This is a genomic window from Fictibacillus enclensis (genome assembly GCF_001457035.1).
Classification (GTDB): domain Bacteria; phylum Bacillota; class Bacilli; order Bacillales; family Fictibacillaceae; genus Fictibacillus_C; species Fictibacillus_C enclensis.
Genome location: NZ_KQ758619.1, coordinates 173,015 through 230,532, shown reverse-complemented (window position 1 = coordinate 230,532; position 57,518 = coordinate 173,015). Strand labels below are relative to the sequence as shown.

General features: G+C 45.8%; 62 protein-coding genes and 1 riboswitch (2 of these 63 running past the window's edge). Of the genes, 5 read left to right on the top strand and 57 right to left on the bottom strand.

Annotated features, from left to right (window positions below; genetic code table 11):
* From murA to AS030_RS16415, 14 genes are all read right to left on the bottom strand, one after another.
* On the bottom strand, positions 1-956 hold the 5' portion of the coding sequence (gene murA / locus AS030_RS16480) for a UDP-N-acetylglucosamine 1-carboxyvinyltransferase (protein WP_061973608.1). The gene continues 361 nt to the left of window position 1, outside the view; the window shows 956 of its 1,317 coding nt (coding positions 1-956); the start codon lies at positions 954-956; its stop codon lies off the left edge, out of view.
* A 30-nt stretch (positions 957-986) separates the two neighbouring features.
* Entirely contained in the window at positions 987-1,730 is a 744-nt protein-coding gene (locus tag AS030_RS16475; RefSeq protein WP_141687108.1) for a YwmB family TATA-box binding protein, read from the bottom strand.
* A 162-nt stretch (positions 1,731-1,892) separates the two neighbouring features.
* Positions 1,893-2,126 (bottom strand): DUF1146 family protein, encoded by a 234-nt coding sequence (locus tag AS030_RS16470; RefSeq protein ID WP_061973604.1) that lies wholly within the window; start codon positions 2,124-2,126, stop codon positions 1,893-1,895.
* A gap of 199 nt (positions 2,127-2,325) precedes the next feature.
* On the bottom strand, positions 2,326-3,843 hold the full coding sequence (gene nuoN / locus AS030_RS16465; protein ID WP_061973602.1) for an NADH-quinone oxidoreductase subunit NuoN: 1,518 nt from the start codon (positions 3,841-3,843) through the stop codon (positions 2,326-2,328).
* Between the two features lie 4 nt (positions 3,844-3,847).
* Positions 3,848-5,356 carry a complex I subunit 4 family protein gene (locus AS030_RS16460; RefSeq protein ID WP_061973600.1) on the bottom strand — a complete coding sequence of 503 codons (1,509 nt, stop codon included), beginning with the start codon at positions 5,354-5,356 and terminating at the stop codon, positions 3,848-3,850.
* Positions 5,353-7,221, bottom strand: coding sequence for an NADH-quinone oxidoreductase subunit L (gene nuoL, locus AS030_RS16455; protein WP_061973598.1), 1,869 nt, complete (start codon positions 7,219-7,221; stop codon positions 5,353-5,355). Before nuoL ends, AS030_RS16460 begins: the two co-directional genes overlap by 4 nt.
* A 16-nt stretch (positions 7,222-7,237) precedes the next feature.
* Positions 7,238-7,552: an NADH-quinone oxidoreductase subunit NuoK gene (gene nuoK / locus AS030_RS16450; protein ID WP_061973596.1), complete on the bottom strand. Its 315-nt coding sequence runs from the start codon at positions 7,550-7,552 to the stop codon at positions 7,238-7,240.
* A complete protein-coding gene (locus AS030_RS16445; protein ID WP_061973594.1) occupies positions 7,549-8,061 on the bottom strand; it encodes an NADH-quinone oxidoreductase subunit J in 513 nt (170 codons plus the stop codon). Before AS030_RS16445 ends, nuoK begins: the two co-directional genes overlap by 4 nt.
* Positions 8,058-8,477: an NADH-quinone oxidoreductase subunit NuoI gene (gene nuoI / locus AS030_RS16440; RefSeq protein WP_061973592.1), complete on the bottom strand. Its 420-nt coding sequence runs from the start codon at positions 8,475-8,477 to the stop codon at positions 8,058-8,060. Before nuoI ends, AS030_RS16445 begins: the two co-directional genes overlap by 4 nt.
* A 28-nt stretch (positions 8,478-8,505) precedes the next feature.
* Positions 8,506-9,510, bottom strand: coding sequence for an NADH-quinone oxidoreductase subunit NuoH (nuoH, locus tag AS030_RS16435; protein ID WP_061973590.1), 1,005 nt, complete (start codon positions 9,508-9,510; stop codon positions 8,506-8,508).
* On the bottom strand, positions 9,510-10,610 hold the full coding sequence (locus AS030_RS16430) for an NADH-quinone oxidoreductase subunit D (RefSeq protein WP_061973588.1): 1,101 nt from the start codon (positions 10,608-10,610) through the stop codon (positions 9,510-9,512). Before AS030_RS16430 ends, nuoH begins: the two co-directional genes overlap by 1 nt.
* A gap of 3 nt (positions 10,611-10,613) precedes the next feature.
* Entirely contained in the window at positions 10,614-11,753 is a 1,140-nt protein-coding gene (locus tag AS030_RS16425) for an NADH-quinone oxidoreductase subunit C (RefSeq protein WP_061973586.1), read from the bottom strand.
* Positions 11,753-12,265, bottom strand: coding sequence for a NuoB/complex I 20 kDa subunit family protein (locus AS030_RS16420; RefSeq protein ID WP_061973584.1), 513 nt, complete (start codon positions 12,263-12,265; stop codon positions 11,753-11,755). Before AS030_RS16420 ends, AS030_RS16425 begins: the two co-directional genes overlap by 1 nt.
* Positions 12,256-12,630, bottom strand: a complete 375-nt coding sequence (locus AS030_RS16415; RefSeq protein ID WP_061973582.1) for an NADH-quinone oxidoreductase subunit A — start codon at positions 12,628-12,630, stop codon at positions 12,256-12,258. Before AS030_RS16415 ends, AS030_RS16420 begins: the two co-directional genes overlap by 10 nt.
* A 203-nt stretch (positions 12,631-12,833) precedes the next feature.
* Between AS030_RS16415 and AS030_RS16410 the strand changes: the two genes are divergently transcribed.
* Positions 12,834-13,235 (top strand): DUF1722 domain-containing protein, encoded by a 402-nt coding sequence (locus AS030_RS16410; protein WP_061973580.1) that lies wholly within the window; start codon positions 12,834-12,836, stop codon positions 13,233-13,235.
* Positions 13,236-13,285: 50 nt separating this feature from the next.
* On the opposite strand, the gene AS030_RS24360 is transcribed toward AS030_RS16410, so the two are convergent.
* From AS030_RS24360 to AS030_RS16335, 15 genes are all read right to left on the bottom strand, one after another.
* Positions 13,286-14,107 carry a C40 family peptidase gene (locus AS030_RS24360; RefSeq protein WP_061973577.1) on the bottom strand — a complete coding sequence of 274 codons (822 nt, stop codon included), beginning with the start codon at positions 14,105-14,107 and terminating at the stop codon, positions 13,286-13,288.
* 92 nt (positions 14,108-14,199) lie between these two features.
* Positions 14,200-15,861: a glycerol-3-phosphate dehydrogenase/oxidase gene (locus AS030_RS16400; protein ID WP_061973575.1), complete on the bottom strand. Its 1,662-nt coding sequence runs from the start codon at positions 15,859-15,861 to the stop codon at positions 14,200-14,202.
* Positions 15,862-16,075: 214 nt separating this feature from the next.
* Entirely contained in the window at positions 16,076-17,569 is a 1,494-nt protein-coding gene (gene glpK / locus AS030_RS16395) for a glycerol kinase GlpK (RefSeq protein WP_061973573.1), read from the bottom strand.
* A gap of 133 nt (positions 17,570-17,702) precedes the next feature.
* On the bottom strand, positions 17,703-18,530 hold the full coding sequence (locus tag AS030_RS16390; RefSeq protein WP_061973571.1) for an MIP/aquaporin family protein: 828 nt from the start codon (positions 18,528-18,530) through the stop codon (positions 17,703-17,705).
* Between the two features lie 196 nt (positions 18,531-18,726).
* Positions 18,727-19,269, bottom strand: coding sequence for a glycerol-3-phosphate responsive antiterminator (locus AS030_RS16385; RefSeq protein ID WP_061973569.1), 543 nt, complete (start codon positions 19,267-19,269; stop codon positions 18,727-18,729).
* Positions 19,270-19,478: 209 nt separating this feature from the next.
* Positions 19,479-19,883: a F0F1 ATP synthase subunit epsilon gene (locus tag AS030_RS16380; protein ID WP_061973567.1), complete on the bottom strand. Its 405-nt coding sequence runs from the start codon at positions 19,881-19,883 to the stop codon at positions 19,479-19,481.
* 22 nt (positions 19,884-19,905) lie between these two features.
* A complete protein-coding gene (atpD, locus tag AS030_RS16375; RefSeq protein WP_061973565.1) occupies positions 19,906-21,294 on the bottom strand; it encodes a F0F1 ATP synthase subunit beta in 1,389 nt (462 codons plus the stop codon).
* A gap of 65 nt (positions 21,295-21,359) precedes the next feature.
* Entirely contained in the window at positions 21,360-22,223 is an 864-nt protein-coding gene (gene atpG, locus AS030_RS16370) for an ATP synthase F1 subunit gamma (RefSeq protein ID WP_061973563.1), read from the bottom strand.
* Between the two features lie 325 nt (positions 22,224-22,548).
* The gene (atpA, locus tag AS030_RS16365) at positions 22,549-24,051 is read right to left on the bottom strand and encodes a F0F1 ATP synthase subunit alpha (protein ID WP_061973523.1); all 1,503 of its coding nucleotides are present in this window, start codon (positions 24,049-24,051) and stop codon (positions 22,549-22,551) included.
* A gap of 19 nt (positions 24,052-24,070) precedes the next feature.
* On the bottom strand, positions 24,071-24,622 hold the full coding sequence (locus AS030_RS16360) for a F0F1 ATP synthase subunit delta (RefSeq protein WP_061973521.1): 552 nt from the start codon (positions 24,620-24,622) through the stop codon (positions 24,071-24,073).
* Entirely contained in the window at positions 24,619-25,164 is a 546-nt protein-coding gene (gene atpF / locus AS030_RS16355) for a F0F1 ATP synthase subunit B (RefSeq protein ID WP_061974178.1), read from the bottom strand. Before atpF ends, AS030_RS16360 begins: the two co-directional genes overlap by 4 nt.
* A gap of 75 nt (positions 25,165-25,239) precedes the next feature.
* A complete protein-coding gene (gene atpE, locus AS030_RS16350; RefSeq protein WP_061973519.1) occupies positions 25,240-25,452 on the bottom strand; it encodes a F0F1 ATP synthase subunit C in 213 nt (70 codons plus the stop codon).
* Positions 25,453-25,531: 79 nt separating this feature from the next.
* Positions 25,532-26,242 carry a F0F1 ATP synthase subunit A gene (gene atpB, locus AS030_RS16345; RefSeq protein WP_061973517.1) on the bottom strand — a complete coding sequence of 237 codons (711 nt, stop codon included), beginning with the start codon at positions 26,240-26,242 and terminating at the stop codon, positions 25,532-25,534.
* 6 nt (positions 26,243-26,248) lie between these two features.
* Complete coding sequence (locus AS030_RS16340; RefSeq protein WP_061973515.1) at positions 26,249-26,632, bottom strand: ATP synthase subunit I; 384 nt, start codon at positions 26,630-26,632, stop codon at positions 26,249-26,251.
* A complete protein-coding gene (locus AS030_RS16335; RefSeq protein ID WP_061974176.1) occupies positions 26,629-26,853 on the bottom strand; it encodes an AtpZ/AtpI family protein in 225 nt (74 codons plus the stop codon). The genes AS030_RS16340 and AS030_RS16335 overlap by 4 nt, the downstream gene beginning before the upstream one ends.
* A 323-nt stretch (positions 26,854-27,176) precedes the next feature.
* Between AS030_RS16335 and AS030_RS16330 the strand changes: the two genes are divergently transcribed.
* On the top strand, positions 27,177-27,575 hold the full coding sequence (locus AS030_RS16330; RefSeq protein WP_061973513.1) for a DUF3889 domain-containing protein: 399 nt from the start codon (positions 27,177-27,179) through the stop codon (positions 27,573-27,575).
* 224 nt (positions 27,576-27,799) lie between these two features.
* Here AS030_RS16330 and upp read toward each other — a convergent pair whose 3' ends face one another.
* From upp to gnd, 11 genes are all read right to left on the bottom strand, one after another.
* A complete protein-coding gene (gene upp, locus AS030_RS16325; protein ID WP_061973511.1) occupies positions 27,800-28,429 on the bottom strand; it encodes a uracil phosphoribosyltransferase in 630 nt (209 codons plus the stop codon).
* A gap of 172 nt (positions 28,430-28,601) precedes the next feature.
* A complete protein-coding gene (locus tag AS030_RS16320; protein ID WP_061973508.1) occupies positions 28,602-29,006 on the bottom strand; it encodes a disulfide oxidoreductase in 405 nt (134 codons plus the stop codon).
* A gap of 2 nt (positions 29,007-29,008) precedes the next feature.
* A complete protein-coding gene (locus AS030_RS16315) occupies positions 29,009-29,752 on the bottom strand; it encodes a DsbA family protein (RefSeq protein WP_061973506.1) in 744 nt (247 codons plus the stop codon).
* Between the two features lie 224 nt (positions 29,753-29,976).
* On the bottom strand, positions 29,977-30,951 hold the full coding sequence (locus AS030_RS16310; protein WP_061973504.1) for a transketolase family protein: 975 nt from the start codon (positions 30,949-30,951) through the stop codon (positions 29,977-29,979).
* Positions 30,948-31,799: a transketolase gene (locus tag AS030_RS16305; RefSeq protein WP_061973502.1), complete on the bottom strand. Its 852-nt coding sequence runs from the start codon at positions 31,797-31,799 to the stop codon at positions 30,948-30,950. Before AS030_RS16305 ends, AS030_RS16310 begins: the two co-directional genes overlap by 4 nt.
* 26 nt (positions 31,800-31,825) lie before the next feature.
* A complete protein-coding gene (locus AS030_RS16300; protein WP_061973500.1) occupies positions 31,826-33,196 on the bottom strand; it encodes a PTS ascorbate transporter subunit IIC in 1,371 nt (456 codons plus the stop codon).
* Positions 33,197-33,220: 24 nt separating this feature from the next.
* The gene (locus AS030_RS16295) at positions 33,221-33,502 is read right to left on the bottom strand and encodes a PTS sugar transporter subunit IIB (RefSeq protein WP_061973498.1); all 282 of its coding nucleotides are present in this window, start codon (positions 33,500-33,502) and stop codon (positions 33,221-33,223) included.
* Between the two features lie 12 nt (positions 33,503-33,514).
* A complete protein-coding gene (locus tag AS030_RS16290; RefSeq protein WP_061973496.1) occupies positions 33,515-35,569 on the bottom strand; it encodes a BglG family transcription antiterminator in 2,055 nt (684 codons plus the stop codon).
* Positions 35,570-35,748: 179 nt separating this feature from the next.
* Positions 35,749-36,984, bottom strand: coding sequence for a serine hydroxymethyltransferase (glyA, locus tag AS030_RS16285; protein ID WP_061973495.1), 1,236 nt, complete (start codon positions 36,982-36,984; stop codon positions 35,749-35,751).
* A gap of 218 nt (positions 36,985-37,202) precedes the next feature.
* Positions 37,203-38,750 (bottom strand): gluconokinase, encoded by a 1,548-nt coding sequence (gntK, locus tag AS030_RS16280; protein ID WP_061973493.1) that lies wholly within the window; start codon positions 38,748-38,750, stop codon positions 37,203-37,205.
* Between the two features lie 136 nt (positions 38,751-38,886).
* Positions 38,887-39,783 (bottom strand): phosphogluconate dehydrogenase (NAD(+)-dependent, decarboxylating), encoded by an 897-nt coding sequence (gnd, locus tag AS030_RS16275; RefSeq protein ID WP_061973491.1) that lies wholly within the window; start codon positions 39,781-39,783, stop codon positions 38,887-38,889.
* 154 nt (positions 39,784-39,937) lie between these two features.
* Here gnd and AS030_RS16270 point away from each other — a divergent pair, with 154 nt between their 5' ends.
* The gene (locus tag AS030_RS16270; protein WP_061973489.1) at positions 39,938-40,786 is read left to right on the top strand and encodes a MurR/RpiR family transcriptional regulator; all 849 of its coding nucleotides are present in this window, start codon (positions 39,938-39,940) and stop codon (positions 40,784-40,786) included.
* A 147-nt stretch (positions 40,787-40,933) separates the two neighbouring features.
* On the opposite strand, the gene AS030_RS16265 is transcribed toward AS030_RS16270, so the two are convergent.
* The 4 genes from AS030_RS16265 to AS030_RS16250 all read right to left on the bottom strand — a co-directional run bounded on the left by AS030_RS16265 (position 40,934) and on the right by AS030_RS16250 (position 43,369).
* On the bottom strand, positions 40,934-41,506 hold the full coding sequence (locus tag AS030_RS16265; protein WP_061973487.1) for a TIGR01440 family protein: 573 nt from the start codon (positions 41,504-41,506) through the stop codon (positions 40,934-40,936).
* 63 nt (positions 41,507-41,569) lie between these two features.
* Entirely contained in the window at positions 41,570-42,025 is a 456-nt protein-coding gene (gene rpiB, locus AS030_RS16260; protein ID WP_061973485.1) for a ribose 5-phosphate isomerase B, read from the bottom strand.
* Positions 42,026-42,117: 92 nt separating this feature from the next.
* Complete coding sequence (locus tag AS030_RS16255) at positions 42,118-42,732, bottom strand: low molecular weight protein arginine phosphatase (RefSeq protein ID WP_061973483.1); 615 nt, start codon at positions 42,730-42,732, stop codon at positions 42,118-42,120.
* A 79-nt stretch (positions 42,733-42,811) separates the two neighbouring features.
* Positions 42,812-43,369, bottom strand: a complete 558-nt coding sequence (locus AS030_RS16250; RefSeq protein WP_061973481.1) for a manganese efflux pump MntP — start codon at positions 43,367-43,369, stop codon at positions 42,812-42,814.
* 174 nt (positions 43,370-43,543) lie between these two features.
* On the opposite strand from AS030_RS16250, the gene AS030_RS16245 reads away from it, so the two are divergent.
* Entirely contained in the window at positions 43,544-45,751 is a 2,208-nt protein-coding gene (locus AS030_RS16245) for a PAS domain S-box protein (protein ID WP_061973479.1), read from the top strand.
* Positions 45,752-45,811: 60 nt separating this feature from the next.
* Here AS030_RS16245 and AS030_RS16240 read toward each other — a convergent pair whose 3' ends face one another.
* From AS030_RS16240 to AS030_RS16200, 9 genes are all read right to left on the bottom strand, one after another.
* Positions 45,812-46,864: an L-threonylcarbamoyladenylate synthase gene (locus tag AS030_RS16240; protein WP_061973476.1), complete on the bottom strand. Its 1,053-nt coding sequence runs from the start codon at positions 46,862-46,864 to the stop codon at positions 45,812-45,814.
* A 106-nt stretch (positions 46,865-46,970) separates the two neighbouring features.
* Complete coding sequence (locus AS030_RS16235) at positions 46,971-47,414, bottom strand: GNAT family N-acetyltransferase (RefSeq protein WP_061973474.1); 444 nt, start codon at positions 47,412-47,414, stop codon at positions 46,971-46,973.
* A 67-nt stretch (positions 47,415-47,481) separates the two neighbouring features.
* On the bottom strand, positions 47,482-48,156 hold the full coding sequence (gene spoIIR, locus AS030_RS16230; RefSeq protein WP_061973472.1) for a stage II sporulation protein R: 675 nt from the start codon (positions 48,154-48,156) through the stop codon (positions 47,482-47,484).
* A gap of 266 nt (positions 48,157-48,422) precedes the next feature.
* The gene (locus AS030_RS16225; RefSeq protein ID WP_061973470.1) at positions 48,423-49,373 is read right to left on the bottom strand and encodes an ATP-grasp domain-containing protein; all 951 of its coding nucleotides are present in this window, start codon (positions 49,371-49,373) and stop codon (positions 48,423-48,425) included.
* Between the two features lie 21 nt (positions 49,374-49,394).
* The gene (locus AS030_RS16220; protein ID WP_061973468.1) at positions 49,395-50,447 is read right to left on the bottom strand and encodes an LLM class flavin-dependent oxidoreductase; all 1,053 of its coding nucleotides are present in this window, start codon (positions 50,445-50,447) and stop codon (positions 49,395-49,397) included.
* A gap of 82 nt (positions 50,448-50,529) precedes the next feature.
* Positions 50,530-50,625, bottom strand: a riboswitch (SAM riboswitch).
* Between the two features lie 42 nt (positions 50,626-50,667).
* Entirely contained in the window at positions 50,668-51,546 is an 879-nt protein-coding gene (prmC, locus tag AS030_RS16215; RefSeq protein WP_061973466.1) for a peptide chain release factor N(5)-glutamine methyltransferase, read from the bottom strand.
* A 1-nt stretch (position 51,547) separates the two neighbouring features.
* Positions 51,548-52,621 (bottom strand): peptide chain release factor 1, encoded by a 1,074-nt coding sequence (prfA, locus tag AS030_RS16210; RefSeq protein WP_061973464.1) that lies wholly within the window; start codon positions 52,619-52,621, stop codon positions 51,548-51,550.
* Positions 52,622-52,734: 113 nt separating this feature from the next.
* The gene (locus AS030_RS16205) at positions 52,735-53,385 is read right to left on the bottom strand and encodes an MOSC domain-containing protein (protein ID WP_061973462.1); all 651 of its coding nucleotides are present in this window, start codon (positions 53,383-53,385) and stop codon (positions 52,735-52,737) included.
* 60 nt (positions 53,386-53,445) lie between these two features.
* Positions 53,446-53,775, bottom strand: a complete 330-nt coding sequence (locus tag AS030_RS16200) for a hypothetical protein (protein ID WP_061973460.1) — start codon at positions 53,773-53,775, stop codon at positions 53,446-53,448.
* 174 nt (positions 53,776-53,949) lie between these two features.
* On the opposite strand from AS030_RS16200, the gene AS030_RS16195 reads away from it, so the two are divergent.
* On the top strand, positions 53,950-55,284 hold the full coding sequence (locus AS030_RS16195) for an FAD-dependent oxidoreductase (RefSeq protein ID WP_061973458.1): 1,335 nt from the start codon (positions 53,950-53,952) through the stop codon (positions 55,282-55,284).
* 88 nt (positions 55,285-55,372) lie between these two features.
* On the opposite strand, the gene AS030_RS16190 is transcribed toward AS030_RS16195, so the two are convergent.
* The 4 genes from AS030_RS16190 to rho form a co-directional block, all read right to left on the bottom strand.
* Entirely contained in the window at positions 55,373-55,828 is a 456-nt protein-coding gene (locus AS030_RS16190; protein WP_061973456.1) for a hypothetical protein, read from the bottom strand.
* Positions 55,829-55,951: 123 nt separating this feature from the next.
* Positions 55,952-56,569 (bottom strand): thymidine kinase, encoded by a 618-nt coding sequence (locus AS030_RS16185; protein WP_061973454.1) that lies wholly within the window; start codon positions 56,567-56,569, stop codon positions 55,952-55,954.
* Between the two features lie 151 nt (positions 56,570-56,720).
* Positions 56,721-56,966: a type B 50S ribosomal protein L31 gene (locus AS030_RS16180; RefSeq protein ID WP_061973452.1), complete on the bottom strand. Its 246-nt coding sequence runs from the start codon at positions 56,964-56,966 to the stop codon at positions 56,721-56,723.
* A 112-nt stretch (positions 56,967-57,078) separates the two neighbouring features.
* Positions 57,079-57,518: the final stretch of a transcription termination factor Rho gene (rho, locus tag AS030_RS16175; RefSeq protein ID WP_061973450.1), read on the bottom strand. 850 nt of this gene lie beyond the right edge of the window; the window shows 440 of its 1,290 coding nt (coding positions 851-1,290); its start codon lies beyond the right edge, outside the window; its stop codon occupies positions 57,079-57,081.

Genomic DNA, 57,518 nt, shown 5'->3' with positions numbered 1-57,518 from the left:
CTCGCCCGAAGAAGCAATGCCATCATTTGTGATTGCATATCTGTCGGAAATCCTGGATGCGGCATCGTTTTAATGTCCACAGGCTTTAGTTCTTTTGGCCCAATGACACGAAGACCTTTATCTTCGTCCTTAATTTCGATTCCCATCTCTTCCATCTTGGCGATCAATGGGCGAAGGTGTTCAGAAATTGCGCCTTCCACCAATACGTTTCCTCCGGTAATCGCAGCAGCTACCATATAAGTACCTGCTTCAATGCGGTCCGGAACAACCGTATGCTCGGCACCATTCAATTCTTCCACGCCTTCAATGCGAATGGTTCCTGTCCCAGCTCCAACTACTTTTCCTCCCATGGAGTTGATGTAGTTTGCAAGGCACACAATTTCAGGCTCTTTCGCAACGTTTTCGAGAATGGTGGTTCCCTCAGCAAGAGCAGCAGCCATAATAATGTTTTCGGTTGCTCCAACACTTGGGAAGTCGAGATAAATTTTCGCGCCTTTCAAACGGCCATCAATGCTTGCTTCGATAAATCCGTTACCAATCTTAACTGTTGCACCCATGGCTTCAAAGCCTTTTAAATGCTGGTCAATCGGACGTGATCCGATGGCGCAGCCTCCCGGCAAAGCAATTCTGGCAATCCCGACACGCGCAAGAAGCGGTCCCATTACCAGGAAAGAAGCGCGCATTTTGCGGACATACTCAAAAGGAGCTTCTGTTTTTAGAGTACTGGAAGCGTCAACTTTGATTTGGCCGTTCTCAAACTTAACTTCAATATTTAAATAACGCAAAACCTCGTTAATCGTATATACATCAGCAAGGGTCGGCACATCTTTAATCGTGCTTGTGCCTTTACTGGCTAAAATGGATGCTGCGATGACAGGCAGTACGGCATTCTTTGCTCCTTCAACTTTCACAGAGCCTTCTAACCGCCTACCACCACGGACAATGATTTTTTCCAACGATATTCCCCTCCGCGTCCAATTTCTATATTAATATTCAGACGTAATTATTGGTGTTCCAATTGTGACGGCTGTTTGGCCGCCCATTCCTTGATTTCTGATTGCAATCTGCAGATTCATTGCTTTATGAGCTGTGTTAATTTTCTCATCCCAATGCTCAGTATATGCCGAGATTGATACAAACGTCTCTTCCTTGAGTTGTTCAACAGGAACAGCGGAGAACGTTGTCATGAGCCCAAGCGCTTGTTTATACAAACCAAAATCCATTGTACCATTATGTATCCCAGAGATACAAGAGAAAGTTGAACTTTTTCCCTCAAAATAGGTTGCGACCCTATCCTGGTACATTCGGGCAAATTGCTGAACTTGTACTTTATTCCAGCCCTTTCCTTTTGCCGCATAAACAAGATACGTTGCAAGCTTTCCTTTTTGGGGGTAGGCTACCAGCGTAAGGCGTTCTTTTATGTGTCCTGACGCTGAAATCCGCACCCCGGTAATTTTGAAGTGCTCATTCGTATTCAGTCCGCTCCATTTAAATCCTTCAGCTGCATTCCTTAATAATGCCGCTTTTTGACGATACCCATTTACATCATTCACAAAACCTATACTCCCTTTTGTATAAAGGGACCAATTTTTAACATCTATATTGCTTTGATCCATAGCATGCTTCATTTCTGAAAGCTTGGTAAAGCTTTTCATTTCCTGAGCATGAATGACTTGGTAAGAGTGAAACAAAAATAAAATAACAAAAAACAAAACAATGTTTTTCTTCATAACTTCCACCCGCCCTCTCCTCTATTTCTCATTCTTGCCAGAGGAAGGCACGTTATTCATGGAAGTTGAAGTCATATTCCGACATTATCCCGCAGCTTATTTTGTTAAACATTGCACAATCTTTTGCTTAAAATAGGGTTCATATGGTTGTTTCATTGTTCATTAAAATAAATATTTTAGCTGTGTGGAATAGTTCAAATATGCGAGAAAGAAGTTGCTTACGAGGCTGGCAAGAGCAATGGTTACGAGTATGAAAAGCACTCTGGCCTGAATCACTTTGCCTTTTCTGATAAAAGTGTCGAAATTTAATGCCTGCATGGCCCACCATGTAATTCCAATGAAAAGCAGGTGAACAAGGATATCAAGCAGCGCCTGCTGCCCGGATTGTTCAAACATTTTGTTTCCTCCTTGCCATTTAGGAGTTATTAGCTAACCACCATGATAGCACATGCCAATAGAACGTAGCATAAACTGAATTCTACCACAAAGGAACAGACAAAAGTCCTATTTTTTTAGCTGTTTCCAATATTGACAAATCTGAAAGTTATGTAAGCGCTTTATAAAAAAATAAAGGACCTGCCTTCTTGGCAGATCCTTATTTTTGTTCCATTGTCTGGAAAAAATCCGTCAGCTGAAATTGTTCATAAAAGAAATGCAATGCCGTACCTGGGAGAATTCCTAAAATAACAGTCGCTGCCGCACACACTGCCGTCACAAGAAGCAGCCCTTTTTTATGCAGCAATCTTCCTTCCTGATGTTCCGGCCGGAAAAACATTTGTCCAATGATATTGAAGTAATAAAAATAGGAAATTACGGTGGTTCCGACGAGTATACCGGCTAAGACATAATGGCCTTGGGAGGCACCAAGCGCATTCATGAAGATGCCGAATTTCCCAATGAAGCCGGCGGTTGCCGGAATCCCTGCCAACGAAAGTATAAAAATGGTCATGGCGATCGCAAGCCACGGCGAACGCCGATACAGCCCTGCAAACCCCGAAATATCGTGGGTTTTACTGTGTGCGGTCACTTCCTGAATAACAGCAAAAGCACCAATGTTCATAAACAGGTAAGCCAGCAAATAAAACCATGTGGTTTCAAAAAGCATCGCTGAGACTGAGACAAACGGAACCAGAATATAACCGGCCTGCGCGATGGAAGAATAAGCAAACAACCGCTTTATATTCCGCTGGCGGAGGGCAGCAAGGTTTCCTGCAATCATGGTAGCTCCTGCAAGAAAAGCAAGGTAGGGCTGAACCTGAAACAGCAGCGGGTCTCCCTTAATTCCGGGTGCTGAACTGAAGACAAGCAAGAAAAACCGCAGGATCAGCGCGAAACCGGCTGTCTTGGAGACCACACTCAAAAAAGCGGTAACCGGAAGAGGTGATCCCTGGTAAACATCCGGTGCCCACATGTGAAAAGGCGCAGATGCAATTTTGAATGTCAGCCCGGCAAAGGTGATGAAAAAGGCAAACGCGATTAAGAACTGATTTTGCAGAATACTCGTATCCTGCAGGGCATTTCCGATGGTATAAAGGTTCGTTTCACCGGTCAGCCCAAAGATATAACTCATCCCAAATAAGGTAATCGCGGTGGAAATTCCACCTGTTACTACGTATTTAAAAGATGCTTCGTTGGATTCTTTGTCCCGCTTCCGCAGACCCGCCATTACATACGAAGATAAAGAAAGGAGTTCAAGGCCAATAAACAGCGTGATCATATCAGCACTTGAAGCCATGATAAGACCGCCAAGCAAAGCGGTCAGCAGAAGATAATAAAATTCTCCTCGGTATTCCTCTTCGCGGTCCATTTTATAATCATAAGCCAAAATTAAAATCAGCCCTGTTCCCAATAGAAGAATCAGTTTAAACGCTTTTGAAAAGGAATCGAGCCGGTACATATCATGAAACAAGGAAGCGGGTTCATGGCTGAACTGCAGAAACAAAAAGACCGAAGCCAGGACAATCCCAGCGGCAGACAGGATGCCGAGGATCCTGCGGCTTTTTTGCCGGGGCATGAACAAATCCAGCAAAGACAAAAGCAACGCTGTTCCCAGCACAGTAAATTCCGGCGCCATGATACCCCAATTCATTGAAGTTAAGGTTTGCAAATCCATCGGGCTACCCCCTTAAGCCTAACAAGATTGTATCTAAAACAGTGGTTAGTGATTTGCTCAGAATTTCAGGATAGACCCCGATCAACAGTACGAGGGCCAATAACACAAAAGCAGGAACTTTCTCCAGGACGGTCAGATCCTTAAAAGCGGAATGCGTTTCTTTTTTCGGTCCAAAGGTAACGGCAAGTACAGCACGCAGAATGTAAACCGCAGTCAGGATGATGCCAAGGGCGCCTATCGCTGCGATAATGGGCATCGTTTGGAAAAGACCAATAAAGGCAAGGAATTCACTGATAAACCCTGACATCCCCGGCAAACCAAGAGATGCAAGTCCTCCGGCAAGCAGTACCCCTGCAGTGACGGGCATCGCTGCTGCAAGGCCGCTGAAGTCCTGTATATCCGAAGAGCCGCTTCTCTCGTATAGTACGCCAATCAGAAAGAACAACAGCGCAGAGATAAGGCCGTGAGAGACGAGCTGGAAGATGGCTCCCTTCACACCCGCTTCGTTCATGGCTGCCAGCCCAATCAGCACAATGCCCATATGAGATACCGATGAATAGGCGAGTACTTTTTTCAGATCGGTTTGAACGATGGCCAGAAAAGCACCGTACAACAGATTGATCACACCCAGGATGGCAATTAAAACACCCAGTTTCTTAAATTCTTCAGGAAAGAAGCCCACACCGAACGTGAAAAGCCCATAAGCTCCAATCTTCAGGAGAATTCCGGAGTGAAGCATGACAATGGAAGGCGGTGCCTGAACGTGAACCCTGAGCATCCACGTATGAAGCGGAAAGATGGGAAGCTTGATCCCAAACGCAATCAGCAGCGAAACAAGGACAGACAGACGGAACGTGCTTCCTGCAACGGCTGCTCCATCCGGGCTTGCCAGTATTTTTGTCAATTCTCCATAATTCAGAGTACCTGTTTTCATGAACAGGGCAACAAACACAATCAGCAGAATCGCTGAACCGATTCCGTTATAGATTAAAAAGCTGTAGGCGGCTTTTTCCCTGTCGGCATATCCCCATCGACCAATAAGAAAGAACATGGGAATCAGCGTGATTTCAAAGAAGATGAAGAATAAAAATAAATTTTGGGAAGCAAATACGCCCAGCATGCCCAGTTCCAGGATCAAAAAGAAGATGAAAAAGCTTTTTGAAGCATTCTTCATGTTCCACGAGGCGAGCGCTGCAAGAAAGGATACAACTGCCGTTAATATCAACAGAACGAGAGAAAGGCCGGTAATGCCCAGTTCGTAGTTGATTTTCAACTGCATGCTTCCATTGAGGCCTTCCAATGTGTAGGAAATCCAGTTTGCCTGCTCGGTCATCTGAAGACCTGAAACAGAGGAGTGAAAACCGGCCGCGGCGATCAGAACGAGGATCAGCGGCAGAAGCGTACCGAACAATCCGGCAAGCTTGATGGCCCTCTCGTTTTTCCATGAGAGAAAGCTTAATGCAAGGATGCCGACGAGTGGTGAGAATACGAGCAGGGACAGCATATAATTCATGAGAAATACCCCCCTGTAACGGCAAAGATTAGCAGCAGGAGAACCAAACCGGCAAGAGCGATGGCGCCAAACCTCTGCACCTGGCCATTGTGGAATTCAGACCCTTTTTTACCGATCCAGTGAACAAGCCCTGCTGTGCCGTTGACAGCGGCTTCCACCAAATACCGGTCGACATAGCTCCAAAAATAGCTGAAAACCGTAGTCCCTCTGACTACCGTAGCCTGGTAGATTTCATCCGCATAATACTTGTTGTAGATGAGGGAGCTTAATGATGGGAAGGAACGGGACAGCCAGTCTCTCGCCAATGTTTTCTTTCCATACATCACATAGGCAAGAGCGATCCCTGCCAAAGACAGAACAACAGCAAGAACCGGAATCCACACCGGACCATGCACTTCCTCTGTTGAAAATGATACAGGTCCCTGGCTCAGGTAATCCTCTAAAAATGATCCGAACCACGGGGTATTCAAGTACCCGGCCACAATCGCAAGCAGCCCCAGTACAAGCATGGGAACCTTCATGGATATTTCAGACTCTTTGACTTCCTGAGTGTGATTGGCAGGACTTCCGGAGAACACCATGAAAAACAGCCGGAACATATAGAACGCGGTGAAAAAGGCGGCGATCAGCGCCAAGGTAAACAAAACATACCTTCCGTTCTCATAGGTCGCCATCAGAATTTCATCCTTACTGAAGAAACCGGAGAACAGAGGAAAACCGGAAATCGACAGGGCACCAATTAAAAACAGGGGAGCTGTTACTTTCAGCTTGTTCCACAGTCCGCCCATTTCTTCAATGTTTTGCGTATGTACTGCATGGATGACACTGCCTGCGGCAAGGAAGAGCAGCGCTTTAAAAAAGGCATGTGTCATTAAATGAAAGATTCCGGCTGTATAGCTCCCCGAGCCAAGAGCGAGCATCATATAACCGAGCTGGCTGACTGTCGAATAAGCGAGCACCCGTTTAATGTCTTTCTGCATTAAACCAATAGATGCCGCAAAGACCGCGGTTATCCCACCTACCACTGCGACTGTGGTCATCGCTGCGGCGGATGCTTCAAACAGCGGGTACATGGAAGCCACCAGATAGACACCTGCAGCTACCATTGTTGCTGCGTGAATGAGCGCAGATACCGGGGTCGGGCCTTCCATGGCATCCGGAAGCCAGGTATGGAGAGGAAGCTGGCCTGATTTTCCGACGGCTCCAACAAAAATCAGAATGGCTGTCAGCGTAATCATGTCCGGTGAAATGATTTTATTTCCTATCGCTTTGAAAATCTCATCGTATTCGAAGCTTCCCGTTTGCCAGAATAAGAGAATAATGCCAATAAACAGACCGACATCCCCGATTCTGGTCATAATAAACGCCTTTTTAGCAGCTGCCTTTGCTTCCGGCTTAAAGTAATAGTAACCGATCAGCAAAAATGAACCGAGCCCCACGAGCTCCCAAAAAATGTAGACCTGAAGCAAGTTTGGTGACAATACAAGGCCGAGCATGGCAAAGGTGAACAAACCAAGATAGGCAAAAAACACATGAAAGCGGTCATCTCCGTGCATATAGCCTTTGGAATACAAATGCACGAGAAAGCTTACAAGCGAGACGACAACAAGCATCAATGCATTCAGCGGGTTAATCTCAAACCCCATTGTTACAGGATGGTTTCCGATATTTAGCCACAGTCCTTCTGCTTTATAGGACTCTCCCCCCCATTGGCCGGCCATGACAATGACAGACAAAACCAGAGAAAGAAAAGTTAATAGAATACCAGCATAAGCAGAGGCTTCCTTTAACTTTTTTCCAAAAAGTAAAAGAAGGATGAAGGATAGCAGCGGTAACAGTGGTATAAGCCAGGCATTCTGCATCATCATTTCCAACCCCTTTTTAGCGCTTCATAATATCCATTTCATCCACATTAACAGTCTTGCGGTTACGATACAGAGCCATTAAAATGGCAAGGCCCACTGCAGCTTCAGCAGCAGCAACCGTTATGGTAAACAACGAAAAAATCTGCCCTGTAAGACCCGGATTTACTCCATATTTCGCAAAAGCCACCAGATTAATATTCACTGCATTCAGCATCAATTCAATGGAGATTAACACAATCACCGCGTTGCGCTTGGTGAGAGCGCCAAACAATCCGATACAAAACAAAATGAGCGCAAGCACCAGGTAGACCGATAAAGGAATCGTACTCATTTGCCTGCCTCCTTCTCATCATCCCTTTTTGCAATGACAATAGCGCCGATTAAGGCTACGAGAAGCAAGACCGATGTTAATTCAAAAGGAATGACATATTTTGAGTAAAGCTCAACGCCAATTTTTTTCGTGTTATCAATATGAAGGTCGGTCGCCGGATTTCCAAGGCTGAGACGGTTAATACCAAAAAACATGATCAGGAAAAACACAAGGATTCCTGCTCCCGACAATAAAACGGTCATTTTTGGCAATTTCCATTCCGTCATTCGCTCATGCCGGGTCAGCATGATACCAAACAGCATAATGATCGTAATAGCCCCCGAGTAGATCAGCACCTGTACGGCGGCCACAAACTCGGCGGAGAGCGTAATATAAATTCCCGCGATGGCGAGAAAAGTAAATACGAGCGCAACCACCATATGAATGACGTTGGACATATTGATCATCATGACTCCGCCTGCAATCGCCGTTAACGCAAGGATAAAAAAAGCAATACTCTCACCGGTCATGCTTTATTCTCCTTCCTTACGTTCTTGTCGTTTTCATCCAGCCAGACCAGGTCTTTAAACAATTCATCCCGACTGTATTCCGCCAATTCAAAGTTGTTCGTCATAACAATCGCCTCAGTCGGGCAAACCTCTGTACACAAGTCACACAAAATGCAAATTTCAAAGTTGATATCATACGTATCAATGATTTTCCCCTTTTTGCCCGGATCAGGATGGGGTTTTCCAGTAAGCTGAATGCAGTCTGTCGGGCAGATGTTTGCACATTGATTACAGACAATGCATTTTTCCGGATAGAACTTCTGAATGCCCCTGAACCGGTCAGGCATTTGAAGAGGAACATCCGGATACTGTGTTGTCACGTTCTGCTTTGTTAAGTTGCTGAGTGTATATTTCAAGCCTTTCGCAAGACCCTTCATTATGCACCACTCCTATTCTGCAGATTGCCTATCTTAAAAAAAGTTCCTTTACCACAGCACTTACAAAAATATTGAGAAGAGCAACCGGCAAAAGAACCTTCCAGGCGAATTCCATCAGCTGGTCTGCTCTTAATCGGGGCATGGTGCCGCGTACCCAGATCATAAAGAAAACAATCAGGCTGAATTTAAGGGCAAACCAGATGATTCCCGGGATGAAGCCCAAGAACGGAACAGGATTCCATCCGCCTAAGAATAGAACCGTCGTCAGGGCTGCCATCGCAAACAGATACACATATTCAGTCAGCATGAAAAACGCCCAGCGGAAGCCTGAGTATTCCACATGATACCCGGCAACCAGCTCTGATTCAGCTTCCGGCAAATCAAACGGCGTCCGGTTCAACTCGGCAATGGAGGAAATGAGAAAAACGATAAATCCAAGTGGCGACAAAAACATGTATGCCACCGTTTTCTGCCCCTCGACAATCTCTGTCAGGTTCAGGCTTCCGCTGAACATAATCACGCCGACAACCGAGACGACGAGAGGAATTTCGTAGGATATCATCTGGGCGGCTGACCTCATCCCCCCAAGCAGGGAATATTTATTGTTGGAGGCCCAACCCGCCATCAAAATCCCTACTGTGGTAATACCAGATATGGCTATGTAATACAAAAGACCAATGCTAAGATCGGAAAATTTCAGATGATCGGAAAAAGGAATGGCCGCCAGTACCATAAAGGCCGGAGCAAACGCAAGAACAGGAGCCAATACGAAAAGCGGTTTGTCCGCTGCCTTTGGAATGGTATCTTCCTTGATCAGCAGCTTCATTACGTCAGCTACTGTCTGCAACAGCCCGAATCGCCCTCCGACCCGGTTTGGCCCGGGGCGAAGCTGCATAAAGCCAAGCACTTTCCGCTCCGCAAGAATGGCATACGTTACAAAACCGAGGACGATCACCAGGAGGCATGCTCCCAATCCCAAAAAGATCGCTGCATGAATCCACCCTGGTGGCGAGGTTAACAAGTCATTCACCATCAGCCGTCCACCTCCCCTAACACGATATCGATACCGCCGAGAATGGTAATCAGGTTGGAGATATTTTCACCGACAAGAAGCTTGGGCAGGATCTGAAGATTGTAGAAGGAAGGCCTCCTGAACTTCAGGCGGTACGGCTCCTTTTTCCCTTCCGATGCAATATAGCAGCCAATTTCTCCCCGCGGAGACTCAATCCGTACAAAGGCTTCTCCTTTAGGCGGTTTAATGATTTTGGGCACCTTGGCCATAACCTCTCCGGTTTCCGGAAATTGTTCGACAGCTTGTTCAATGATCTTCAGAGATTCCTCGATTTCCGCCATTCTGCATTGATAGCGCGCCCAGGCATCGCCGCTGTCAAACGCGGGAACGTCAAATGTAAACCGATCGTAAAGGGAATAGGGTTCGTCTTTTCTGAGATCCCATTCAATTCCTGTACACCGGAGGTTTGCACCGCTCAGCGAATAATCCAGCGCTTCTTCTTTGGAATAAAATCCAATTCCCTTCACACGGTTCAAAAAGATCTCATTTCCCGTCACCAGATCATGATATCCTGCAAGCTGTTCCCGCATGTAAGGCACAAAATCCCTGACTTTTTCGATCCATCCTTCAGGAGCGTCCCATTTTACACCGCCGATCCGCATGTAATTGAATGTCAGGCGGGCTCCGGAGATCTCATTTAAAAAGCCGATAATGGCCTCTCTTTCGCGGAAGGCATAGAGAAAAGGGCTCATGGCGCCAATATCAAGCAGATAGGTTCCAAACCACACCAGATGGCTCGCAACCCTTCCAAGCTCCATCACCAAAACACGAAGATAATCGGCACGCTCAGGGATTTCGATATTCATCATGGTTTCCACCGCGTGACAAATCACATAGTTGTTGGTCATGGCTGCCAGATAATCCATTCGGTCGGTATACGGGATAATTTGTGTGTATTGAAGGTTTTCGGCCAGCTTTTCAGTTCCTCTGTGAAGGTAACCGATGACAGGATTGGCTTCTACAATGGTCTCTCCATCTATTTTCAGAACGATCCGGAAAACCCCATGAGTACTGGGGTGCTGCGGGCCGACGTTCAACAGCATTTCTTCGGTGCGGATCACTGGCTACACCTCCACGTCATAGGGTTCGTAGTCTTTGCGGAGCGGATGTCCGATCCAATCATCCGGCATCATAATTCTTGTTAAATTCGGATGCCCTTTGAAGGTAATTCCGATCAGATCATATGCTTCTCGTTCGGGCCAGTCGGCGCCCGCCCATAACGGAGCCAGGGAGTCGATGACCGCTTCTTCTCTGTTTATTTTTACTTTAAGTGCGACGGGACAACGGTGTGAGTAGGAGTAAAAATGGGTGTACACTTCCAGGTGAGTCTCAAAATCTGTGGCATGAAGTTCTGATAAATAATCAAAACGAAGTTCTTCGTGGTGTTTTAACAACTGGGCGATTTTAAAATATGTATCCGGTTGGGCAACCAGAGTCGGAACATCCTTGGACAACAGGTTGATGTAGCTGTCTCCCAGTGCGCCGTCTCCCAATTCTTTTTGGATGATGGCTTTATATTTATCCAAAAGCGGCTGAAGAGGAGAAGGCTTTTGTTCCTCGGCAGGTTCATCAGCCGTTTTTGCGGCTGCTGCTGCCTTTGCCCGTGCCGCAGCGGCAGCTTTTGCTTTCGCGGCTGCTATCGCTTTGGCTTTTTCATCGGATGCATCAGAGGAGTCTGCCGCTCCTCCCCTGGAGGCTTTTGCTTTCGCGGCAGCTGCTGCTTTGGCCTTTGCCGCTGCGGCAGCCTTCGCTTTGGCTGCAGCAAGAGCTTTTTCATCTTCTGTGGCTGCTCCGTCTGATGCGCCTTCACGGGCGGCTTTTGCCTTAGCGGCAGCTGCTGCTTTGGCCTTTGCCGCTGCGGCGGCCTTCGCTTTGGCTGCAGCAAGAGCTTTTTCATCTTCTGTGGCCGCTCCGTCTGATGCACCTTCACGGGCGGCTTTTGCTTTCGCAGCAGCTGCTGCTTTGGCCTTTGCCGCTGCGGCGGCCTTCGCTTTGGCTGCAGCAAGAGCTTTATCCTTCGCTAAAGTATCATCTGGTTCATTGCTCTTTTCTGCAGGTTCACTTTCTTCTTTCTTTTCCAGCGCTTTTTGTTTGGCAAGCTCCAGTGCTTTCGCCTTCGCTTCAGCGGCTGCACGCTTTTTCAACTCTTCCTTTGATAACGACTCATTGGATTCAGGCGGTGTTCCATCATGTTCGTTTGGCATTACATCACCTTCTTCCCTGTCTTCGCTTCATACCGGATCTTTTCCTGCAATTTATTGATGCCATATATCAAAGCAGCAGGGTTCGGCGGGCATCCAGGGATATACACGTCAACCGGCACAATCTGGTCCACTCCCTTAACAACCGCATAGGACTTAATATAAGGACCACCAGCGGTTGCACAAGAACCCATGGCAATGACCCACTTTGGCTCGGGCATTTGATCGTACAGCCTTTTCAGCACCGGGGCCATTTTTTTCGTTACGGTTCCCGACACAATCATCACATCCGACTGACGCGGAGATGTCCGGAATATGCTTCCAAAACGGTCAAGGTCATAGTGAGAGGAACCGGTTCCCATCATTTCTATCGCACAGCAGGCCAGACCGAATGTCAGCGGCCAAAGAGAATTGCTCCTTGCCCAGGCCTTAATCTGTTCGAGGGTGGCCATAAATACATTGCGTTCAAGCTCTGCTTTTTCTTCAGGAGAAATATCGGAAAGCTTCAGATCCATTTCAGCACCTTCTTCTTCCATGCGTATAGTAAACCAAGCGCAAGCATCACAATGAAAATACCCATTTCGATCAGCGCAAAGGCACCCAGATGATCATAAGCGACTGCCCAAGGATACAAAAATACGGTTTCCACATCAAAAATGACGAACATGAGAGCAAACAAATAATATCGTACATTAAATTGAATCCAGCTTTGATGAAAAGGTTCAATTCCGCTTTCATAGGTCGTGTACTTTTCCTTTGTTGGCTTATACGGCCGAAGCAGCCTGCCTGCAGTTAAAGCTCCCACCGGCAAAAGAATACCCAGCGCAAGAAAGACGGCAACAACTAGATAATTGTTCTGGTAAATGTGGATAGCGTCCATCTCTTACCCCCTAATCATCTGAATTTTTCAAACATTATGTAATCGTCTTCATTATAGCAAATTCCAATATTTGTGTCGACAATACGGAGGTAGCAGGAGTTCTGCCCCACTATAGAGTATATGTGCTTGTTCAGCGGGTAGAATGACGTTCAGCCTTGAGGAGATGGATTCCCAATGCTACATTGAAAAAAAGGAGAGAAAACATGGATACAAGAAAGAAAGCTGAAAAGAAGTGGGCCCAACAGAAATACGAAGTGATGGCCAAAAGCTATCGGTATTACAGCGGCATCAGAGACAGATTCCGCGAAGCAAAAGAGGAAGAAGATTATGCAGCCATTTTGGAAGAGCTAAAAGAATTGGAACAGGTACCGTATACCAAAAAGGGATTCAACAATACATCCCAGCATTTATGGGGCTATTTTAAAAGAGGGGCCACACAGGAGGAAAAAGACGAGTTCTTTGAACGGCTGGAGAACTGTTCATCCCTTCCTGATGAATTTGACAAAGGGGAGCCGGCCGCTGAACATCTGCTGAACTATATTAAAAAAACCCTTTTAGCCTCGCACCCTCAACCTTATCTCAGTCAATCCTCCATATTAAAATAGGGTGCCGGGGCTTCTTGTAAAAGCCCTGACACCCCTGACGAGCGCATTTTCTATTCCAGCACACGCCTTGCTCCAATGTATTTGGTTTTCCAGTAGGAATCGGTCATTTTTACTGCTCTTACTCCCTTTGTCGTTGCGCCGATAAAGGTCTGATTTCCATTATATATCCCTACGAAGGTTGCTTTTTTCTTTCCGACTAAATCATAGAAAACAAGGTCACCTTTATGCAGCTTGGCGGCCTTAACGGAAGTTCCCGCCTTGTATTGATCAGCAACCGTACGAGGAAGCGTTAATTGAGCGGCTGTTTGATACGAATAAAGGACAAACCCGCTCGCATCAAATCCTTTTGGTGTTGTTCCCCCCATTTTAAATGGCTTTCCGATGTTCTTTACAGCTACGGCCGCGGCCTGATCGCCGAAATAATTATCGACCATATCATTTTTAATCTGCTTTTCTTTACTCCAGGACGTAATGGTATATTCCATGTTTCCTGTTTTCTTTACCATAAAATAAAGATGATTATAGCCTTCTGACAGCGTTCCTTTATAAGACTTGTTAAGCTTTGCAAAGAATGTTGCGGAAAATTCAATCTGCCCCTTTTCATGTCCCACTTCAGTCAGACGCTGAAGCTGGAACTCCTTCACATTCTTTTTGAATACCACAACATCCATTTTTGCTTCCTTGGCAAACTGCCTTTGAGCTTCCTTGGCATTTGGAATGGCAAACTTAAAAAAGATTTGAACCGGATTCACATTAAACGGAATGTCATCTTTTGCAGCTGCATAAACGTTTTCGGCGGGCTGCACTCCTCCAACTGTCATTCCTGTTACTAAACTTGCTGCAACAACAGCAGCGGCCATCCATTTCTTCATCTTACATACCTCCGACCGTTTGATTTGCGCTCAAGAATTCTGTGCACAATCGATTAGTCGCCACTTAATGGAAAAAGTTACATAAAAAACGATTAAACAGCTTGTGTGCTGTAGCTCATTTGGCGCTCCAGTTCTTCCGTATGCTCTTGTGTTTGCTCTGGCGTCCAGTTCAAATGCTTCGCCATAAACGCAATCGCTTTTTCCTTCCATTGGCGAACATACGCGATATCGAAATACATCGCGCTTGTACGTCGGATAAAATAATCGGCAGGAGTTGTAGCCATCTCTTCATCCATTGCATAGACCAATGTGGCATATACATTGACTGGCAAGTTGTTCAACTCGGCTTCTTTTTTACCGTCACGGATGATTTCAAACAAACGGTCAACATTGGAACCGTACTTTTTAACCAGCTGCTCTGCATCTTCTTGGCTTAAACCAAGGTTAAGCCCTTCTGCTGTCTTTTCCCGGATGAACTCCGGATAATGGCTGCTTCCGCCGACATTTCCGCCGGAAAGCACCAGGTGCTTGGTATTGCTTGTGTCATATTTGATGCCAATTTCTTTTTCAAGCTGTCCGGCTACGATATCTGCTACTTTTTCAGCCATTTTTCGGTATCCGGTTAATTTACCTCCGGCAATTGTGATCAATCCAGAAGGAGAAAAGAATACTTCGTCTTTCCTTGAAATCTCAGAAGGATCTTTTCCTTCTTCATGAATCAATGGGCGTAATCCCGACCAGGAAGATTCAATGTCTGCTTCCGTCATTTTCACCTCCGGAAACATAAAGTTGATGGCGTTAATGACATAATTGACGTCATCATGCGTAATTCTTGGATTTTTAAGATCTCCTTTGTAATCTGTATCAGTTGTACCCACATACGTTTTGCCATCACGAGGAATCGCAAATACCATACGGCCGTCCGGTGTATCAAAATAAACAGCCTGGTGCAACGGGAACCGCTCCTGGTCGATCACAAGATGAATTCCTTTTGTATGGTGAATTCTTTTACCTTTTTTGGATTTATCAATATCACGCAATTGATCCACCCAAGGACCTGCTGCGTTTACAATTTTCTTCGCATAAATTTCATGCGTTTCACCAGTAATCGTATCTTCTGCTTTAACGCCAAGCAGTTTTCCGCTTTGATCATAGATGAAATCAACTACTTTAATGTAGTTTACGGCTTTCCCCCCACGGGCTGCTGCTTCTTTCATTATCTCAAGCGTAAGACGTGCATCGTCGGTTTTATACTCAACATAGTAACCTCCGCCGAGCAGATCTTTACTTTTGAGCAGTGGTTCCCGTTTCATTGTTTCTTCCTTGGTCAGCATGGAACGGCGCTCGTTCCGCTTTACTCCAGCCAGGAAGTCATAAACCTTCAAGCCAATGGAAGTTGAAAATTTGCCAAACGTTCCCTCTTTATAGAAGGGAAGAAGCATCCACTCTGGTGTGGTTACATGTGGTGCATTTTCGTAAACGATCGCACGTTCTTTCCCCACTTCTGCCACAAGGCCCACTTCGAACTGTTTCAAATAACGAAGTCCGCCATGGACCAGTTTTGTAGAACGGCTGGATGTACCTCCGGCAAAATCCTGCATTTCCAACACGCCTGCTTTCATACCGCGCGTGGTGGCATCCAGAAGAATCCCTGCTCCAGTAACCCCGCCTCCGATGATCAACAGATCCAGGGACGAGTCTTTCATGTCCTGAATATACTGCTTTCTTTTATTGCTTGAAAATGAAATATCCATATCAACGCCACTCCTTCATCATTCCATCAATTTATTCATTTCCTAAATTTCCACAATTAAAGCACCTAATTTTACTCAGAGAATAAAAAAGAGACCACAATACCCCTGTATCCATGTACAAGGTATTGTGGTCTCTCCATAGCTCCGACCGTTATTAACTTATGATTGTATCATAACAAGTTATCCCGGAAAGTGCAAATGGTGTGCTTTTGGTTTATTGGAAAACCCGCGCGGCTTCAACTGCTTTTTTCCAGCCTTTATAAAGGTCTTCTCGTTCCTTCTCTTCCATTTCCACATCAAAATCTCTTTCCACTTTCCACTTGTTCGCAATTTCTTCGCGGCCCTTCCAGAAACCAGTTGCAAGACCGGCAAGATACGCGGCTCCAAGCGCTGTGGTTTCATTGATTTCAGGACGTTCTACAGGAACACCAAGGATATCGCACTGGAACTGCATGAGGAAGTTATTCATAACCGCCCCTCCGTCCACGCGAAGCTTTTTCAATTCAATATTGGAGTCGGCTTCCATAGCTGTCAGCACGTCACGTGTTTGAAAAGCAAGGGATTCCAGTGTGGCACGAACAAAATGTTCTTTTTGGGTACCTCGTGTTAAACCGAATACTGCACCACGTGTTTTGCTGTCCCAATACGGAGTTCCCAATCCAACAAAGGCAGGGACTACGTAAACACCATCGGAAGAAGTCACACGGGTCGCCAAATCCTCACTTTCAGGAGAGGTACGAATAAGCTGCAAGCCATCACGAAGCCACTGAACCGCGGAACCGGCAACAAAAATGCTTCCTTCCAGCGCGTACTCAACTTTTCCGTCAATGCCCCAGGCCAGTGTCGTTAACAGCCCATGCTCCGAACGCACGGCTTTCTCACCTGTATTCATGAGCATAAAGCATCCTGTACCATAGGTGTTTTTCGCCATACCGGTTTCAAAACAAGCTTGTCCAAACAGGGCAGCCTGCTGGTCTCCCGCAATGCCGGCAATTGGAATACTTTCACCGAAAAAGTGATAATCAATGGTGTGTCCGTAAACTTCAGAAGAAGATTTTACTTCAGGAAGCATGGACGCCGGTACACCCAGGATGTCCAGCAATTCTTCATCCCATTTCAGATCATAAATGTTATACATCAACGTACGTGAAGCATTGGAATAATCCGTAACATGAGCTTTTCCGCCAGTCATTTTCCAAAGAAGCCAAGTATCAATCGTTCCAAACAGAAGGTCTCCGTTTTCTGCCTTTTCCCTCGCGCCTTCTACGTTGTCCAGGATCCATTTCACTTTTGTTCCGGAAAAATAAGCGTCAATAAGCAATCCTGTTTTGTCTCTAAATAAATCGTTATATCCTTGTTCCTTTAACTCTTCGCAAATGTCTGCGGTCTGTCTGGATTGCCAAACAATCGCATTGTAGACCGGTTTACCAGTGTTTTTATCCCAGACGACCGCTGTTTCCCGCTGATTGGTGATGCCAATTGCTGCGATTTCCTTAGGAGATGTATTGGTACCCTCCAGTACTTGAGCGACCACAGCCAAAATACTGCCCCAAATTTCCTGTGCGTTGTGTTCTACCCAGCCCGGTTTGGGAAAATGCTGTGTGAACTCCTTTTGCGCCACATTGACACATTCGCCATCTTTATTAAAAAGAATGGCCCTTGAGCTTGTTGTCCCCTGATCGAGAGATAAAATATATTTCTTTTCCATGTTCTTTTCCTCTCCTTTACAAAAATAACTGGTTTTTTTGATGCATATTTTTTATTTGACGGCTTCCGTAAACTTTGTAGCTCTTGGAAGTGGTTGATTTTCGTTTCTAGATAGCTCGCTTTTACAACTATATTTAGTTCTTGATTCGTTCGCCGTGTGTAAAGCTGTGGGTGCCCCGTTTACCGGCAAAATGGGCGGCCGCAATGACAACAGCAGATAATACTGTCCAGCTCCAGAAGAAAGCGGTTACTTTGCCCTTGAACAATACCTCATACAGAAGTGCTCCAAAAACGCCTCCGAGAATCGGTCCCACTACAGGGATCCAAGCGTACTTCCAGTTGGATCCTCCCTTTCCGCTGATTGGAAGGAAGAAATGGGCCAGTCTCGGTCCAAGGTCACGCGCCGGGTTGATGGCATAACCGGTAGTACCACCCAAGGATAATCCGATCGCCACAATTAGAAAACCAACAATTAACGGGTTAAGTCCTTCTGTAAATTTATTCGCGCCTATTGCCAAAAGTCCTACCAGCAAAACGGCTGTTCCAATGAACTCACTTAAAAGGTTCGATAATGTATGTGGTATTGCAGGGTCTGTCGAGAAAACTCCCAATTTAACGGCTTTGTCTTCTGTTTTTTCCCAATGCGGAAGGAACTGAAAATAAACAATAACCCCTCCAAGGAATGCACCCAGCATCTGGGCCAGGATATAGCCGGGAACCTGCGACCAGCTGAACTCTCCGACGGCAGCCAATGCTAATGTGACGGCCGGGTTAAGATGCGCACCGCTTACATTTCCAACCGCATATACCCCCATCGCTACCGCGAGTCCCCATCCCAAAGCTACGACGATCCATCCTCCGCCTTCTGCCTTGGATTTCTTCAAGCTGACGTTGGCGACAACTCCACCACCAAATATAATCAAAATCATGGTTCCTACAACTTCTCCCAGTATCGGTGACATTCTGCAACACTCCTCTCAATTTTAGCAACGATAATATCCTATTCAAAACAAAAGACCAGCAAAAAAATCCCACACATACATGTAAGGGCTTCCGCTGATCTCCGATTCTCCGTCAGAATATTAACTTGTCTATTATTTAAACACAGTTTGCAAACGCTGTCAATAAAGCGCGGCGAGGGAATAAAAGGAATCACCCTCACCACAACTCTTTATCCGAGGTGGTTACTGCCACAGCTCCAGCTTTAATCGCCAGTTCGATTTCCTCTTTTGTGCGGATCAAGCCGCCGGCAAACACGGGTATCCCCGTTTTTTCGTGAACCTCCTGAATGATGTTGGGCATGAGTCCAGGAAGCACTTCAACGTAATCCGGCTGGGTTTTTGTGATAATTTTATAACTGGTTTCGAGTGCAATGGAATCGAGAAGAAACAAACGTTGAATGGCAATTACACCTTTTTTCTTGGCAGTGGCGATCACGTTGCTTCTTGTGGAGATGATGCCTGCCGGTTTGATTTCCTGACAGATAAACTCTGCCGCATATTCATCCGCCTTCAGGCCGCTGATCAGGTCGGCATGAACGAAAAGTTTCTTGTTCGCCCGTCCCGCCAGTCTTACCATATCCTTCAGCTGGGCAATGTGGCTGTCCAAGATGACGATATAGGTATAGGAGGTGTCCAGCAGCTTCTCCAGGTCCTTCCATTTTCGGACGGCCGGCAATACGGTTTGGTTTTGAAATGTCATAGGTATACCTCCCAAGCCGAGTTTTCCTTATTATATCCTTTTTTATGTAGAAACGAAAAATAGGACTGTCCAAGAAGTCTGGAAGCTGTTGATTTTCGTTCCAGCCCGCTCGCTTTCCACTACAATCAACTTTTCAGGGATGCTTTTTACGCAAAATGGGACTGCCTGAAGGTCTTTTGACTTTCAGACAGCCCCATTTGACTGTTCATTTATCTGTGTTTGGCCACATCAAGGCGGTTGATCGCGCGGCGAAGAGCATATTCTGCTCTCGCCTGGTCCAAATCGCTTTGATTGGTCTCAGCCAAACGGCGCTCAGCACGCTCTTTAGCTGCTTCAGCGCGATTGACCTCAATCTCATCTGCCAGTTCAGCAGCTTGAGCAAGGATTGTTACTTTTTCAGGCCGAACTTCGATAAATCCACCGCTAACGGCCACATATTGTGTTTTTCCATCTTGTTTCACACGTACTGCACTGATGGTTAAAGGAGCAACCAACGGAATATGTCCTGGCAAGACACCCAGCTCACCGCTTTTTGCTTTTGAACTGACCATTTCTGCCGTTCCTTCAAACACAGGACCATCAGGGGTGACTACACTTACGTCTAACGTTCTCATTTCGTCTTACCCCCTTATAGGTTTAGGCCATCGTTTTTGCTTTTTCAACAACTTCATCAATAGAACCTACAAGACGGAATGCATCCTCTGGAAGGTCATCGTGCTTTCCATCAAGGATTTCTCTGAATCCTCGGATTGTTTCCTTAACAGGCACGTATGAACCTTTTTGACCAGTAAACTGTTCCGCAACGTGGAAGTTTTGAGACAAGAAGAACTGGATGCGGCGCGCACGCTGTACAACCAATTTATCTTCTTCAGAAAGCTCGTCCATACCCAAAATGGCAATAATATCTTGAAGTTCTTTATAGCGCTGCAACGTTTGCTGCACTTGACGGGCAATGGAATAGTGCTCCTCGCCTACAATCTCTGGAGAAAGGGCGCGGGAAGTAGAAGCCAATGGATCCACCGCAGGATAAATACCCATAGCAGTCAATTTACGCTCAAGGTTTGTTGTTGCATCCAAGTGGGCAAACGCAGTTGCCGGAGCCGGGTCAGTATAGTCATCCGCCGGTACGTAGATCGCCTGGATCGATGTAACAGAACCTTTTTTCGTAGATGTGATACGTTCTTGAAGCTGACCCATCTCTGTAGCAAGTGTCGGCTGGTAACCTACCGCAGATGGCATACGGCCAAGAAGCGCGGATACCTCAGAACCTGCTTGTGTGAAACGGAAGATGTTATCCACGAAGAACAATACGTCCTGTCCTTCTTCATCACGGAAGAATTCAGCCATTGTAAGACCGGAAAGAGCGATACGTGCACGCGCTCCAGGAGGCTCGTTCATCTGTCCAAATACCATTGCTGTTTTGCTGATAACGCCAGAGTCACTCATCTCATGGTAAAGGTCGTTCCCTTCACGAGTTCGCTCACCTACACCTGCGAATACGGAAATACCGCCGTGCTCCTGCGCGATGTTATTGATCAATTCCTGGATAAGTACGGTTTTACCTACACCGGCACCACCGAAAAGACCGATCTTACCACCCTTAACGTATGGAGCAATAAGGTCAACGACTTTAATTCCAGTTTCAAGAATTTCCGTTTTTGTTGTAAGGTTTTCGAAAGATGGCGCTCCGCGGTGAATCGGATCACGGCGAACATCTGCTGGAACTGCCTCTCCAAGGTCAATGTGCTCTCCAGTAACGTTAAATACACGTCCAAGTGTTGCACTTCCTACAGGAACGGAGATTGGTTTACCAGTATCATTGATTGCCATACCTCGAACAAGACCATCAGTAGAATCCATCGCGATGGTACGGACGGTGTTGTCACCAAGGTGAAGGGCAACTTCTAGTGTTAAATTAACGCCTTCAGCGTCAACTGTTAATGCATTTAAAAGTTCCGGAAGACTGTCATCGAATTTAACGTCGACAACAGGTCCAAGAATCTGGGTGATATACCCTTTATTCATCGTTTCCCCTCCTAACTTCTGGCACATCTTTGTGCCGTATGCCTGATTAAGGCATGTATAAAAATCTACTCGAGTGCCGCAACCCCGCCGACAATCTCGGTAATTTCCTGAGTAATGGCCGCCTGACGCTCACGGTTATAGGTGAGTGTAAACTGGCCGATCAAATCGTCTGCATTGTCAGTCGCATTTCTCATTGCCGTCATACGAGAAGCATGTTCTGCTGCCTTTGCATCCAGAAGCGCTCCGTAAATCAAGCTTTCCGCGTACTGTGGAAGGAGAACTTCCAAAATTTCTTCTTCGGAAGGCTCGTATTCGTAAGCAGCATTTGAGCTGACTGTTCCTTCAAAACCAGTTAGTGGAAGAACTTTTCGTTCCGTAAGTTCTGACTGGATCGCACTGACGAAGTGGTTGTAATACATGTATAGTTCATCAAACGTTTCGTTCGCATACAAACCAACCGCCTTGCTTGCGATAGCTTTAATGTCAGCAAAAGACGGCTGATCCGGCAGACCCGTAATGCTGTCGATGATTGTCATGTTGCGCCTTTTGAAAAAGTTAAGACCAACCTTTCCGACAACAATAAGCGCATATTCGTCAGGAGACTGATGTCGCTCGTTAATTGTGCGGTAAACGTGACGCAACACATTGGAGTTATATGCCCCCGCCAGACCACGGTCCGCCGTGATGACAAAATAGCCCGTTTTCTTTATAGGACGGCTGGCAAGCATGGGATGGCGTGCACTCCTGCTTCCGGAAGCAATGCTGGTTACGACCTCCTGCATCTTATCCATATAAGGAGTAAATCGTTTCGTGTTTTGCTCTGCACGGTTCAATGCTGCTGCAGATACCATTTCCATGGCCTTCGTAATCTGCTTCGTCTTTTTTGTTGCGTCAATTCTCGCTTTAATATCTCGTAATGCCACTCGTATTCACCACCTTTGGGTTAAGCTGGTTGCAGGATGCACCAGGCATCCTGCAGTTTATTTAAAGTTTACTGTTAGCTTGTGATCCAGCTTCAGTGCCCAATCCCTCGAGGTCGCTTCACTCTCACCCTTCAACACAAAAAGCGTGTTGCTGAGTGAGAGTTCCAGCGCTTGTCGGGCTTAAACGGGCACTTCAGCTTTTCTTTGTGATCCAGCTTCAGCCGCTAAAGACTCGACCGTTTCACTCTCTCACTTCAACACAAAAAGCGTGTTGCCGCTCAAGAGTTCCAACGATTTTCGTCTTTTAACAGCGGCTTCAGCTTTTCTTTTTTTAAGCAAATACCTTCTTAAATGCTTTGATCGCATCGTCCAGTTCGCTGCCTTCTGGAAGTTTTCCAGTGGTTTTGATCTGGTTGAGTACGTCTTTAGCGTTGTTATCCATATAAGCATGAAGCTCTTCTTCAAAACGTGTGATATCTTCGACTGGAACATCATCAAGGTAGCCTCTTGTTAATGCAAACAGGATGGCAACCTGAAGTTCTACTCTCAGCGGTTTGTGAAGGCCTTGTTTCAGGACTTCTACTGTACGTGCACCACGGTTAAGTTTTGCTTGAGTCGCTTTATCGAGGTCTGAACCAAATTGAGCAAATGCTTCAAGCTCACGGAATGAAGCCAGGTCAAGACGGAGTGTACCAGATACTTTACTCATTGCTTTAATTTGCGCCGCTCCACCTACACGGGATACAGAAATACCCGCGTTGATGGCAGGACGTACACCGGAGAAGAACAAGTCAGACTGCAAGAAGATTTGTCCGTCTGTGATGGAGATCACGTTTGTCGGAATATATGCCGACACGTCACTTGCTTGAGTCTCGATGAATGGAAGTGCCGTAATGGAACCGCCGCCCAGCTCATCGTTTAGTTTTGCTGCACGCTCAAGAAGGCGAGAGTGAAGGTAGAAAACGTCCCCTGGATAAGCTTCACGGCCCGGAGGACGGCGAAGAAGCAAGGAAAGTTCACGGTAAGCTGCTGCTTGTTTAGAAAGGTCATCATAAACAATCAACACATGCTTGCCATCCCACATAAACTCTTCAGCCATGGAAACACCGGAATACGGAGCCAAGAAAAGAAGAGGAGCCGGCTGGGAAGCACTTGCAGATACAACAATTGTGTAGTCCAGCGCCCCTTGTTCACGAAGCGTTTCTACAACACCTGCAACAGTGGACTCTTTTTGTCCAATAGCAACATAGATACAAATCATGTCCTGATCTTTTTGGTTGATGATCGTATCAATGGCTACAGCTGTTTTACCGGTTTGACGGTCACCGATGATGAGCTCACGCTGACCGCGGCCGATTGGAACAAGAGCGTCGATCGCTTTGATTCCTGTTTGGAGCGGCTGGTGTACTGATTTACGAGCCATAACGCCTGGCGCCTTCTGCTCGATTGGACGAGTTTTTGTTGTTTCAACAGGTCCTTTGCCATCAATCGGCATACCAAGTGGGTTAACTACGCGTCCAAGAAGTTCTGGTCCGACCGGAACCTCCATGATGCGTCCTGTACGTTTAACCTCGTCGCCTTCGCGGATCTCCTGATATGGCCCGAGGATGATGATACCTACGTTGTTTTCTTCAAGGTTTTGGGCCATACCCATTACCCCATTAGAAAATTCAACAAGCTCGCCGGCCATTACATTATCCAATCCATGGGCACGGGCAATACCGTCACCGACCTGAATAACTGTACCGACGTCGTTTACTTCGATTTCAGACTGATAGTTTTCAATCTGTTTTTTTATTAAAGCACTGATTTCTTCAGCTTTAATGTTGCTCATGAATTTCACCCCTATCTTTTTAGCCTTGTGTAGTGGCTAATTGGCGCTCGATACGCTCTAGTTTGCCGCGGATGCTTCCGTCAAAAATACGGTTGCCAATGCGGATTCTCATCCCACCAACGAGGGATTGATCAATAATATTTTCAATGCGCAGCTGCTGTTTGCCCACTCGCTTTGCGAAGGTTTCTTCAAGACGGGCTCTTTCATCCTGTGACAACAGGCGGACAGAGTAAACCGTTGCTTCAGCAATGCCGCGCGATTCATTTGCTAGTTCAATAAACTGGCCAGCCATTTCCGCGATAATGTTCTCTCGGTTGCGATCGATCAGCAATAAAATAGTGTTCAGAACCGGTTTGGAAATGTCTGTGCCAAGGCTTTCTTTTACAATCTGTTTTTTCTCTTCAACAGAAATTTTCGGATGGTTCAATAGCTTTTGAATGTCACGGTTGCTTTCCATAACATCCTTGACTACACGAATCTCAGCCTCAGACTGCTCAAGGTTTTCTTGTCCAACCACTTCATAAAGAGCTGATGCATAGCGTTTTGCAATTACAGTAAGATCCTTGCTCATCTAGCTTCGCCTGCCTCTTGAAGGTAATCCTGGATTAACTTCTCCTGGCTGCGCTCATCCAGTTCTTTTGCGATCACTTTGGAAGCGATCATGACAGACAGAGATGCAACTTCTTTTCGAAGAGTGGCGACAGCTTTTTCTCTTTCACTGGCAATATCAGCCAGTGCGGATTCTTTCACGCGTTCAGCTTCTTCACGGGAAGCCTGGATAATAGCCTCACCCTGCGCTTCACCTTGTTTTTTCGCATTTTCGATGATAGCTCGTGCTTCTTCACGCGCTTGTTTCAATTCTTGTATTTGTGTAGCAAGATGCTCTTCCGCTTCTTTGCGGCTGGCTTCTGCTGCTTCAATTTCATTCGTAATAAAGTTTTGTCGCTCTTTCATGATTCCCATTAACGGGCCCCATGCATACTTGCGTAATAAGAGCATTAGAATAATGAATGCTAGTAACTGGAAGAGAATATCTCCGCCGTTAACACCACCGGTTGCCGCACCTAACATTAAGGATTGCACGGTATTTCCTCCCTTCAATAGGTCATACATAAGGAATGGCGAAGAAAAGTTCCAGTTTTGAAACATGCTTCGCCATTATTGAGATCTTTTTAAATCTTGCTGTTATTACTTCCCAAGAACGATAAATGCAATAACAACACCGATGATAGGAAGTGCTTCAACTAACGCAACCCCGATAAACATTGTTGTTTGAAGCGTACCGCGTAGTTCTGGTTGACGAGCAACCCCCTCAACTGTACGTCCTACGATAAGACCGTTACCAATACCTGCACCTAGTGCTGCTAGACCGATTGCAATTGCCGCTGCAATAAGATTCATTTTTGTATTTCTCCCTTCTTTTCCCTGCAATTTTATTTTTTGTTCCTGACGGTTAGGCCATGAACGAAACTTATATTAATTAATGGTCGTCCGCCACTTTATGGGCAAGATAAACCATTGTTAACATGGTAAAAATAAATGCCTGAATGGCACCTACAAATACGGAGAATCCCTGCCATACAATCAACGGGAAGATCCCCAGGATACCGGCAAAAATACCTTTATGTGCCAGCCCTACAAGAAGGCCTAAAAGGATTTCCCCAGCGTAAATATTACCGTAAAGCCGGAGGCCGAGCGTTAGTGTATTGGCAAATTCTTCGATCAGCTTTAATGGGAAGAAAAGCTTGAAAGGTTTAAAGAATTCTGCACCGTACGCTTTTGCACCTTTTAATCTCACCCCATAATAGTGGCTTAGTACCACTACCATTACGGCAAGTGTTAAGGTGATGGTTGGATCTGCAGTTGGCGATTTCCACCAAAGTTCATGGTCGAAAGCTACTGCAAATGGCAGGCCGAGCATATTGGATACAAAAATATACATAAGTAATGTAAGACCTAGTGTAAGAAAGCGTCCGCCCGTGTGCCAATCCATTGTGCTGTTGATGATTCCTTTTACAAAGTCCACTACCCATTCGAGGAAGTTTTGCATTCCGCCCGGTCTCATGGACAAGGCACGGGTAGCCAGTACAGCAATTAGGAAAACAATAAGTGATGAAACTGTAATCATCAATACGTTAGACAGGTTAAATTGCAAACCCATAAACGTATGTATCGGAGCTTCGTGTTCCACCTGTATTCACCTCTTTTCCTTTGGAGTACGTATGGTTTTAGTTAGTGAATCTATTAACATGATAATATAGACCGTCATCAATCCAATTACCACACTTAACAAATTGAAGAATTGCGGGAATCTAATGGCAATTAGCGCCGCGAGACCTCCCATGAGAAGCCTTGATAATGAACCCATTGTCCTGACTTTCTGCTGGTTAATGACTGCTTGTCCGAGCCGCTCGATACTGGAGTACATACTCCAAAGATTATAAAGACTGAACAGAGTGCCGAATGATAAACCGAGGAAGATGGATTTGTAGGACGTTACTCCGTATCCGAGGACAAAAAAAGAGAGCATAAAGAGCGTGATCTTTATGTATCTTCTGAAGGTCATGGTGTACTCGGTCATTTGCGTTCTTCTCCTGATCGATTGGATAATAAACGGATCATGCCGTAAACGCCGGCTCCAAGCCCTATAAACAAGCCGATAATGAGGAACAGTGGACTCGTTCCCATATGACCATCCAGCCACTTACCGCCGAAAAGCCCAAGCAATATACTTCCAACAAGTACAGAAAGTATACTTGACATTAATGCCATTGCTTTATAAGGTCGTCTTCCGGTGCTCATCGCATGGACTCCTTTCGGAACATCATAAGGAAGTTCAAAATTTCCAGTAAACACACTTGTGTCCTAGCATGAAAACCTTACCATATTCCCTTTGTAAGGATACCAATAGCGACACCCTGGTGTCAACGCAATTACAGGCAAAATATCATATAATTTGTGTAAAATCTGTCACAATTCCTATATGTTTATTTAATTGCAGTATAATATTGCTTTTCCCCAGGAAAATAGCGATATAATAAACATTATGAACTATTCAGTTTTGTATAAAATCCCGGTTTTTGAGCAGACTTTTCAGTACAAACTTCATCCAGGGAGGATGTCTTATGAAGCTCACTAAAACCGGTTTTTTGTTCCTCTTTTTTTTAGTCATACTTGTCGCCTGCATGAACAATGTCAACGATGGAAAAAATGGAACTAAATCCCATCAAATGAATGCCCATCCATCCAACTCCGGCACACCTCAAAATATGAACACATCCATGCGCCAGGATTATGCGAAATGGGGGGAAATTGCACTGGAGCGCACCAAGGAAAGATACCCCAACAGCTCCATCAGTGATTATCAGTACGACACACGCCGGGTAAATGCTGACGGCACAGTGATCGACTTCTTCGACTTTATTATAACGGAACATAAGGTCGAAAAAGACATCAAAGTAAAGGTACTGCATAACGCGAGTGACGGAAAATTGATTTCAGTAGCCTTTGAAGAAATCAGTTAATGATAAAAATGCTTTTGCCTCAGCCCACACCACGCTGCTGGCAGGGGCATTTTTTATGGTTTCTCTGGATGTCCACCTTCCTTCCATACATAATATAAGCTAGGTATTTCCAAAAACCGTTAAGTTTAATCCGAACTTTTTGTTTGGAGGATGTATTTTGTTTCAGCCACGCAATACGCTAAAAAACAAAAGCGCCAGAAACCCGGCGCTTTTTCTCATGTTGCTTATTTTGTTCCAAAAAGACGGTCCCCTGCATCGCCAAGACCTGGCACGATATAGCCGTGGTCGTTGAGCTTTTCATCAAGGGCTGCCAAATAGATATCCACTTCAGGATGGTCTCTGTGAATCAGATCAATTCCTTCAGGAGCGGCAACAAGGCACATCAACTTAATGTTCTTTGCGCCTCTGTTTTTAAGGGACATGATGGCTGCTGCAGCAGATCCCCCTGTTGCAAGCATTGGATCAATAACAATAAAGTCGCGTTCCTCTACATCGGACGGAAGCTTTACATAATATTCAACAGGCAAAAGTGTTTCCGGATCACGGTACAGACCAACGTGTCCGACTTTTGCTGCCGGAATTAATTTAAGAATTCCGTCTACCATGCCAAGACCGGCACGAAGAATCGGTACAAGACCAAGCTTTTTCCCGGCGATCACTTTCATTGTTGCTTCAGATACAGGAGTTTGAATGGTCACTTCCTCAAGTGGAAGATCGCGTGTAATTTCAAACGCCATTAATCCCGCAACTTCATCTACAAGCTCACGAAACTCTTTCGTACCTGTTTCAACGTCACGAATATGTGTTAACTTATGCTGTATCAATGGATGATCGAGAACAAAAACATTACCCATCCTGCTACCTCTCCTTTTAAAACGGGCTTGTCCATCCCGTAAATTCTTGCACATAACCTCTACCGCATTTTACAGAAAAAGAAGCACTACTTCAAGGTAAAAAAAGCTTCCAATTAAAATCCCGGGATTCCCCATAAAAATAGGGCACCCCATTAGGATGCCCCATTCCCTACTATTCTTCTCTTCTGCTTAATACAAGCATGCATAAAGTGATGATGACAAAGGCGACAAACGCCAGCATCGGAATAGTAATAAAGCCGAGCCAGTTAATGTAATCCTGCGAACAGGGAACACCCGCACTGCATACTTCGAATTGCTTCAGGGCCGGAACCTTTTGCAGGGCAATATGATAGCCCGAAACAATAACTCCGAGGCCGGAAAGTGGAAGAACGTATGAAGCGATCCTGCTGTTATTGTGATAAAACGCCACACCCAGGAAAACAGCAAGAGGGTACATGAGTATTCTTTGATACCAGCAAAGGGTACAGGGAACATAGTGAAGGACTTCACTAAAGAAAAGGGACCCCAACACAGCAATAATGGCTGTTACCCAACCAAGCAGCAAAGGTTTATTCATCTTTAATTCTTCCCTTTCGAAGCTTCTTCGACCTGCTTCTTAAGGTCGCCGTAGGTGCTTCCTTCAAACCGTTTGCCGTTCACAAACAAGGTTGGAGTAGATTGTACACCAAGCTTGCTCACCAAGGCTTCGTCCTTCTTTACATCCTCGTCGTGATTTGATTGGTTAAATGCCTTTTTTACTTTTTGGGCATCTTTGTTTGAGGTAGCCTCAGCCAGTGTTTTTACGAGGAAGTCCACAGTAAAGATATCTTGCTTTTCAGCCTCCTGGTCAGCCGGCTGCTTTTTATAAAGAAGCTCATGGAATTTCCAGAAACTATCGTTGCCCAGTTCACTATAAACCGTTTCAGCAAATTGCGCTGAACGTCTGGAATCCACATTGATGAAAGGATAGTTGATGAAATAAAATTTAATTTTACCTGTTTGGATCAGGTCTTTTTCAATTTCAGGGAAAAGAGTCTCGTTAAAGTTTTTGCAAACGGGACATTTGTAATCGCCAAATTCAAGCACCTTCACATCTGCAGATTCTTCTCCTAAATACGGCTGATTTTTGTAATCGATGGATGCTCCTCCATTGGAGTCGTCTTTGTTGCCGAAATTCCCAACAAACAATAAAAAGACAATACCAATCGCAATAATGCCGATCACCCAGAAAATCCAGCTGGACGGCCGCTGATTCTTATTTCTTACATAATTTTTGGTTTTGGGCTTTGACTTGCTGTTCCCCTTAGGTTTTTGCTTCGCCATATTTTCACCTCTACTACCTTAAGTTTATTTACTAACTAATCAATCAGAAGTAAGTTCTATTTAAGAGTATACGAAGTCTCTCTATTTTACAAATGAACATTCTCTTAACTTTTGAATGATTTTTCGTGACTTTCGGTGCTCTAAAGAAAGCGATATCTTGTTCAAGAGTTTAGTACCAATAAAATAAAAAACAGCACCGCTTCTTCAGCGGTGCCGGAACCCGGTCATATTGGTTTTTTTCCATCCATCAGTTCACAAGCGGCCCTGCAGATGTCCCCTGCAGTCAGATGGTACACTTCTTTTAAATATTCTGTTTTGCCAACCTGCCCAAACTGTTCCTTGACTCCGATTCTTCTCAGAGGCACAGGAGCCTGTTCACTCAAAACTTCAGCCACTGCACTGCCGAGTCCGCCGATGGCATTATGGTTTTCCGCTGTGACAATAGCCCCGGTTTTTCGGGCATACTCCACGATCCGTTCATGATCCACCGGTTTAATGGAATACATATCGATCACCGCAGCATGGATACCTTTCTCTGCAAGGAGGTCAGCAGCCTTTAGCGCTTCTGCGACCATAATACCGCTTGCCATCAAAGCGATATCCGGACCTTCTCTCAGCACCTTGCTTTTTCCCTCTTCAAATGTTTCATCCGGCTCATAGAGCTTCACAGCAGCTTTCCTCATCGTGCGGATATAGTGGATGCCGTACTCGCCCGCTATTTTTTTCAAAAGATAAGTGAGCATCGTGGAATCACTCGCTTCGTAGACTACCGCTTTCGGTACGAGACGCATCAGCCCCAAGTCCTCAAATGCCATATGCGTTCCACCGTTGTGCTCAGCCGTTACCCCCGAATCCGACCCAAGTATTTTCAGGTTCAGCCTTGCATAAGCCCCAGAGACGAATAACTGATCATAGGCACGTCGAGTGGCGAATTGGGCAAACGTATGGAGAAACGGGATCTTTCCTGTAATAGAGAGCCCCGCTGCAACTCCCATCATATTGGCTTCCATTATGCCGCAGTTGATCAGCTGTCCGGGAATTTGATTCTGGAGTTTATTAGTAGAGATGGCACTCATCAAATCCGCTTCTAGGGCGATGATATTACGGTTTTGTTTTGCCAGTTTCAACAACGTCTGGGCATAAGCCTGCCTCATCTCTATATCTTCAGTTTCATAGGATATTGTTACAGAATTAATCATACAGTCACCTCTCCTCCCAGCCTGCTTTCAAGATCGGCTATTGCCTCAAGAATGGCTTTTTTATCTTGTGCATTCGGGCGGATGTGGTGATTATCTTCCTTTGCTTCAAGATACGGAACTCCCTGACCTTTTACGGTATCAAGGATAATGGCGACCGGCTGGCTGTGCTGCGCTTTCCCGTCCTGAATGGCTGTATAGATTTCCCTTACCGAGCTGCCGTCAGCCCTCACCGTATAAAAACCGAACGCTCTGAACTTTTCGGCAAAGTCTATTGGGTCAATAATATCCTTCGTCAGTCCGTCGAGCTGTTTTTTGTTATCGTCCACCAGTACTGTCAGATGGTTCAATTTATGATGGGCCGCAAACTGAAAAGCTTCCCAGCACTGTCCTTCATTCAGCTCTCCATCCCCTACGATGCAATACGTCCGGTTGGATCGTCCCGAAAGCTGATGCGATAGCGCCGCACCGACCGCTGCAGAGATACCCTGGCCAAGAGATCCTGTTGTCATGTCCACACCCGGCGTCAAATTTCGGTCCGGATGGGAAGGCAGCGACGTGCCGTTTTGATTGAGTGTATAAAGCAGCTCTTCTGGAAAAAAGCCTTTCAAAGCAAGGGTCGCATAATAGGCCGGACCTCCGTGGCCTTTGGAGAGGATAAAATAATCCCTCTCTTCTGATCGAGGATTAAACGGGTCTATATTCAACATTTCACCATACAGCACAGCAAGCGCTTCTACAATGGACAGGCTGCCGCCGTAATGTCCGAAGCCCAGGTGGTTCAATTCCTGGAGCGTTTTAAGCCTGATTTGATCTCGAAAGTGTTCCAGGTCTTCTATTAAAGCCCTCATGATTACCTCCTTCGTAGTTTATTGCTTTAAGCAGAAATCTTTTCATCTTCATTTCTTAATTTCTTACGCAAGCCGAATAATACCGCAATCACCAGAACAGCTGTAACGAACAGGGTGACACCCACTGAACCAAACGAACCGGCAATATTGCCTAAAATAATGCCCGTGCCGGCGAAATCACTGTCCGAGAAGGTGGTATTTGCAAAGCCAAGATCTCCAAGCACCGGAAGGAGGAATACAGGAAGGAACGTAATCAGAAGCCCGTTAGCAAATGAACCAATAGTCGCTCCCCTTATGCCGCCTGTGGCATTACCGAAAACACCGGCTGTTGCACCGGTGAAAAAGTGTGGCACAACTCCAGGCAGAATGATAACCGCTCCTGCCCATCCCAGAATGGCCATACCAACAATCCCTCCAAGGAAACTGCAGAAAAAGCCAATTAAAACAGCGTTCGGTGCATACGGAAAAACGATCGGGCAGTCGAGGGCAGGTTTGGAATTCGGCACAAGCCGGGTCGAAATTCCTTTAAAGGCAGGAACAATTTCAGCCAGGACCAAACGCACGCCTGAAAGAATTACAAATACACCGGCAGCAAAGGTAACCGCCTGAATCACCGAAAAGACAAGATAGTGAGTTCCATTGCTCAATTCCTTTTCGACATAGGACGGACCTGCAAAAAGAGCGATGACCAAATAGAGAATCGTCATTGTAAGGGCAATGGTGACCGAACTGTCACGAAGAAAACCGAGGCCTTTTGGAAAATTGATCTTTTCAGTCGATCGGGAGCCTTTTCCAACCACTTTGCCGACCAACCCCGACAGAATATATCCGAGGGAAGAAAAGTGTCCGAACCCGACTTTATCATTCCCGACAATTTTGCGCATGAATGGCTGGCACATGGCTGGAAAAATAGCCATCGTCAGTCCAAGGGCTATGGCACCGACAATGATTAGACCCGCTCCCTTCAGCCCTGAAACGACAAGGATGATCGCAAACATACAGGCCATGTACAGCGTGTGATGCCCGGTCAGGAAGATGTATTTCAGAGGCGTAAAACGAGCTACGAGAATGTTGGCAATCATGCCGAAGAACATGATAAGCGCTGTCGCTGAACCATACTTTGTCAGCGCCATAGCTACAATAGCTTCGTTATTTGGAACAACCCCGTTAACATGGAATGCTTCCTGAAACATCTTTCCAAAGGGATCAAGTGCTCCGACAAGGATATTGGCGCCAGCTGCAATAACAAGAAAACCAAGAAAGGACTTTGTCGTCCCTTTAATGACTTCACTTGCCGGTTTTTTCTGCAAAAGAAGGCCAATCAGTGAGATTAATGCCACCAGCACAGCCGGCTGGCTTAGAATATCCATCATCAGCTTAAGAAATCTTTCACCCATTTCCTAGCTCCCCCTTTTTGCTCTTTAGAGCATTCCTTTTTGTGTGAACACTTCTCTTAACTTCTCCCGGATGCCATCCATGTCAATAATGCTGTCAATGACAACGACCTCTCCAAGGTGGGATGCCCCCTCAGCGATGTCCCTTGCCGCAATGAAAAGATCGGCCATATCAGGAGTCGCTGAACTTAAATCGGAGTGGCTGACCTCCACACCCGAAACTCCAAGTTCGTTAGCAATCTCCTGAACGTTCATTTCTAGAATGAAACTGCTTCCTAAACCCGAACCGCAAATCGCTAAAATTTTCATGTTCTTTTCCTCCTAAACAACTTTTGAATATTCATGAATCAGTCCAAGCATTTCCTCTGTGCTGTTCATTGCTTTCAGCTTTTTTACATTTTCTTTCTTGCTTAGCAGCTTTGTCAGCTGGGATAGAGCCTGCAAGTGTGTCTTATTGTCAATGGCAGCTATGCAGAACAATAAAGAAACAGGGTGTTTTTTATCATCTAAAAAGTAAACGGGCTCCTCGAGCTTCAAAAAGCTCATTCCCACCTCATTCACTCCCATCTCAGGCCTCGCATGAGGAATCGCAATTTCCTGGCCGAGTATGACATAAGGGCCCATCGTATTCACATTTTCAATCATCGCCTTAATATAGGATGGCTTGATCGCCCCTTTTTTCAGCAGCGGCTGGGCGGCTTCCTCGATTGCCTTCTCCCAGCCAGGCACCTGCTCAGCAAATTGAATGGTTTCATTCGTAATTAAATCACTTAACACGGGTCTGTTCCTCCTGTTAGCGTTCGTTCTTTTTTGAAACATAAATTGTGTCAAAGCCTGTGCAAGGCCATCCTTATCGAAAATATGAGCATGTTTCTCAATGGTCTGCAAGATATCCTTTGCTCCCAAATGCTCATACTGAACTCCGAATAGGTGTTGATACACCTCATTGAGCAGCGTTCCCTTTTCGACCGGTGTCATTATTGGTTTTACGGGAAAACAAGGAACCTTCGTTTGAAGCGGCACTGTTGAAAACACAAGGTCGATGTCCAGCTCTACTCCTTCATTGAACTCTTTTAAGGAAAGTGTCCTATACACGGTGATTTCTGAAAACAGTGATTCAAGCTGGTGTTTAACCATCAAGGATGAGCTGATGCCGCTCGGACAAACAACAACCGCTCTTTTCCTACTTGCAGCGATCTGTTTGGGCTTTTCCAGCAAGGCAGCAAAATGGATCGTGATGAAGCCGGCTTCTTCTTCCGGAACAGAAATGTTCAAAAGAACTTCAACAGGACTAAGCAGCTCTTTCACAATCGTAAATAGCTCCGTATGCTCCTCCTTGATTTGGACAAGCAGCGGATTGTATATGGGGATTCGGTACTTCATCCGGTAATACGCCGGCTTGAGATGCTGATACAGCGTTTCTACGACCTTGTTCTTTTCTTCAAAGAAAATACAGGCCTTATATTCAAAATCTGTGACCAATCTTTCGCAGATCCGAAACAGCAGATCGTAATCATCCTGAATTACAGAAGCATCCCCTAGAGAAAGACCCAGCATTTGAATCACAAGATAAGCAACCTCCGAATCTGTTTTCATCAAATGAAGCTGTGCTAAAATCTGTTCTGCCGGCTCATTCAGCCGGTCCTGTCGAAGCAATTCAATTTCATCCCGATGAAGGCGGACCATTTTCATTTCAAGCATCCGGATGTAATAGAATTGGAGGAAATAAGCAAACTGATGCATACGTTCCTCCACAAACTGAAGGCTGAGTTCTTTTTCAAGAGACTGCAGAATCGAAAAAATAGTTTTTACGATGAGCGGACTGTCAGATGCCTTAAGAACATAACCGATGATTTTCTCTCCCGACGGTTTTTGAAACAACCTGGTCAGATGGCTCATCAGCAGCACCCGCTTATCCAGCTCGGTGCCCTTTAGGTGGTATCCTCTTTCCCGGGTATAATGAATTTTCACTAAAAACGGTGCGAAGAGGGCATTGGCTTTTTTGACATCAGCGGTGACAGTGTTCTTGCTGACTTTCAATAGATCAGTAAAATGGGCAGATGAGATATGCTCTCTTCTGATGAACAAGAACAAATAAAGGGCCACAAGACGCTCATCTTCCGTAAAAATAAAGGAATCAGCAGCAAAGGAGGCATCCGCTAATTGAAACACCTGCGCGGGAACTTCAATCTGCGTTTTCCGTTTATAAGAGATGGAAGGAAGACTTTGATCCTTCAACCAATCATTTATTTTTTCTAAATCATACGTAATCTGACGCTTGGACATCTGAGTTTGATCCATCAGCTGGGCTATGGTTGGTCTTTTCAGCGAGAAAATCTGATTCAGCAGCAATGCCGGCCTTTCTTCCAGTTGCACGTTGATCCCCCTCCTGATCTCATCATATTGTAAAGCGCTTTCATTTTGTATAACCATTGATAACAATTGATGTGAGACCCAAGTAACAAAATTGGGATGAAAGCGGAAATTTACTTTTTACTCTAAAGAAAGAAAACAAAAAAAGACACCCTTAACAGGTGCCTTTTTCATAATCTCTCTTATTCGTAAAGCTTGTACTTTCCGGCAAGCGCTGCAACACGTTCGCCCGCTTCCTTCAAGGTAGCTTCGTTTTCAGGGTTTTTAACAACAAGGGCAATGAGGGATGCAATTTCATCCATGTCTTCGAGGCCAAAACCACGAGACGTAACTGCTGCCGTACCGATACGGATACCGCTAGTTACAAACGGGCTCTCTTGATCAAACGGAATCGTGTTTTTGTTTACGGTAATTCCGATGTCATCGAGCGCCTTTTCGGCAATTTTTCCTGTAATGCCAAGCTTGCTTACATCAATAAGAATCAAATGGTTATCCGTTCCGCCGGACACCAGTGTGATTCCTTCCTTAGTAAGGGAATCGGCAAGTCGTTTTGCATTATCAACGATTTGCTGGGAATACGTTTTGAAGTCGTCTGACAATGCCTCTCCAAAGGCTACCGCCTTTGCCGCAATCACGTGCATAAGAGGTCCGCCCTGAATTCCAGGGAAAATGGACTTGTCGATCTTCTTGGCAAACTCTTCTTTACAAAGAATCATTCCGCCGCGTGGACCGCGAAGTGTTTTATGGGTAGTAGTTGTTACAAAATCAGCGTAAGGAACCGGGTTTTCATGAAGCCCAGTTGCCACAAGTCCGGCAATGTGCGCCATATCAACCATCAAATAAGCTCCGACTTCGTCCGCAATTTCACGGAACTTCTTGAAGTCAATCGCTCTTGGATAGGCACTTGCTCCGGCAACAATCAGTTTCGGTTTATTTTCAAGCGCTTTTTGGCGTACATCTTCATAGTCAATAAGATGTGTTTCTTCATTCACGCCATATTCGACAAAATTATAAAGCTCGCCTGAAAAGTTAACCGGACTTCCGTGCGTCAAATGCCCGCCGTGGGACAGGTTCATTCCAAGGACTGTATCGCCAGGCTTTAGAATGGTAAAATACACAGCCATGTTTGCCTGTGCACCGGAGTGAGGCTGAACGTTGACATGCTCCGCTCCAAAGATTTTCTTGGCACGGTCTCTTGCGAGGTTCTCTGCCACGTCAACATATTCGCATCCTCCGTAATAACGGCGGCCCGGATATCCCTCTGCATACTTATTGGTGAGGACCGATCCTTGCGCCTCCATTACCGCTTCACTTACAAAGTTTTCTGATGCAATGAGTTCAATTTTATTCCGCTGACGTCCTAGTTCGTCTTGTATAGCAGCAAAAACTTCTTGATCTTGAACAGCTAGCTTTTTCAAGTTTGTGCATCCCCTTCGTGTTAAAAGTCCTTAATTCATGTTCATTGTAACATAGCTTTTCAGTGTTTTGTTAGGTCACTTTTAATTGATAGCGGATACATTTTAGATATTTTCCGAACGCTAAAACATAAAGTGTTATAAATGTACGGAAATTCACTGATATTGGAAACTGTTAAACCCAAAAACAGGAAAGGGTTAGCCCATTCCTGTCTGCTGTCTTAATGTTCGAGCCGCTTTCGCTGATACTCTGCAATATTATGATAATCCTCTTCAAGGCTTCTGGATACAGATAGAAATATCGACATGAGCTCCTGGTACGTCTCAACGTTTTCAGGATTTGGCGTATGCTGATACGTGCTTCCCACCATGTCCGATACGATGGAGAAGTCCTCAATTTCATCCAATGCATATAGGCCAAGAATGACTGCACCAAGACAAGAGCTTTCAAAGCTTTCCGGTATGGTCACATCCTGGTTAAAGATATCGGCCATCATCTGACGCCAAAGGGCTGAACGGGCGAAGCCGCCTGTTGCCTGTACCCCTTTCGGAATTCCGATGAGTTCCTGAAGCGCCAGAAGAACACTGTACAGGTTAAAAATGACCCCTTCAAGCACGGCACGGATCATATGCTCCTTTTTATGATAGAGCGCAAGTCCAAAGAAGGAGCCTCTTGCATTGGCGTTCCAAAGAGGAGCACGTTCACCTGCCATATAAGGATGGAACAAAAGGCCGTCTGCACCAGGAGAAACCTTCTCTGCAATCTCGGTCAATACTTCATAAGGATCAAGCCCAAGGCGTTTTGCCGTTTCTGATTCGGCTGCGCCAAACTGGTCTCTGACCCACCGGAACGTCATTCCCCCGTTGTTGACAGGGCCTCCGATGACCCAGTGGTTTTCCGTAAGCGCATAACAAAATGTCCGGCCTTTTTGGTCGGTGATCGGTTTGTCGCTCACCGTACGAATCGCGCCGCTCGTACCGATGGTCACTGCCACCACCCCGGGATCAATCGCGTTCACACCCAGGTTTGAGAGTACGCCGTCACTGGCACCGATCACAAACGGAGTATCTTTGTGAACGCCAAGCCTTTCTGCCCTTTCCGGTAAAAGACCTTTAACAACGTGTGTGGTCGGTACCAGTGTTGACAACTTGTCGCTTGTGATTCCGGCGATGTTCAAAGCTTCTTCATCCCACTCCAGTTTTTCCAGGTTCATCATCCCGGTAGCTGAAGCGATGGAATGGTCAATCAGAAATTCGCCAAACAACTTGTGAAATACATATTCCTTGATTCCGATAAATTTATGAGCGAGATCGTACGCTTCCTTCAGCTCATTTTTCATCCAAAGGAGCTTGGTCAGTGGTGACATCGGATGAATAGGAGTTCCTGTCCTCAGGTACACTTCATGCCCATTCAGTTCGTTTTTAATTTTTTCAGCATAATCTGCCCCCCGGTTATCTGCCCAGGTGATGCTTTTGGTGAGCGCTTTCCCTTTTTCGTCCACTGCAATCACGCTGTGCATCGCCGAACTGAACGACACTAATTGTAGGTCATTTGGTGAAATCAGGCTTTCTGCCATTGTCCTGTTGATGCACGCGAACACGGCCTGCAAAATTTCCTCCGGTTCCTGCTCTGCAGTAGACGGTGTCGGACTCAATAACGGATAGCCAACAGTATGTTGGGAAATGACTGTACCTTTCCGGTCAAAAAGAACAGCCTTTGTGCTTGTTGTACCGATGTCCACACCCATCAAGTATTTGTTTTGATCCATGCTTTCCATCCTTTCCGGCCTTGCCCTTTCCTTCTCAGCTTTTAGTATGCTTCTAAAGTTAAATTAAACATACATGAAGAGCTGATGTAAAAGAAGAGGGTGACATGCAGTGTACGTCACCCTCCTGGTTTGCCATTTATTTTTTTACAACTGCATGTCCGCCAAATTCATTGCGGAGCGCCGCAACCACTTTACCAGTAAATGTGTCATCTTCAAGTGAACGGTTGCGCATCATGAGGGATAGAGCGATAACCGGTGCAGGAACTTGAAGATCCAGTGCTGCTTCTACGGTCCATTTCCCTTCACCGGAAGCGTGCATTACGCCTCTGATTCCTTCCAGCTTAGGATCCTTGGAGAACGCGCTTTGTGTTAATTCCATGAGCCAAGAGCGGATAACAGAACCATGGTTCCACATTTTTGCCACCGCTTCATAATCATAATCAAATTCACTTTTCTCAAGAATTTCAAAGCCTTCTGCAATGGCTTGCATCATGCCGTATTCAATCCCGTTATGAACCATTTTCAAGAAATGCCCGCTACCGACTTTACCTGTATACAGGTAACCATTTTCGATAGAAAGGTCTTTAAAGGCAGGTTCAATGATTTCAAATACTTCAGGTTCGGCACCGATCATTGTACAAGCACCATTTCGGGCACCTTCTGTACCGCCGCTTGTGCCGACATCCACAAAGTGAAGGCCTTTTTCTTTCAATTCTTCCGCACGGCGGAGTGTATCTTTATAATTGGAGTTTCCTCCATCAATCACAATGTCGCCTGGCTCCAGGACGCTTTTGAGTTCAGTGAGTACATCTTCAGTAATGTTTCCCGCAGGTACCATCATCCAAACTACGCGCGGAGTGTTTAATCCGCTGACAAGTTCTTTAATGCTATAAGCGCCAGTCGCTCCGTCGTTCGCAATATTTTTAACTTGTTCATTGTTTACATCTGTTGCCACCACTTCATGTCCGTGGTCCAAAAGATTAAGAACAAGATTGTAACCCATCTTACCTAAGCCAATCATTCCGATTTGCATGTGTTACTTCCCCTTTCAAACAAGCTCAATCTAAAGCTCATGAAAATTATTTTCTTCACTACTCATTATATACTAAAATTTTTTCCGTTTACAAGAAATTAATTTTCATATTATGATAGAGCCAAAGTCTCAAAGAAGAAAGGTAGAACGATACATGGCCGCTTCAAACTGTTTAGCCAAGATTCGCTCTTCTTACGGCATATTGAGCGAAAAAGAAAAAAAAATAGCGGATATCATTCTTGAAGATCCACAAAATATCATCCATTCAAGCATCAATGAGGTCGCCGACCGTCTCGAAGTAGCCGATGCAACCGTCTTCCGGTTCTGCAAACGCCTTGGTTTCAAAGGGTTCCAAGCGCTGAAAATCGCGCTTGCCTCTGACGTTGTCGGGCCATTGCAGGACATCCATGAAACGATTCTGGAAACGGACAGTCCGGCACAGGTAGCAGAAAAGGTCTTTCAATCCAACATCCGCACTCTGGAAGACACGCGGCGGATGCTTGATGAAAAAAACTTTCAGAATGCCGTGGACTGCCTTCTTTCAGCTTCCAAGATTGAATTTTACGGAAACGGCGGTTCAGGAATTATTGCCATGGATGCTCACCATAAATTCATACGCACCGGAAAGCAAAGCGTCGCCTATACCGACACCCACTTTCAGCTCATGTCTGCTTCCCAGCTCACAGAGCGTGATGCCGCCGTGTTCATTTCCCACTCAGGGACCAACAAGGATTTATTGCAGGTGCTCTCGGTCGCAAAAGAAAACGGCTGCCGCACCATTTCATTGACCGACTACGCCAAGTCACCGCTCAGTGAAAAATCAGACATCTCCCTTCATACCATCGCCACGGAAACAGAATTTCGCTCGGAGGCCCTGTCGTCCAGGATCGCTCAGCTCAGCGTCATCGATGCCCTTTATGTCAACGTCATGATGGCCGGAAAAGAAGCTGCAAAAGAATCCCTTCAGCGGATGCGCTCAGCGATTTCCGAGAAGAAGTTTTAAAACAGAGAAAAAGCAGAGAAGCTTTAGCGTTTACTTGCGGTTCGAAAAGAAGTATTTGCAAATCACGTCGTTTTCATAATAGCCAAAATGCTGCTGCAGACAAAAAAACCGCCCGTGCTCAAAGGAACCGGACGGTTTTTTGATCTATTAAAAGCAGCGAATGTCTTCTTTTGACGGATAGACGGCCCGCTCCCCGCCGATTAGTTTCGGCCGGGTTTTGGCGAGCGTCACATGCGCTTCACCAATGCTTTTTACTTCTGTTCTTACCGGTACGGCGACATGCTTCAGATGCATGCCAATAAAGGTATCTCCAATATCGATCCCGGCATCTGCCTTGATGAATTCCACCATCACAGGATCTTCAAAATGGTGGAACGCATGGGTTGCCAGAGCTCCGCCCGCCGATCTTGCCGGCACCACACGGACCTCTTCCAGCCTGAGCCTGTCGGCCGTTTCCCGCTCGACAACAAGGGCACGGTTCAAATGCTCGCAGCACTGGACAGCTACAGCCACCCGGGTTTCTTCCTGAAACATTTTAACTCCATTAAAAAGAGCCTGTGCGACTTCCATTGTTCCTGAAGTGCCAATTCTTCCACCTGTCACTTCACTTGTACTTGCTCCGACTACCAGCAGCTGTCCCGGCTTTAGCGCCGCCTGCTTTTGTAAATCGGATAAGGCATGATAGACCTGCTTCTCTACGTTTTGCAGCTGGTCACTCATTGGTTGAATCTTCCCTTCTTTAAGGTGCAGATTTTAAGTTCCATCACCTTTTCTTTGCAGCATTTATACTCGCTCGCTGGTTCTCTCCTCATAATCTGAAATTTTGCCCACACGCCTGCCGTGCCTGCCGCCTTCATATTCTGTGGTCAGCCACACTTTGGCAATTTCCAGAGCCAGTCCAGGTCCGATGACCCTCTCACCCATGGCCAGTACATTACTGTCATTATGCAGTCGTGTTGCTTTGGCGCTGAACAGGTCATGTACAAGAGCACAGCGGATGCCTTTAACTTTATTGGCCGTTATACTCATACCTATTCCCGTACCACAGATTAATATACCTCGATCTGCCTCATTCCTCGCTACCATTTCCGCCACAGGAATGGCGTAATCCGGATAGTCAACGGAGGTGCTGCATTCGCATCCCACGTCAAACACTTCCATACCCATTTCCCGCATCATCTCGATGATTTCCTGGCGAAGCTCTACTCCTGCATGGTCTGAACCTATGGCTACTCTCATCTTCTCCTCCTGTAAATTCCGTAGTCTATTCGATTTTAAATCGATTTTCCCCTCGTTTCAACCAGTCGCGGCAGACAACCCAGAGCAACGGTCTATATTTTTTCCAGCAGTTTATGGATGAGTGATTCAAGCTCTCCTCTGGTTTGCCTGTAAATCTCAATATCTCCCCCAAACGGATCGATAACATCAAGCGAAGGAAGCTCTTGTTCCATAGAAGCGATCTTTTCTTTAAACGGAGCAATCGCCCGTTCAAATTCTTCCTGAACCGCCTGCTTGTCTTCATCCGTCTGGTTCCATTTGCTTTTATAGAACACCCGTAAAGTTTCGATTTCGGCATACGCCTGATGAAGTTCAGAGAGCCTCTGTTCATAGTCTTCGTTTTGATAGATAAATTCCTTTAGCGTGTAAACCTTGTCCACCACTTCCGGGAACCGATTGCATAGAGCATGCTTATGGCTTTCGGTCATCGTCAGAATAAGGTCCGCCCAATCCATCAGTGTCCGGGTCACCGGCTTTGATTCATGGTTGAATGGAATACCTTTTTCAGACATGGCGGTTACAGCATTTGAACTTGCCCCTGCCCCCTCTGCTGCGAACACTCCGGCTGACCGCACCTCAAGTTTTCCATTGCCGAGATGCCTCAGAAGAGCGGCAGCCATCGGACTTCTGCATGTATTTCCTGTACAAACAAATAGTATATTCTTCATGGGTTACCACCTCTTATTTTTGAAAGTCTACTTTTAGTATAAAAAAAGATTGGCCTGTACGCCAATCGTTCCATCATATTTATAACGGAAACAAAAGCTTGATTCCAAAAGCCAGTAAAATCAGGCCTCCCAAAGCCTCACTGTAAGAGCCGAGCCACTTTTGCACTTTTCGCCCCATCATCAGCCCGCACCAGGTCAGCAGCATGCTCATGAAACCGAACATAAAAATGGTGAGTACGATTTTGGCTCCATAAATGCCAAGACTTAAACCGACGGAAAAGCTGTCAAGGCTAGCACTGAGTGCAAACAGCAGCAGTCCAAAGCCGACCGGTGTAACAAATGGCTCGTTCTCAGGTTTAAAGGAGGAACGGATCATCTGAAAGCCAAGCAGCAGCAGCAGGCATCCGCCGATAATGGCTGCAATTCCTCCGAAGTGAGAGGAAATTTGCTTTCCAAGCATCAATCCCCCAAGCGGCATGCCCATGTGAAACAACCCGATTACCACACCGATTTTAATGATTTGTTTCATCCTTAACCGGAGCATTCCCATGCCCAGTCCGATGGAAAAGGCATCCATCCCCAGAGCAAAAGACATGACCCATAAGGTCAGCCATTCTCCTATGGTCACAACATCCATTTACCTTCCCCCTTAGTCCGCTAGTACAACCTTATGCGCGTCCCACATCAATTAGAATGAGCGAGGAGGTGTTTCTAAAAAACAATGGACAATCAAATTTCAACATAAGCAGGGATATGGTTTTTTTTACCGTAAATAAGATAGTAGAAAAACGGAAGAATCGGAGGCGATTTCATGACTGAATACGGGAAGTCGATTCATCCGGCCGCAGCTTACGAAAACAGACAAGCCCGCCGCATGAAAATCAAAAAACAAAGTAGCCTGACCTTTACATTTAAAAAATCCCGGGAAGCTTTTGTTGTGACACAATGGAACGGCGACCTCTCTCCTCCACTGGAATATATGAAAGAATGGCTGCTTCAAAAAAATTCAGGCGCTCTCATCATGCCTGAGTTATCCGACTATATTATCCATTGCTTTGAACGGGCATGGCTGGGCGAGCCGCTGACCGTTGAAGCAGAACTTCATGATGTTCCGTTCCTTATAGCACTGCATCCTGTTATTAATGAAGGCAGGGTCTTTGAGGTGAACGGTTTTTGCCTTGACATTAAAGACCGGATCACCGCAGAGAACCAACTGAAGGAAAGTGAGCAGCGGTTTCACTCTCTCATTAACCATACGATCGATGCCCTGTTTTCCATAGATACACAGGGAAAACTTACTATGGTTAATCCCGCAGCCGAAAAACTGACCGGCTACACGGAGGAAGAACTGCTGGCTATGACTTTTCATCCGCTTCTGCCCAACGACAAAAAGGAAAAATACAATAATGAGTTCCATAAGTTGCTCCGGGGCCCCTCGCAAACGTTCGAGGTGAAGCTTAAGAAAAAAAGTGGCGAAATTGTTTATGTCAACTTGACGATTACACCGATCACCGTGAATGACGAAGTGCTTGGAGTCTATTGCATCGGAAAGGACATTACCGAACGGATCGCACAGGAAGCAGAACTTAAAGAAACGAAAGAACTTCTCGAGTCCCTGTTTACCCATTCAGCCGATATGATTTCCATTTATGATTTTGATAAGAAAACCATTAAATTGAACCCCGCCTTTGAGGAAACCTTCGGCTGGAAGGAAGAAGAGCTCAAAGACTGTCAAAGCCCAATAATCCCCATTGTACTGGACAAATATATGCAGGAATCACTGCAGATGATCCAGTCCGTCAAAAAAGGTGTTTCGATTAAGGGTCATGAAATGATTTGTCAGCGCAAAGACGGATCTCTGCTTAATACCAGTGTGACGCTGTTTCCGATATGGGATCAAAATGGCCGGGTACATGCCTTCTCGGGCATTTCGCGTGACATTACAGAGAAAAAGCGGCAGGAAAAAGCGCTTCGTGAAAGTGAAGAAAAGTACCGGATTATCGCCGAAAATACAATGGATTTAATAGTGGTGTCAGATGACCACGGAAAAGTAATCTATAGTTCGCCATCCAACAAAATGATTCTGGGAATAGAGCCTGAAACGTATTACGGGAAATATGCAGGCGAATTTGTGCATCCGGAGGATCGAGAACGTGTCCATCTGCTGATGCGGGAGATGGTTCATTCCAGAAAGCCCATTAAATTTGAAGCCCGCTGGAAGCATAATAACGGTGGTCACGTTTTGCTCGAAACAAATGCCACACCGGTCATTAATGAAAAAGACCAGGTAGAGAGCATAGTGGTCGTATCCCGGGACTTGACGGAGCGCAAAAAAACAGAGGAGATGCTGAGAAAATCGGATAAGCTGTCAGTCCTTGGCCAGCTGGCTGCCGGGGTGGCCCACGAAATCCGCAACCCGCTCACCTCGATTAAAGGATTTTTGCAGCTTTTGGAGTCCAAAGCTCAGGACAATAATGAATATTATGAGATTATGCTTTCAGAAATTGACAGGATCAACTCCATTGTCAGTGAATTTATGGTGCTTGCCAAACCGCAGGTTATGAACCTTGTTCCTACCAATCTGACGCATCTGCTGCGCCATGTCATTTCTTTGCTGGAAACTCAGGCCATTTTAATGAACGTGCAGATTCATTTTCATGCCGAGGAAAACCTGCCCCTGGTCTCATCTGCCGATAGTCAGTTAAAGCAGGTATTCATCAATCTGCTGAAAAACTCCATCGAAGCCATGCCTGAAGGCGGTAAAATTTATATTTCTGTGAGACAGCAAGCAGAGCAATTAAGCGTGGCGTTTACCGATGAAGGATGCGGGATCCCAAAAGAAATGCTGCCTGCTCTTGGTGAACCCTTTTACACAACAAAGGAAAAAGGGACAGGCCTCGGGCTGATGGTGTGCTATAAAATTATCGAGAACCATGGCGGAAGTATTCAGGTAGCGAGCGAAGTAGGTCAAGGCAGCACCTTTACCGTTATCCTTCCCATCCTCACCGAACCGGCCTGACAGCTGAATCGGCTTTCCATGGCAAACCACAAAAAAAGCAGGGCAGCCGCCCTGTTTTTTTCATTCTGTTATTATTTTTCCTCCGGCCGATTTCTCAAGACGGTTCATAATGGCAGTACCCATGCCTTTTTTCGGAAAGACCTCACTGAAAATAATCTCGGCCTCGCTCTCGTTAAATGCACGCAATGCATCATAAAGATGATGAGCCACACTTTCAAGCGCGTCATGGGACCCACAAGCTATGACCGTATCCGCCTGGTAAAGGTGTGTGTGCTCATTACATGACAATACACCTGTTTTTCTGCCTTTTGCTTTTTCCTTATCCACAAGCTTCTGGATAAATGCCGGTGATCCATCCACCAGGTAAAGCGGGGCATTCGGTGCATAGTGTGTGTATTTCATGCCCGGCGACTTTGGCGCCGACGTATCCGGAGAAACAAGACCTGGATCCATGGCAGTTTCACCAGCCACTTCTTCAAGCTGTTCCTTGGTCACTCCGCCAGGCCGCAGAATGGTCAGTTTTTCGGATGTACAGTCAACCACCGTGGATTCCACTCCCACACCGGTTGGACCGCCATCCAAAATACCCGCAATTCGCCCCTTTAAATCTTCATAAACATGCTGGGCAGTTGTTGGCGATGGCCTTCCCGAAATATTTGCGCTTGGTGCTGCGAGCGGCAGCCCGCTTTCACTGATCAGCTCCAACGCGACAGGATGATCCGGCATCCTTACCCCCACTGTGGACAGCCCTGCTGTCACACGTCGGGCTACCTTTTCTCCTTTGGGCAAAACAAGGGTTAGCGGTCCTGGCCAAAAGGCTTCCATCAGCATTTGCGCCCGCTTTGGAATTTCCGCCACCAAACCTTCCAGTTGGTCTAGACTTGAGATATGAACAATAAGAGGATTGTCGCTCGGCCTTCCTTTCGCCGCAAAAATCTTTTCAATCGCTTCATCGCTCTCCGCATTTCCCCCCAGTCCATATACGGTTTCCGTGGGGAAAGCAATGACCTCATTATTTTTTATCCACAGGGAAGCTTGTATAATTTGTGGATGGCCTGTAAGCGCATCGCTTTCTTTATCCACAGACCATATGTTTGTAGTAAACTCCTTCATTCCAACTATCCTTTCAAACCGCCGCTTTCCATTTTTGCAGTCTTTCACGACTATTATCCACAATTTATACACAAAAGACGATTTATTGTGCATAAATTGTGGATAATTAATTTTCCTGCAGGCTGCAATACAGCAGGACCACACCCTTTTCGGCTGTTTTTTTATAATGGGCGGTATTTTCTACATGAGCAGGAACCTTTTCTGCCGGCACTGGCCGAAATGACAGAGGCTCAAAAAGATGAACAGCCTTTGTCAGCAAATAAAGTGTCTCTACTCCTTTTTCCTTACAGTATAGCAAAATCCGCTGGATCAATCGCAAAAATATCTGTTCATTGGAATATTCCTTCTTTAAAACAAACGAACGGAGCAAACCATCCTTTTCCACCCGTTCCAGTCCTACGGTCCCAATGGTTTCGCCTTTATCATTCTCCACCACAAGGTAGTTTCCAATCCCTTCCCTCATTCCATCCGTGCCCAAACCTGCCTGCTTAACCAGATCACCGAGACTTCTTGCTTCATGCGGCATCGCCGCTCTCAAACGAATGGTCATGGCGCTCACTCTCCTCTAGTATTTTGTTAAAAGTCTATGAAACAACCATGAAAGTTATGCAGGGCTTTTAAGAGAACAGACTGCCAATCTTATTGGCCACAGAGGTAAAGACTTCTCCCAGAAAAAATTTCACTTCCACTTTTTCTTCTTTTGGTTCTTGAACAGCCGGCGCGTCTTGCTCTGCTCCTGAAGCGACTTCCTTTACTCCCTTTTGATCGGTTTTAACGGCATCCCCATTTTCAAAATCCAGAAAGCACAGTGGAGGGAAAAGCACACACCACCAATTGGCTCCCTTTCCTTTGCCAAGCGTGATCAGAAGAGCTTCATATTTGCCCGCAGGGTAAATATAGTTGCCGTACATTTTGGTTGGAAAAGCAACTTCTTTATTGAATTGTACTTTATAAGGAATATCCAGGCCAGCTTCCCGCAAATACGTCTCCACTACTTTTCTTACCTCTGGCAAATGCTTGTTAATCACTTTTTCTGCCTGATCATGTGAATCGAGACCGCCCACCCATGTGGTAATCTGTTCATTCACCTTGTCCCGGATCTTTCTTTTTAATGCCTGATCCTTTTCTGCATCACTGTTGGCCAGAATGCGGAGACGGATGGCATCATGCGGAATTTTAACCGATTCATTCATGGTCGCGTTTGCCACCTTCGTCTGGGTTTCAAAAAACAGAACCATCGCAATCAGCGATAGGAATAATAACGTCATAACCGATTTTTTCGAACGTTTCATGATCAAGCTCCCCTTTCGTTTTCTATCCTCAGTGTGGACCGGGTGGGGAGAAAACATACTACTAAACTATCAAACAAATCCCGAAAAAAAGTGACAAATAACGGGATGTGGATGTCACAAATTTCTTAAACATATCAAAAAGGTCACATAATTCCTTTCTTATAGACCGGGTCTGCTATAGTAAAGACATCCCTATCACCCCCTTTTTCATGTAGATGATGAAAACGAAGAGCCTCCCGCTAAGCGGGAGGCTCTTTATGTTGTCCTTAAACAAGGACCGGGTTTACTTGATTCAATTCACTTTTTAAGAATTTGGCAAGCTCGAGCATTCCAAATTTTCCTGCTGCCGCTTCAGCGTCCGAATTATAGTTGGTATTCGTATTGATGTCATACGTATAAATCGTACCGTCTGCGTCTTTTATAAATTCAATACCGGCCACCTGGATGTTGTTATCTGCCAGTACCTGTTCATATTTATCAATAATGCTTTCCGCGAAGTCCTGCTGAATCTGAAACTTTGGTTTAGCTGGAGCTTCTTCTCCGACCGGGCAGAACAAGTCCCCAATCTGGCAGGCATCTGCCGGACAGAGTTCAAATCCTTCAGACGTATCTACCCGTACCGCATATACAAACTTTCCGCCGACAAACTCGCATCGTGTGATGTAGGACGCCGGTGACTCGATGTATTGCTGAATAAGCGTAATCCCATCAACCGGCTCCTCGAAATCCGGGCCAAGTACATAATCCTTCAATCCCTGATAGGAATGAAAAAGCTGTACACCGAGTCCCTTTCCTGCACGGTTGTGCTTCGTAATGAACGGCTGGCCGCTGAATTGTTCCGCCGCCTGCAAAATTTGTTCCTTGCCTGCAGCTGCAATGGTTTTCGGTGTTTTCACTCCATGTGCTTCCAATTCGAGATACTGTGCCACTTTGCTGACCTCCAGCTGCAGAGCACGGCTGCCGTTCAGCACTTTTCTGCCATGGCGCTCGAGCCAGGCAATCACACTGGCAGCAAGTTCAGGAGCGTAACGGTGTCCCCGTGTATGGGAGGAAGCGCTCATGCGGCTGTAAAAAATGCCTTCCGGAGGTGTTTCGGACAGGTTAACCGTGCCCTGATCCAGATGCCAGGTTTCGTATGGTACTTCTAACTCGTCCAGCCGCTTAATTAAATGGTTGGTCCATTCATCGTTTTCGTGAATGATGTATACTTTTTTCAATTTCATCTCTCCTCTTCTCTTCTAGCTTAACGCCTTTACCTGGTTGTATTTTTCCACTAACGGCATAACTTGCTTTGAAAATCGCTCCATTTCCTCCAGCTGTGGTGAGAACTGAAGCAGCAAAAGCCCTAGTCCGGCTTCTTCATATTCAACAATCCGCTTCGCGATTTGCCCAGGCGTTCCGATCAGGTTCGGGCGCAGACCCCGGTTGGAAACAGAATAATCCTGCAGCTGAATCTGCTGCTCAAGCTGAGACTTGCTTGTAAAATCCTTAAAGCCTGCATAGCCGCTCGTTTCTTTCACATCCGTGATTCGCTCGAGCTCTGCCTGTGCTTCTTCCTCGGTATCCCTGCAGATGACGTAAGCTGCCATTCCAAACGAAGACAAGGCCTCTTTTCCCGTCCGGGCTCTACGGTTTTTCATATCTGTTATCTTGGTATGGATCTCCTCAACTGTGCCCCCATGCATGACATAGGCATCACAGGAAGAAGAGATAACCTGTTTTCCACGTTCGCTCTCACCGCCGGCATAGAGGACAGGATTAGGCCGTTGCACCGGTTTAGGCGACAGTTTTGTATTGGCAAGTTCATAGTACTTCCCTTTATAATTAAAGGTTTCTTCAGTCCAAAGGCCTTTTAGGACATCGATGAACTCCTGTGTTCGTTCATAGCGCTCATCATGTGCGGTAAAGACGCCGCCATACTGCTTCGCCTCTTCTTCCCACCAGGCAGAAACCACATTCAAGGTAAATCTTCCGCCGCTGATCTGATCAATGTTGGCAGCCATTTTGGCAGTAACCGCCGGGTTATGGAATCCGGGGCGAACCGCGGTCATGATTTCAATCTTTTCTGTAACTGCAGCCAGACCGGCCGCCGTTGTCCATGCTTCTAACGCGTCCTGTTCCGGTCCTTTTATATCATTCAAATAAAGCTCCGCAATCAGTGTGGTATCGTATCCCCATTTTTCCGCCGACTGAATCACTTGTTTTGCATAATCAAAGGTCGGAGGCATATTTTCGTCTTCCACGTTTCTGAGCCAGCCGCCGAATATGGGTAGCCAAAATCCAAATCTCATCTCTTTCTCTCCTCTGCTTTATTAAAACGAAAAAAACACAAAAAAACTTCTTCTTAGATAAGAAGAAGTTTCCGCCGCTTCAATCTTATCTTTCAGGATGTGTTCCTGCTGGATTTAGCACCTTCAAACGGGTTGCCGGGTTTCATAGGGCCAGTCCCTCCACCACTCTGGATAAGATTTATTTTATTATAGTAATCCTACAACAAAAGTAGGACTTTCGTCAATATTTTGAAAACCCAATTTCTGCAATAACCATGCGTTCCTTTTGGCTGATGTCCCGCACAGTGACCACGTCGGCTCCCGGGAAGGTAATTCGCAGCATCTCCGCTACCGTCTGGCCCTGGTCATGGCCGACTTCAAAAGCAACAATCGCTTTTGGCTTCAGCACTTGTGGCAATTCCTCCATAAACCTTCTGTAAAAAACATAACCGTCCTGGCCGCCGCTGAGCGCCCTCATCGGTTCCTGATCCTTCACGATCGTTTCAAGCCCCTCTATTTCCCAGTCAGGAATGTAAGGGGGATTGGAGACAACAATGTCCGCCTTTTCGCCTTTTTCGATCCACGGCTGCAGGAGGTCCCCATGAAGGAAACGGACGTCCGCGCCCAAACGCCAGCTGTTTTCTTTTGCCACTTCAATCGATTCTGCGGCAATATCAACCGAGGACACAGAGAGGCTCCGATTTTCCAATGCTAAAGTGATCGCAATCGCCCCACTGCCTGTGCCAACATCGATGGTCTGAATCTCCTTTTGATCCCCAAACCGTGTTTCTGAACGCTTGAGTACTTCATATACAAGTTCTTCGGTTTCGGGCCTTGGAATGAGGACTTCCCGGTTTACGATGAACCTGCGTCCGTAAAACTCTTCATAGCCCGTAATATACTGGACAGGCACACCTTCACCATGTTGTTTTACCGCTGCTTCAAATGATGCTCGCTGAGCCTCTGTCATGGGATCATTCAATCCCATGAGCAGCTCGGTCCGGCTGAGATCACCGAGCACATGACGGAGCAGCAGTTCTCCCGCTTCTGGTTCGCGTTTCTTTTCTTTTAAAAAAGATGAAGCCCAGTTCAGGGCTTCATGCCGTTTCCTATTTTCCATTTTACGCTTCCGTCTGAGCCTTCATCAAGCTGGTCTGGTCTTCTGTAATGAGAGCATCAATAAACTCATCCAGCTTGCCGAGCAAGATCTGGTCCAATTTTTGAAGAGTCAGTCCGATTCGGTGGTCGGTTACACGGTTTTGCGGGAAATTGTAGGTGCGGATTCGCTCTGAACGGTCTCCCGTTCCCACGGCAGACTTTCGGTTTTCATCATATTCCTTTTGTTTTTCCTGCTGAATTTTATCGTATACACGGGCACGGAGAACCTTCATCGCTTTTTCTTTATTCTTGATCTGTGATTTTTCATCCTGACAGGACACAACGGTTCCTGTTGGAATATGTGTAAGACGAACGGCGGACTGGGTCGTGTTAACAGACTGTCCCCCCGGTCCGCTTGAAGTAAAGGTATCTACGCGGACATCTTTTTCATGAATCTCCACTTCTACTTCTTCTGCTTCCGGAAGAATCGCTACCGTGGCTGTGGATGTATGGATACGCCCGCCGGATTCCGTAGCAGGGACACGCTGTACACGATGTGCGCCATTTTCGTATTTCAGCTTGGAATAGGCACCATTCCCATTCACCATGAAAATGATCTCTTTGTAGCCGCCAAGCTCGGTATAGCTTGCTTCGATTACTTCTGTTTTCCAGCCCTGCATTTCAGCATACCGGCTGTACATTTTATAGAGATCCCCAGCAAACAGCGCAGCCTCGTCTCCACCGGCCGCCCCACGAACCTCAACGATAACGTTTTTGTCATCGTTCGGGTCTTTAGGAAGCAGCAAGATTTTTAGCTGCTGGGTGTATTCTTCAATTTTTTCTTCAAGTTCGGCAATTTCTTCTTTCACCATGGCCGTCATTTCGGCATCCAGCTTGTCTTCAAGCATGACTTTGGCTTCATCCAAGCCTTCCTTTGCTTCCTTATATTCGCGGTATACTGCTACCGTTTCCTGAAGGGAAGATTGTTCCTTGGAATATTCTCTTAATTTATTCGTATCGTTAATGACCTCAGGGTCACTCAAAAGCTCATTTAGCTTATCGTATCGGGCTTCTATCGTTTCTAAACGTTCTAACACGCTTTTCACCTCATTTTAATGGCATAACATTCTAATTATAATACAGGGGGATGAAGCAGTCAAAAGGCTTCAGGCACCGATTTATGGCAAACAAAAAACCCGGGCTGTGCCACTTATCCCGGGAATGACTGCAATCGCTTCTTCATGGAGGACCTGACACCTTCCGCAAGCTCATCGAGCTCTGACAGAAGTTTCACTCCTTCTTTATTTTCTTTGTCTTGATATAAGATTCTGTTTACAAACTCGACAGAAATGCCGCGCGCATTTTTTTCTTGAAGCACCAGACTATCCTCAGGATTGACCCTGCCTTCTTCAAGCACCCGCATGTAATAACCCGAATATCCGGTGTCCTGAATCCACTTCACCATGAACGGCTGATTCAGTTTCGCCGCAACTTTAAAACACGGCTGACGGGGCTGACAAACCTGGACAGCTGCCTCTCCGAGCTTAAAGATATCTCCGATGAACACCTGATTTTCAGTCAGACCTTTGACGGTAAGGTTTTCACCAAAAGTGGGGATTGAAAGAGAAATGCCCAGTCCCTTTTCCCAATACGAGTAATGGTCATGCGAGTAGACACAAACCGCTTTTTCCGGACCGCCATGATGAACCGTATCCGCCTGAACATCACCTTCAAAATTCAGTCTGGACAGATAGAGCGGCTTCTGCACCTTCTCTTTATTGATAGCTGAGCTTACCCCTTTCCCCTGCCATTCAATCGTGCCTGCTTTTCCGGTATTTAATGCGACCAGGGTCCCTTCCACGTATGTACACCTCGTTTTTTCTTTTATCGTACTCTATAGAGATGCGCCTGGTAAATCCTTTTAATACATGGATGTATGATTTTTCAGCGCTTCATAATCGAGACGCTGCTGATTGATGCGGATCGCCTTTGTCAGCTCTTCAATCACAACTTTTTCATCTGTTATGATATTAAAAACAAAGGGTATGGTAGCAAAGTGACCAAAGAACTGGGTACAGCCTTTATGCCGAATATCTTGCTGCGTATCCGTGACAGGATTCACTTTTACAATAAAATTCCCCATGGATTCATAGATCGGGTCCAGAGGCTTTTCGTTTAGCTTTTTAATAAGTGTGGTGATTGGAACACAAGGTTCGTTCCAATCTGTTCCGTTTGATAGAATATCCAACATTTTCTACACCTCTCTACTATCAATGTTCGACAGGAACGATAGGTTCTTGATGGTACTGGAGCGAATGCAATTGATTAAAGAGGTTACCCCATGATTCATAGAGAAAATCCTTTATGTATAAGATTAAAGTAAAGCAATAGGGAATACTATAGCAGAACAGAAAGGGGATGGCCCATGAACTATTGTATCATTGGCGGAGATGCGGCCGGAATGAGTGCGGCCATGCAGATTGTCAGGAATGATCCGGAGGCGAGAATCACAGTATTTGAAAAGGGAGGGATTTATTCCTACGGACAATGCGGGCTTCCCTATGTGATCAGCGGGCTGATACCCTCTTCGGAATTACTGGTTGCCCGTGATGTAGCCACCTTCAGAGAAAAGTATGGTATGGATGCGAGAACCTTCCATGAAGTGGCTGGCGTTGACCCGACAGAAAAGAAAATTTATGGCGTACATACAAAAACAAAAGAAGAGTTTACCTTCTCCTATGACAAGCTTCTTATCGCAACAGGAGTCAGCCCTGTTTTGCCGCCATGGGAAGGCAGACACCTGCCAGGGGTTCATGTTGTAAAGACCATTCCAGATGTTGAAGGGATCATCAAAGACATGGACGCTTCTATTCAGGATGTGACCATTATCGGCGGTGGTTATATCGGCCTGGAAGTGGCCGAGAATTTAAAATTTCTCGGCAAAAAAGTCAGGATTATTCAACGGGGAAATCAGCTTGGCTCGATATTTGATCCCGACATGGCCGAACTGATTCTGGAAGAAGCAAAAAAGCATAACATTGAGGTTTGCCTGAATGAAGAAGTTCAGCGCTTAAAAGGAGATGACCGCGTTCAATTCGTTAAAACAGACAAACGCGACTATCCGACAGACATGGTAATCGTGGCGGCAGGCGTTAAACCCAACGTTTCCATGATTCAGAATACGGAGGTCCGGCTTCACGAAAGCGGAGCAATCCTCGTCAATCGGTATATGGAAACCAACGTAAAAGATATCTATGCAGCGGGAGACTGCGCAAGCCATTACCACCTGATTAAAGAAGTCGACGACCACATCCCGCTTGGCACGACCGCAAACAAACAGGGCCGGATTGCCGGACTGAACATGGCGGGAAAACGGAAAACGTTCAAAGGAATTGTTGGCTCTTCCATCATAAAATTCATGGAGCTGTCGCTCGGCAAAACCGGCATCTCTGTAAAAGAAGCAGAAAAGCTGCGTTTTCCAGTCGATACCGTCACCACACAGGCTAAAGATATTGCAGGGTATTTTCCCGGAGTTGAGCCACTGCAAGTAAAACTGGTATTTGATGCAAACAACCAGAGATTACTTGGCGGACAGTTTATCGGAAAATACGGGGTGGATAAAAGGGTCGATGTATTGGCAACTGCCATTTATCACGGAATGGATCTGCATGAGCTGGAGGACTTGGATCTTTGTTATGCCCCGCCATATAATGGGGTCTGGGATCCGATTCAGCAGGCAGCAAGAAGGGCAAAAAAATAAAAACGGCAAAAGCTGGGCAAGCGCTTATGTGTTTGCCGTTTTTCTATTGGTAATACTTTATATTATCAACCATCACTAAATGTCCTTTTTATCTGCTGTCAATCTTAATAGAAAATTTATAGCGTGGCACTGCCCGTTCAACAGCAGTTACAATATCCCGGCGCATTTTCGCCTTTTTTCGGGATGACATGCTCGCAGGGACATTCACATGAATATGAGCGTAGTTCCCATTGATTGTGACCATTTGTGGATTTCTGCCTGTTTTACTAATCACAGCCTCGCGAATTTTATCCTGGTCATCCGAAATATCAAAACGGGCCGTGTTCATTTTTTGATAATCATTCGGGTTTTTATTCGTTTCCGAACTGTAATTGAATCGGGGATTATTTTTAGTGGCATGATAGTTGACGATGCCATGGCCCCAAATGTTGTCTTTTATGTTTTTATTCGATTCATTGGCCGTGGGCTCAAAATGATCTTTGGAAACGGGAGAACAGGCACTCAGCAGTACGGATAGAATGATAAAAATTCCCGTTTTTTTCACAGAAAACACCTCCCTTAGGTAATAGGGTTTGTGAGTATTCTGCAAAACATACAGACAAAAAAAGGATGGTTCTCCAGAAGGTGCAATCACTGCAATCACTACCTCAAGAGGACCATCCCCTTTTTATTCAGACTGCTCAACAAGGCTGGTGAGCAGAGTATTAGGCTTTCCCGGCACTTCATGACAATGACGGCAGCGCGGCTCGTACGATTCCGAAGCGCCCACTAGAATAATGGGATCATCATAAGAAGCAGGCTTCCCATTAATGAGCCGTTGTGTGCGGCTTGCCGGAGATCCGCATACCATGCAAATCGCCTGAAGCTTTGTCACCGTTTCAGCAAGCGCCATTAGCTTGGGCATGGGACCGAACGGTTCGCCTCTGAAATCCTGGTCAAGACCCGCAACAATCACCCGAATGCCATGGTCTGCCAATTCCTGAACAACTGAAATCACATCTTCATCAAAGAATTGAATTTCATCAATGGCTACTACTTCCGTGTCAGGAGAAACCTTTTTCAGGATATCGACAGACTTTTCAACAGGCTTGGCAATAACAGCTGTTCCGTTATGGGAAACCACCGACTCTTCACTGTAACGGTTGTCAATCACCGGCTTGAACACCTGCACTTCAAGCTTTCCATATTTCGCCCGGCGGACCCTGCGAATCAGTTCTTCGGATTTCCCCGAAAACATGCTCCCGCAAATGACTTCAACCCAGCCATTATGCTTCATTACATACATGTTCGTTCTCCTTCCCATGTTCATTTATGAATACATTCTATATTATGTACGTTCGTTCGTACCTGCAATGCCTGAAAAACAGCGGAATTCCGCATAAATTCACAAAAAAAAGGAGCAAGAAGTTCTCTTGCCCCTTACAACTTGCAGCATATTACTTAAGATTGTATTTCTTTTTGAAACGGTCAACACGTCCGCCAACATCAGTAAACTTCTGACGACCAGTGTAGAATGGGTGTGTATCGGAACTAACATCCACTTTAATTACAGGATAAGTATTTCCATCTTCCCATTCAATGGTTTCGTTAGAAGACATTGTAGAGCCGGACAAGAACTTGTAACCGCTGCTTGCATCCATAAATACAACTTTTTTATAGTCAGGATGTAAATTTGGCTTCATTCGTTCTCAACTCCTTCTGCCCTGAATCCTGTGAATCCAGAGTTAAAATAAGCACATAGCAGTAGTATAACAGGGTGCTGGTTGTTTTGCAACCGCAATTTCCTTATATTCTTCAGGAATTCGACAAAGACTTCACGCGCTTGTTCGAGCCTGATTTTTCAGCTTCAAACATATTGAAAAATTCTTCATTATTGGTGGTCTTTCGTAAACGCTTCATAAAGGTGTCTACGAAGTCATAGGAATCATCCATCGTCTTGCGGATGGCCCACAAAGATTCAAGGTGATCCTTCTGAATAAGCATTTCTTCTTTTCGTGTTCCTGACCGGCGGATATCAATGGCAGGGAAAATACGGCGTTCGGCCAGTTTCCTGTCCAAATGCAGCTCCATGTTGCCTGTCCCTTTAAATTCCTCATAAATCACATCATCCATACGGGAGCCAGTCTCAATCAGCGCTGTCGCCAAAATGGTCAGACTGCCACCTTCCTCGATGTTACGCGCCGCTCCAAAAAAGCGTTTTGGACGGTGGAAGGCAGCAGGATCAATACCTCCGG

Bases quoted from the DNA above. Each gene is read 5' to 3' on its own strand.
- AS030_RS16200 (WP_061973460.1), bottom strand. From the start codon at position 53,775: ATGTTGGATATTCTATCAAACGGAACAGATTGGAACGAACCTTGTGTT.
- AS030_RS16315 (WP_061973506.1), bottom strand. From the start codon at position 29,752: ATGGCGAAGCAAAAACCTAAGGGGAACAGCAAGTCAAAGCCCAAAACC.
- AS030_RS16415 (WP_061973582.1), bottom strand. From the start codon at position 12,630: ATGGACGCTATCCACATTTACCAGAACAATTATCTAGTTGTTGCCGTC.
- AS030_RS16470 (WP_061973604.1), bottom strand. From the start codon at position 2,126: ATGTTTGAACAATCCGGGCAGCAGGCGCTGCTTGATATCCTTGTTCAC.
- AS030_RS16385 (WP_061973569.1), bottom strand. From the start codon at position 19,269: ATGACATTTCAAAACCAAACCGTATTGCCGGCCGTCCGAAAATGGAAG.
- AS030_RS16420 (WP_061973584.1), bottom strand. From the start codon at position 12,265: ATGGATCTGAAGCTTTCCGATATTTCTCCTGAAGAAAAAGCAGAGCTT.
- nuoN (WP_061973602.1), bottom strand. From the start codon at position 3,843: ATGGATTTGCAAACCTTAACTTCAATGAATTGGGGTATCATGGCGCCG.
- AS030_RS16425 (WP_061973586.1), bottom strand. From the start codon at position 11,753: ATGCCAAACGAACATGATGGAACACCGCCTGAATCCAATGAGTCGTTA.
- gnd (WP_061973491.1), bottom strand. From the start codon at position 39,783: ATGCAAATCGGAATGATTGGCTTAGGTAAGATGGGTTACAATCTTGTT.
- nuoH (WP_061973590.1), bottom strand. From the start codon at position 9,510: ATGGTGAATGACTTGTTAACCTCGCCACCAGGGTGGATTCATGCAGCG.
- AS030_RS16320 (WP_061973508.1), bottom strand. From the start codon at position 29,006: ATGAATAAACCTTTGCTGCTTGGTTGGGTAACAGCCATTATTGCTGTG.
- rpiB (WP_061973485.1), bottom strand. From the start codon at position 42,025: ATGAGAGTAGCCATAGGTTCAGACCATGCAGGAGTAGAGCTTCGCCAG.
- AS030_RS16250 (WP_061973481.1), bottom strand. From the start codon at position 43,369: ATGGATGTTGTGACCATAGGAGAATGGCTGACCTTATGGGTCATGTCT.
- AS030_RS16360 (WP_061973521.1), bottom strand. From the start codon at position 24,622: ATGAGCAAGGATCTTACTGTAATTGCAAAACGCTATGCATCAGCTCTT.
- AS030_RS16300 (WP_061973500.1), bottom strand. From the start codon at position 33,196: ATGGGTGAAAGATTTCTTAAGCTGATGATGGATATTCTAAGCCAGCCG.
- AS030_RS16460 (WP_061973600.1), bottom strand. From the start codon at position 5,356: ATGAATTATATGCTGTCCCTGCTCGTATTCTCACCACTCGTCGGCATC.
- atpE (WP_061973519.1), bottom strand. From the start codon at position 25,452: ATGAATCTTATTGCAGCGGCAATTGCAATCGGTCTAGCAGCACTAGGT.
- AS030_RS16305 (WP_061973502.1), bottom strand. From the start codon at position 31,799: ATGAGGGCTTTAATAGAAGACCTGGAACACTTTCGAGATCAAATCAGG.
- AS030_RS16410 (WP_061973580.1), top strand. From the start codon at position 12,834: ATGGATACAAGAAAGAAAGCTGAAAAGAAGTGGGCCCAACAGAAATAC.
- AS030_RS16380 (WP_061973567.1), bottom strand. From the start codon at position 19,883: ATGAGAACGTTAGACGTAAGTGTAGTCACCCCTGATGGTCCTGTGTTT.
- nuoK (WP_061973596.1), bottom strand. From the start codon at position 7,552: ATGAGTACGATTCCTTTATCGGTCTACCTGGTGCTTGCGCTCATTTTG.
- AS030_RS16400 (WP_061973575.1), bottom strand. From the start codon at position 15,861: ATGGATATTTCATTTTCAAGCAATAAAAGAAAGCAGTATATTCAGGAC.
- AS030_RS16445 (WP_061973594.1), bottom strand. From the start codon at position 8,061: ATGACCGGTGAGAGTATTGCTTTTTTTATCCTTGCGTTAACGGCGATT.
- AS030_RS16475 (WP_141687108.1), bottom strand. From the start codon at position 1,730: ATGAAGAAAAACATTGTTTTGTTTTTTGTTATTTTATTTTTGTTTCAC.
- AS030_RS16390 (WP_061973571.1), bottom strand. From the start codon at position 18,530: ATGTCACCGATACTGGGAGAAGTTGTAGGAACCATGATTTTGATTATA.
- upp (WP_061973511.1), bottom strand. From the start codon at position 28,429: ATGGGTAATGTTTTTGTTCTCGATCATCCATTGATACAGCATAAGTTA.
- AS030_RS16220 (WP_061973468.1), bottom strand. From the start codon at position 50,447: ATGAGATTTGGATTTTGGCTACCCATATTCGGCGGCTGGCTCAGAAAC.
- AS030_RS16255 (WP_061973483.1), bottom strand. From the start codon at position 42,732: ATGAAGAATATACTATTTGTTTGTACAGGAAATACATGCAGAAGTCCG.
- AS030_RS24360 (WP_061973577.1), bottom strand. From the start codon at position 14,107: ATGAAGAAATGGATGGCCGCTGCTGTTGTTGCAGCAAGTTTAGTAACA.
- gntK (WP_061973493.1), bottom strand. From the start codon at position 38,750: ATGGATCAAAACAAATACTTGATGGGTGTGGACATCGGTACAACAAGC.
- atpA (WP_061973523.1), bottom strand. From the start codon at position 24,051: ATGAGCAACATTAAAGCTGAAGAAATCAGTGCTTTAATAAAAAAACAG.
- AS030_RS16240 (WP_061973476.1), bottom strand. From the start codon at position 46,864: ATGAAGGAGTTTACTACAAACATATGGTCTGTGGATAAAGAAAGCGAT.
- AS030_RS16335 (WP_061974176.1), bottom strand. From the start codon at position 26,853: ATGAGCACCGGAAGACGACCTTATAAAGCAATGGCATTAATGTCAAGT.
- prmC (WP_061973466.1), bottom strand. From the start codon at position 51,546: ATGGAAAATAGGAAACGGCATGAAGCCCTGAACTGGGCTTCATCTTTT.
- nuoL (WP_061973598.1), bottom strand. From the start codon at position 7,221: ATGATGCAGAATGCCTGGCTTATACCACTGTTACCGCTGCTATCCTTC.
- AS030_RS16340 (WP_061973515.1), bottom strand. From the start codon at position 26,632: ATGACCGAGTACACCATGACCTTCAGAAGATACATAAAGATCACGCTC.
- AS030_RS16185 (WP_061973454.1), bottom strand. From the start codon at position 56,569: ATGTATGTAATGAAGCATAATGGCTGGGTTGAAGTCATTTGCGGGAGC.
- spoIIR (WP_061973472.1), bottom strand. From the start codon at position 48,156: ATGAAACGTTCGAAAAAATCGGTTATGACGTTATTATTCCTATCGCTG.
- AS030_RS16270 (WP_061973489.1), top strand. From the start codon at position 39,938: ATGGCCGCTTCAAACTGTTTAGCCAAGATTCGCTCTTCTTACGGCATA.
- AS030_RS16265 (WP_061973487.1), bottom strand. From the start codon at position 41,506: ATGAGTGACCAGCTGCAAAACGTAGAGAAGCAGGTCTATCATGCCTTA.
- AS030_RS16195 (WP_061973458.1), top strand. From the start codon at position 53,950: ATGAACTATTGTATCATTGGCGGAGATGCGGCCGGAATGAGTGCGGCC.
- glpK (WP_061973573.1), bottom strand. From the start codon at position 17,569: ATGGAAAAGAAATATATTTTATCTCTCGATCAGGGGACAACAAGCTCA.
- AS030_RS16180 (WP_061973452.1), bottom strand. From the start codon at position 56,966: ATGAAGCCAAATTTACATCCTGACTATAAAAAAGTTGTATTTATGGAT.
- atpF (WP_061974178.1), bottom strand. From the start codon at position 25,164: ATGTATGACCTATTGAAGGGAGGAAATACCGTGCAATCCTTAATGTTA.
- AS030_RS16235 (WP_061973474.1), bottom strand. From the start codon at position 47,414: ATGACCATTCGTTTGAGAGCGGCGATGCCGCATGAAGCAAGAAGTCTC.
- AS030_RS16245 (WP_061973479.1), top strand. From the start codon at position 43,544: ATGACTGAATACGGGAAGTCGATTCATCCGGCCGCAGCTTACGAAAAC.
- AS030_RS16330 (WP_061973513.1), top strand. From the start codon at position 27,177: ATGAAGCTCACTAAAACCGGTTTTTTGTTCCTCTTTTTTTTAGTCATA.
- AS030_RS16295 (WP_061973498.1), bottom strand. From the start codon at position 33,502: ATGAAAATTTTAGCGATTTGCGGTTCGGGTTTAGGAAGCAGTTTCATT.
- AS030_RS16310 (WP_061973504.1), bottom strand. From the start codon at position 30,951: ATGATTAATTCTGTAACAATATCCTATGAAACTGAAGATATAGAGATG.
- nuoI (WP_061973592.1), bottom strand. From the start codon at position 8,477: ATGAAGGGTCTTGCGAAAGGCTTGAAATATACACTCAGCAACTTAACA.
- atpD (WP_061973565.1), bottom strand. From the start codon at position 21,294: ATGAATAAAGGGTATATCACCCAGATTCTTGGACCTGTTGTCGACGTT.